This window comes from Pseudomonas sp. Irchel s3a18 (assembly GCF_900187535.1).
In the GTDB taxonomy this organism is placed as follows: Bacteria; Pseudomonadota; Gammaproteobacteria; order Pseudomonadales; family Pseudomonadaceae; genus Aquipseudomonas.
Genome location: NZ_FYDV01000003.1, coordinates 1 through 57,671 on the forward strand (window position 1 = coordinate 1; position 57,671 = coordinate 57,671).

30 protein-coding genes, 4 tRNA genes and 1 rRNA gene (1 of these 35 running past the window's edge) are annotated in these 57,671 nt (G+C 60.8%); 25 read left to right on the forward strand and 10 right to left on the reverse strand.

The window, feature by feature from the left end; all coding sequences use genetic code 11:
- The 5 genes from rrf to CKW29_RS05300 form a co-directional block, all read left to right on the forward strand.
- Nucleotides 1–103 (forward strand): 5S ribosomal RNA (gene rrf / locus CKW29_RS05280); the annotation flags it as partial.
- Nucleotides 104–455: 352 nt separating this feature from the next.
- Complete coding sequence (locus CKW29_RS05285) at nucleotides 456–2,360, forward strand: sigma-54-dependent Fis family transcriptional regulator (RefSeq protein WP_095147274.1); 1,905 nt, start codon at nucleotides 456–458, stop codon at nucleotides 2,358–2,360.
- Nucleotides 2,360–4,078 (forward strand): ABC transporter ATP-binding protein, encoded by a 1,719-nt coding sequence (locus CKW29_RS05290; RefSeq protein ID WP_095147275.1) that lies wholly within the window; start codon nucleotides 2,360–2,362, stop codon nucleotides 4,076–4,078. Before CKW29_RS05285 ends, CKW29_RS05290 begins: the two co-directional genes overlap by 1 nt.
- Nucleotides 4,068–4,745: a S8 family serine peptidase gene (locus CKW29_RS05295; RefSeq protein WP_095148019.1), complete on the forward strand. Its 678-nt coding sequence runs from the start codon at nucleotides 4,068–4,070 to the stop codon at nucleotides 4,743–4,745. The genes CKW29_RS05290 and CKW29_RS05295 overlap by 11 nt, the downstream gene beginning before the upstream one ends.
- Nucleotides 4,742–6,037 carry an NAD(P)/FAD-dependent oxidoreductase gene (locus CKW29_RS05300; RefSeq protein ID WP_095148020.1) on the forward strand — a complete coding sequence of 432 codons (1,296 nt, stop codon included), beginning with the start codon at nucleotides 4,742–4,744 and terminating at the stop codon, nucleotides 6,035–6,037. Before CKW29_RS05295 ends, CKW29_RS05300 begins: the two co-directional genes overlap by 4 nt.
- Before the next feature lie 118 nt (nucleotides 6,038–6,155).
- Here the strand turns inward: CKW29_RS05300 and CKW29_RS05305 are convergent, their stop codons facing one another.
- A complete protein-coding gene (locus CKW29_RS05305; protein ID WP_095147278.1) occupies nucleotides 6,156–7,646 on the reverse strand; it encodes an aldehyde dehydrogenase in 1,491 nt (496 codons plus the stop codon).
- A gap of 1,248 nt (nucleotides 7,647–8,894) precedes the next feature.
- Between CKW29_RS05305 and CKW29_RS05310 the strand changes: the two genes are divergently transcribed.
- The 13 genes from CKW29_RS05310 (at nucleotide 8,895) to peaD (ending at nucleotide 21,737) form a co-directional block, all read left to right on the forward strand.
- Nucleotides 8,895–9,968, forward strand: a complete 1,074-nt coding sequence (locus CKW29_RS05310; RefSeq protein ID WP_095147306.1) for a 2-hydroxyacid dehydrogenase — start codon at nucleotides 8,895–8,897, stop codon at nucleotides 9,966–9,968.
- Between the two features lie 17 nt (nucleotides 9,969–9,985).
- The gene (locus CKW29_RS05315; protein ID WP_095147279.1) at nucleotides 9,986–11,374 is read left to right on the forward strand and encodes an FAD-binding protein; all 1,389 of its coding nucleotides are present in this window, start codon (nucleotides 9,986–9,988) and stop codon (nucleotides 11,372–11,374) included.
- A gap of 134 nt (nucleotides 11,375–11,508) precedes the next feature.
- A tRNA-Lys gene (locus tag CKW29_RS05320) sits at nucleotides 11,509–11,586 on the forward strand.
- Nucleotides 11,587–11,637: 51 nt separating this feature from the next.
- Nucleotides 11,638–11,710, forward strand: a tRNA-Lys gene (locus tag CKW29_RS05325).
- A gap of 55 nt (nucleotides 11,711–11,765) precedes the next feature.
- Nucleotides 11,766–11,838, forward strand: a tRNA-Lys gene (locus CKW29_RS05330).
- Between the two features lie 56 nt (nucleotides 11,839–11,894).
- A tRNA-Lys gene (locus CKW29_RS05335) sits at nucleotides 11,895–11,967 on the forward strand.
- Between the two features lie 107 nt (nucleotides 11,968–12,074).
- Nucleotides 12,075–13,457 carry an MATE family efflux transporter gene (locus tag CKW29_RS05340; protein WP_095147280.1) on the forward strand — a complete coding sequence of 461 codons (1,383 nt, stop codon included), beginning with the start codon at nucleotides 12,075–12,077 and terminating at the stop codon, nucleotides 13,455–13,457.
- 91 nt (nucleotides 13,458–13,548) lie between these two features.
- Nucleotides 13,549–15,378, forward strand: coding sequence for a hypothetical protein (locus tag CKW29_RS05345; protein ID WP_095148021.1), 1,830 nt, complete (start codon nucleotides 13,549–13,551; stop codon nucleotides 15,376–15,378).
- A 25-nt stretch (nucleotides 15,379–15,403) separates the two neighbouring features.
- Nucleotides 15,404–16,576 (forward strand): pyridoxal phosphate-dependent aminotransferase, encoded by a 1,173-nt coding sequence (locus CKW29_RS05350; protein ID WP_095147282.1) that lies wholly within the window; start codon nucleotides 15,404–15,406, stop codon nucleotides 16,574–16,576.
- Between the two features lie 602 nt (nucleotides 16,577–17,178).
- Complete coding sequence (gene peaA, locus CKW29_RS05355; protein ID WP_095148022.1) at nucleotides 17,179–18,759, forward strand: quinohemoprotein amine dehydrogenase subunit alpha; 1,581 nt, start codon at nucleotides 17,179–17,181, stop codon at nucleotides 18,757–18,759.
- Nucleotides 18,760–18,840: 81 nt separating this feature from the next.
- The gene (gene peaB, locus CKW29_RS05360) at nucleotides 18,841–20,271 is read left to right on the forward strand and encodes a quinohemoprotein amine dehydrogenase maturation protein (protein ID WP_095148023.1); all 1,431 of its coding nucleotides are present in this window, start codon (nucleotides 18,841–18,843) and stop codon (nucleotides 20,269–20,271) included.
- 1 nt (nucleotide 20,272) lies between these two features.
- Complete coding sequence (gene qhpC, locus CKW29_RS05365; RefSeq protein WP_095147285.1) at nucleotides 20,273–20,596, forward strand: quinohemoprotein amine dehydrogenase subunit gamma; 324 nt, start codon at nucleotides 20,273–20,275, stop codon at nucleotides 20,594–20,596.
- A gap of 22 nt (nucleotides 20,597–20,618) precedes the next feature.
- Entirely contained in the window at nucleotides 20,619–21,737 is a 1,119-nt protein-coding gene (gene peaD, locus CKW29_RS05370) for a quinohemoprotein amine dehydrogenase subunit beta (protein ID WP_095147286.1), read from the forward strand.
- A 66-nt stretch (nucleotides 21,738–21,803) separates the two neighbouring features.
- On the opposite strand, the gene CKW29_RS05375 is transcribed toward peaD, so the two are convergent.
- Together CKW29_RS05375 and CKW29_RS05380 are read right to left on the reverse strand one after the other, a co-directional pair.
- Nucleotides 21,804–22,205, reverse strand: a complete 402-nt coding sequence (locus tag CKW29_RS05375; RefSeq protein WP_095148024.1) for a lysozyme inhibitor LprI family protein — start codon at nucleotides 22,203–22,205, stop codon at nucleotides 21,804–21,806.
- Nucleotides 22,206–22,276: 71 nt separating this feature from the next.
- Nucleotides 22,277–22,678, reverse strand: coding sequence for a GFA family protein (locus CKW29_RS05380; RefSeq protein ID WP_095148025.1), 402 nt, complete (start codon nucleotides 22,676–22,678; stop codon nucleotides 22,277–22,279).
- Nucleotides 22,679–22,850: 172 nt separating this feature from the next.
- Here CKW29_RS05380 and CKW29_RS05385 point away from each other — a divergent pair, with 172 nt between their 5' ends.
- Complete coding sequence (locus tag CKW29_RS05385) at nucleotides 22,851–23,309, forward strand: SRPBCC family protein (protein WP_095147288.1); 459 nt, start codon at nucleotides 22,851–22,853, stop codon at nucleotides 23,307–23,309.
- A gap of 364 nt (nucleotides 23,310–23,673) precedes the next feature.
- Here the strand turns inward: CKW29_RS05385 and CKW29_RS05390 are convergent, their stop codons facing one another.
- Complete coding sequence (locus CKW29_RS05390) at nucleotides 23,674–23,883, reverse strand: hypothetical protein (protein ID WP_256577105.1); 210 nt, start codon at nucleotides 23,881–23,883, stop codon at nucleotides 23,674–23,676.
- Here CKW29_RS05390 and CKW29_RS05395 point away from each other — a divergent pair.
- On the forward strand, nucleotides 23,804–24,136 hold the full coding sequence (locus CKW29_RS05395) for an antibiotic biosynthesis monooxygenase (protein WP_095147308.1): 333 nt from the start codon (nucleotides 23,804–23,806) through the stop codon (nucleotides 24,134–24,136). The genes CKW29_RS05390 and CKW29_RS05395 overlap by 80 nt on opposite strands.
- Here CKW29_RS05395 and inhA read toward each other — a convergent pair.
- Nucleotides 24,133–24,825: an isonitrile hydratase gene (gene inhA, locus CKW29_RS05400; RefSeq protein ID WP_095147289.1), complete on the reverse strand. Its 693-nt coding sequence runs from the start codon at nucleotides 24,823–24,825 to the stop codon at nucleotides 24,133–24,135. The genes CKW29_RS05395 and inhA overlap by 4 nt on opposite strands.
- 109 nt (nucleotides 24,826–24,934) lie before the next feature.
- Here inhA and CKW29_RS05405 point away from each other — a divergent pair, with 109 nt between their 5' ends.
- On the forward strand, nucleotides 24,935–25,921 hold the full coding sequence (locus tag CKW29_RS05405; protein ID WP_095147290.1) for a GlxA family transcriptional regulator: 987 nt from the start codon (nucleotides 24,935–24,937) through the stop codon (nucleotides 25,919–25,921).
- Between the two features lies 1 nt (nucleotide 25,922).
- Here CKW29_RS05405 and CKW29_RS05410 read toward each other — a convergent pair whose 3' ends face one another.
- The 5 genes from CKW29_RS05410 to CKW29_RS05430 form a co-directional block, all read right to left on the reverse strand.
- On the reverse strand, nucleotides 25,923–26,330 hold the full coding sequence (locus CKW29_RS05410) for a hypothetical protein (protein WP_095148026.1): 408 nt from the start codon (nucleotides 26,328–26,330) through the stop codon (nucleotides 25,923–25,925).
- A gap of 185 nt (nucleotides 26,331–26,515) precedes the next feature.
- Nucleotides 26,516–27,079, reverse strand: coding sequence for a hypothetical protein (locus CKW29_RS05415; protein ID WP_095147292.1), 564 nt, complete (start codon nucleotides 27,077–27,079; stop codon nucleotides 26,516–26,518).
- Nucleotides 27,080–27,197: 118 nt separating this feature from the next.
- Entirely contained in the window at nucleotides 27,198–29,366 is a 2,169-nt protein-coding gene (locus CKW29_RS05420) for a colicin-like pore-forming protein (RefSeq protein WP_095148027.1), read from the reverse strand.
- 1,312 nt (nucleotides 29,367–30,678) lie between these two features.
- On the reverse strand, nucleotides 30,679–31,152 hold the full coding sequence (locus CKW29_RS05425) for a cysteine hydrolase family protein (RefSeq protein WP_095147294.1): 474 nt from the start codon (nucleotides 31,150–31,152) through the stop codon (nucleotides 30,679–30,681).
- 54 nt (nucleotides 31,153–31,206) lie between these two features.
- A complete protein-coding gene (locus CKW29_RS05430) occupies nucleotides 31,207–31,809 on the reverse strand; it encodes a TetR/AcrR family transcriptional regulator (protein WP_095147295.1) in 603 nt (200 codons plus the stop codon).
- A gap of 138 nt (nucleotides 31,810–31,947) precedes the next feature.
- On the opposite strand from CKW29_RS05430, the gene CKW29_RS05435 reads away from it, so the two are divergent.
- The 4 genes from CKW29_RS05435 to CKW29_RS05450 all read left to right on the forward strand — a co-directional run.
- On the forward strand, nucleotides 31,948–33,120 hold the full coding sequence (locus CKW29_RS05435; protein ID WP_095147296.1) for an MFS transporter: 1,173 nt from the start codon (nucleotides 31,948–31,950) through the stop codon (nucleotides 33,118–33,120).
- A 71-nt stretch (nucleotides 33,121–33,191) separates the two neighbouring features.
- Nucleotides 33,192–33,926 (forward strand): thioesterase II family protein, encoded by a 735-nt coding sequence (locus tag CKW29_RS05440; RefSeq protein ID WP_095147297.1) that lies wholly within the window; start codon nucleotides 33,192–33,194, stop codon nucleotides 33,924–33,926.
- A gap of 229 nt (nucleotides 33,927–34,155) precedes the next feature.
- The gene (locus CKW29_RS05445) at nucleotides 34,156–46,593 is read left to right on the forward strand and encodes a non-ribosomal peptide synthetase (protein ID WP_095148028.1); all 12,438 of its coding nucleotides are present in this window, start codon (nucleotides 34,156–34,158) and stop codon (nucleotides 46,591–46,593) included.
- Nucleotides 46,593–57,671 carry the 5' portion of a non-ribosomal peptide synthetase gene (locus tag CKW29_RS05450; RefSeq protein ID WP_095148029.1) on the forward strand. Its footprint extends 3,996 nt past the window's final position, so 11,079 of the gene's 15,075 nt are visible here — the first part of the coding sequence; it begins with the start codon at nucleotides 46,593–46,595; its stop codon lies beyond the right edge, outside the window. Before CKW29_RS05445 ends, CKW29_RS05450 begins: the two co-directional genes overlap by 1 nt.

Sequence of the window (57,671 nt, forward strand, 5' to 3'; positions counted from 1 at the left end):
GAGCATTGGAACCACCTGATCCCATCCCGAACTCAGCAGTGAAACGATGCATCGCCGATGGTAGTGTGGGGTTTCCCCATGTGAGAGTAGGTCATCGTCAAGATTAAATTCCGAAACCCCTATCTGCATCTGCAGGTAGGGGTTTTGTTTTTGTGCGCGAAAAAGTTGGCACAGTCCGTTCCGGGTACTTACGCCTGCTTCCCTGCCTCCCCCTACGTTTGAAGCGCGGACCTGTGGCACTTGCCAGTCGCTTGACGTTAACGTAAACATAAGCGCTGGCGCCGATTGTCCATGGCGCAGGTTTTGCTTGAGGGAAGGGGTGTCCGGGTTATCGGGCAAACTTCCCTTTACTGCCTTCTGAACCGGGTGTAGACATTTCCCCAGGACTTGCGTGGTTCGTCGCGAGTGAGGACATGGCCCCGTGAGCGGCTGGGCGGATCGATCCGGAGCGCTTGATGACCCTTATAAAAACAATAACCCCAGAGCTGCAACACGAAGCCCGGTTGGCCCGGGAAAAACTTCACCTTGAAGGCGAAGTCCCCAATGGGGTGTTGCGCGCCGAAATCGATGCGTCATGGCGGCGCAGTCTCAGCCATGGCGTGCACTTCAACAGCAAACACGAACTGACGCTGGAGTCGAGCGCCAGCCTGGAAGTGTTGCTGGCGAGCAATCGCCTGCTGATCGATGCGGCGATGCCGGCCATTGATTACCTGGCCGAGCGTCAGGGCAAGGAAGGGCTGATTATCCTCGCCAACTCCGATGCGACCATTCTCGCCGTCGAAGGACGCGCCGACCGTCTCAAGGGCAGCGGCCTGCAAGACATCACCCTCGGTGCCTGCTGGAGCGAAGCCGCTCGCGGCACCAATGCGCTGGGCACTGCGCTGGTGGAAGCGCGGCCAACCCTGATCGATTGTGGTGAACACTACCTCGACCGCCTCACCGATTTTTCCTGCACTTCGGTGCCGATTCACTGCCCGCAAGGCGATATTCTCGGCGTCCTCGACCTGACCCGCGAAGGCCCGCTGGGACGGGTGCATGACAGCACCGCGCTGCTGGCCATGGCGGTCAGCCAGATTGAGAGTCGGGTGTTCAACGCAAGCTTCCCCGATCAGATCGTCCTGGCCTTTCATAGCCGACGCCAATACCTCGAGTCGCCTTGGCAGGGGTTGTTGGCCGTGAGCCTGGGCGGGCAGATCCTGGCGGTCAGCGCCCAGGCCTGCCAGTTGCTCAACGCCGAGCGCTCGGCCCTGGTCGGCCATCGATGCGAAGAGTTTCTAGGGGTCGATGGCCTGCAGTTGCTGTCGCGCCTGCAACAGGGGGGGATCGGCAGCCTGCAAACCGCCAAGGGCGAATTCTTCTACAAGACGCTGCGCGCGCCGCAACGCTCGATCAACGTCAGCACACCGCCGCGCAGCGTCGCAAAAACCACCAAGGCTGCTCCCGATCTCGATGCCCTGGCCGGGAGCAATACGCGCTATGCCCGTGCATTGCACATGGCCCGCCAAGGCCTGGCCAATGAGTTGCCGGTGTTGCTGTTGGGGGAGACCGGCACCGGCAAGGAAGTCATTGCCCGGGCGCTGCACATGGCCGGCAGTCGTTGTGACAAACCCTTTGTCGCGGTCAATTGTGCGGCGATCCCGGAAGGGCTGATCGAGTCCGAATTGTTCGGTTATCGCGAAGGCGCCTTCACCGGCTCGCGACGGGGCGGGATGATCGGTCGCCTGCAACAGGCCCACGGCGGCACGCTGTTCCTCGATGAAATCGGCGACATGCCCCTGGCATTGCAAGCGCGCCTGCTGCGAGTGCTGCAGGACCGCAAGGTCGCGCCCCTGGGGGCGGGCGAAGAACAGGACATCGACGTCGCGCTGATTTGCGCCACGCACCGCGACCTTAAGCGCCTGGTGGAGGACAAACAGTTTCGCGAAGACCTGTTCTACCGGGTCAATGGCATCAGCGTCATGTTGCCGGCCTTGCGCGAGCGCGACGACTTCAGTGAGCTGGTGACGCGTTTGCTGACCCGGCTCGACGCTCCGGCGGTGACGCTCAAGGACGAGCTGAGCAACCTGCTCGGCGGTTACCATTGGCCGGGCAACATCCGCCAACTGGAGATGGTACTGCGTACCGCGCTGGCCATGCGCGAGCCCGGTGAAACCGTACTGAGCCTGGAGCATTTGCCCGACAGCATGCTCGACGAGCTCAATGCGGCAGAGCGCTCGCCCGGCGGCAGTATCCGTGAGAACGAACTGGAGCTGATTCGCCAGTCCCTCGACAGTCACCAGGGCAATGTTTCGGCCGCCGCCGATGCCCTGGGTATCAGTCGTGCGACCTTGTACCGCAAGCTCAAGCAGTTGCGCAGCTGATGCGCCGCTTGATTGTCAGGCTGGTCGACAGTCCCGACCCGCAAGCGCTGGACACGGCCCTGGCGTGGCTCTACGGTTTCGTGCGTCCGCATCGGCTGGCCATCGCCGGGCTGCTGGGGCTGTCGGTGTGCGCCTCGCTGCTGGTGTTGGTGCAGCCCTGGTTGACCAAGCTGCTGATCGACGATGGCTTGCTGGCCCGGGATTTCTCCATGCTGGTGTTGATCGCCGGGTTGATGATCGTCGCCGGGCTCCTGGGTACCGCGCTGTCGGGGATCAATCGCTACCTGCACACGCGTCTGTCCGGACGGATCCTGTTTGCCTTGCGTGACGACCTTTATCGGCACCTGCAGAGCTTGTCGCCGGGTTTCTACGGACAACGAAGGATCGGTGACTTGATGTCGCGCCTGGACGGTGACGTCGCGGAGATCCAGCGTTTTGCCGTCGACTCCCTGTTCTCGGCGGTCTCCAGCGTCATCGGCCTGGTGTGTGCAGTGGCCATGTTGCTGACCTTGTCCTGGAAGCTGTCATTGCTGGCGCTGGTCCTGATTCCGCTGGACGTGCTCTGGCTGCGCTGGATGCGGCGCAAGGTCGAGCGTGATGTGCGCCGGTTGCGCGAGCGTTCGGCGGACATGTCCTCGTTCATGGTCGAAACCCTGCCGGTGATGAAGTTCATCCAGTCCGCCGGTCAGCAGCAACGCGAAGCCCGGCGTCTGGAAACCCTGGGCCAGGGCTATATGAGCCAGTTGTTGCGTCTGCAAGTCACCGAGTTTTTCACCCAGGCAGTCCCCGGTACATTGACCTCGTTGTCGCGGGCCTGTGCCTTTCTCATCGGTGGTTACTGGGTGGTGCAGGGCACCTGGCAGCTAGGCGCCCTGATTGCCTTTTCCACCTACCTGGGGATGGCGGTCGGCCCCGTGCAAAGCCTGCTCGGCTTGTACGTGGCGATCCAGCGGATGACCGTCAGCCTCGGCCGGGTGATGGAGTTGCGCGGCGAACAACCGACCGTCACCACGCCGCTTGTGCCACGACCGATGCCGGACAGTGGTGAGCTGCGATTCGACAACCTGTACTTCAGCTATCCCGGTCGCCCGTCCACCCTGCGCGGTATCGAGGCGCGGATTCCCTACGGCATGAAGGTCGCCCTGAGTGGTGGTTCCGGTGTCGGCAAATCGACCCTGATCGACCTGCTACAACGCCATCACGATCCACAGTCCGGCCGTGTGCTGCTGGGGGATGTCGACCTGCGGGAGCTGGACCTGTTCCAGCTGCGACAGCGCATTGCCGTGGTCAGCCAGGACATCGTGCTGTTTCGAGGCAGCCTGGCCGATAACCTGGCGTACGCCGTGCCGGATGCCAGTCGCGAAGCCGTGGCTGAAGTGGCGCGACTGGCCCAGCTCGACAGCCTGATCGCCACGCTGCCTGAAGGACTCGACAGCCCCTTGGGCGAACGTGGCCAGCAGTTGTCCGGTGGGCAGAAACAACGGATTGCCATCGCCCGCGCCTTGTTGCAGGACCCGCTGATCCTGGTGCTCGACGAGGCCACCTCGGCAGTCGACGAGGCCACGGAACGGGACGTGATCGAGGCCATCGACCGACTGTTTGCCGGGCGCACTCGTATCCTCATCAGTCATCGCCCCTCGACCCTGGCCGATGCCGACCTGCGCTTTGAATTGTTCGATGGCGTGCTCATGCCTGTGCAGGTGCAGCATGAAGCCTGAACTGAGGATCGGTGTCGTCGACAGCGGCCACTCGGTTGCGCAACGGCCGCGGGTGAGCGTTGGGCGGCGGTTCTACCTGGTGGACGAGGGTGTGGCCGATGACGCCTTGCGTGATGACCCGATCGGCCATGGCAGTGCCGTGGTCGAGGCCATCAGCCAGCGCGCGGCTTCTGCCCGCTTGTGCGTGGCCCAGGTGTTCGACCAGCGCGGGGTGACCAGCGCCCTGCAAATCGCTACGGCCATCGATTGGCTGGTGACGCAGGACGTGCGGGTGATCAACCTCAGTCTGGGCTTGCGCCAGGACCGCAGCTTGCTGCGTGAAGCCTGCTCGGCGGCAGTCGCCCGTGGTGTGCTGCTGTGTGCATCGAGTCCGGCGCAAGGCGAGGGCGTGTACCCGGCGAGCTATCCGCAGGTGTTGCGGGTGACCGGTGATGCGCGTTGCAGTGAGCAGCAGTGGTCGTGGCTGAACAGCCAGCAGGCCGATTTCGCCGCCTGTGTACGGGGCACCTATGCCGGGCAGTCCGGTGCCAGCCTGGGCTGTGCGGCGTTGACCGGGCATATCGCCAGCTTCCTCGGCGAGCACCGCGATGCCAGCAATGCCCAGGTGCTGCAATGGCTGCGTGACAATGCCCACTATCGCGGCCCTGAGCGACGAGCGTGGACATGAGCGATGTGCTGATTCTTGGTGCTGGACCCGCGGGTTCGGCGGTGGCCCTGGGGTTGCGACGCATGGGCTATGGGGTGACCCTGGTCAGCGACTGGCGGCGGTTCGCAGCACTGGAAGGTGTCTCGCAACGGGTGCTTGAGGCCTTGCGCGGTGCTGGTCTGCATCAGGCGCTGGCCGACGCCACGCTGCCGTCCCAACGCCGGGTGTCATGGAACGGCCTGCAGCATGCACAAAACATCGAATACCTGTTGGACCGGCCGCGCTTCGATCAAGGCCTGCGTGAAGACCTGCAGCGGGCCGGCGTCGAGTTGATCGAAGGCCGCGTGCTGGCGGTTCACTCCGATGCGTCAGGCCATCGGGTCGAGGTCGAGGGGCATGGCCAACAGTACAGCGGGTTTCTGGTGGAGGCGCGTGGTCGTCAGGCGCCGGCACTCGGCAAAGGCCGGCGCGGGCCGGAAACCGTCAGCTTGCTCAATCGCTGGCAAGGCGCGCCCGGCAGCACCGCCAGTGCGGTGCAAAGCCTGGAGGACGGTTGGGCCTGGATGGCGCGACGGGCCGATGGCCAATGCTATTGGCAGTTGACGGTGGATGTGGCCAGCGCCGAGTTGCCCGCCAAGGCCCAGTTACTCGACTACTGTCGGCAACGCCGCCAAGGCTCGGCACTGGCCGCTGAACTGTTCGGTTCGGCGGCTGAAAACGATCTGCATCTACATGCCCGCAGTAGCACCGCGATTCTCCATCCGCAGCTATGTGGCGACAACTGGATTCGGGTGGGCGATGCGGCCATGGCGGTGGATCCGCTGTCAGGCAACGGTATCTTTCAGTCCCTGTCGTCGGCCTTGCAGGCACCCGTGGTGATCAACACGCTGCTGCGCAAACCCGAACGGGCGGCGCTGGCCCGGCGTTTTCACCAGCAACGGGTCGAGCAATTGTTTTTACGTTTCGCGCGCATTGGCCGGGATTTCTATGCCGATGAGCTGCGCTGGCCGCAGCACCCGTTCTGGCAGGCGCGCCGCCAATGGCCGGACAGCGAAGTCGCGCACAAGGCGGCGGATTTCTCGACCTTGAGCATCGGGCACGCTCCAGTGTTGCGCGATGGGTTTGTCGACGAGGCCGAGGTGGTGATCACTGCCGATCAACCCTTGGGCATCTGGCATGTGCAAGGGGTGGAGCTGGCGCCGCTGGTGCGCCGCTTGCGTACCCAACCCACCGAGCAGGTGCTGGCGGGGTTGACTGTGGAGCAAGGGCGTAGGGTGCGCAGCTGGTTGTTGGCACAGGGCTTCAAGCCCTGATGTGCCTATTCACGCATGCCGCTCAACCAGACGTGACCGCAGTCTTTGTGGCAAGCTCGCTCGCCACAGACCAGGACAGGCGCTCCCCCATCAATCCACTGTGAGAGAGCGCCACCCATCACAGCTTGATCAACACCGACTTCAATTCGGTGTAATGCTCGATCGCCGCGTAGCCCATCTCCCGGCCCACGCCGGACATTTTGTAACCCCCGAACGGCAACGCCGGGTCCAGGGCGCTGTGGCAGTTGACCCAGACCGAGCCTGACTTGATCCGTGGAATCATCCGGTGCACCGCCGCCAGGTCGTTGGACCAGATACTCGCCCCCAGGCCATAGGGACTGTCGTTGGCCATGCGCACGGCATCGGCTTCGTCATCGAAGGGAATCGCCACCAGCACCGGGCCGAAGATCTCTTCCTGCACCAGTGAGTGCTGTTGATCGACGTCGACAATCACCGTCGGCTTGACGAAGAACCCCGGGCCGAATTGCTCACCGCCGCAGGCAATGGTCGCACCGCTTTGACGGCCCATTTCGATGTAGTTGTACACCCGTTCCTGTTGCCGGGCGGAGATCAGCGGGCCCATTTCCACACTCGAATCCAGGCCGTTACCCAGCTTCATGGCGTTGGCGATGCCGGCGATGTCGGCCACCACATTGTCGAAATGCTTGCGCTGCACATAAAGCCGGGAGCCAGCGCAGCAGACCTGGCCCTGGTTGAAGAAAATCGCACTGGCCGCACCCGCTGCGGCGCTGTTGAGGTCAGCGTCGGCCATGACGATGGTCGGTGACTTGCCGCCCAGTTCCAGGGTGACCCGGGTCATGGAGTCCATGGCAATCTTGCCGATCTGTTTACCCACGGCGGTGGAACCGGTGAAGGTCAACTTGTCCACCAACGGATTGTGGGTCAGGGCGGAGCCCGCAGTGATGCCGGTGCCGGTGACCACGTTGAACACGCCGCTGGGGTAGCCGGCTTCCAGCACCAGTTCAGCGAGTTTGAGGGCAGTCAGCGGGGTTTCATCCGCCGGCTTCAGTACCACGGTGCAGCCGGTGGCCAGGGCCGGGCCGAGTTTCCAGCAGGCCAGCAGCAACGGGAAGTTCCAGGCGACGATGGCACCGACCACACCGACGGCTTCACGGCGGATGAAGCTGTGGAACTGATCGTCGGGCATCAGCGGCAACGACACCTCGACGCTGGAACCTTCGATCTTGGTCGCCCACCCGGCCATGTAGCGCAGGAAGTCGATGGACAGTTGTACGTCCATCACCTGCGCCACCGCTGCGCTTTTGCCGTTGTTCAGGCATTCCAGTTGCGCCAGGATCTCTGCGTCGCGCTGCATCAGGTCGGCGAGTTTCCACAGCAGGTTCTGCCGCTCGCGAGGGCGGGTGCGGGTCCAGGCCGAATCGTCGAAGGCGTGGCGGGCGGCAAGCACGGCACGGTCGACATCCTCCGGCGTGGCCTTGGGCACCACGCACAGCACGTCGCCGGTGGCCGGGTTGTGCAGGGGCATGGTCTGGCCGTCGGCGGCCTCGACCCATTCGGCGCCAATCAGCATGCGCGGGGCGCGTTGGATAAAGGCGGTGGTGGCGGGGAGCGGGGTTGCAATAGCCATGACAGAATCTCTTGTTGTGCGTGAGGCGAGGGCTTTCGCAACCCCTGTGCCAGTTTTTGCTGGCGCTTAAGTTGATGATTCCAGTTGTTTTTATCTGGCGTAGTGGGAATACGTCGGATACAAGCTGTCGCAAATTGCGAATGCCTTGAGACAAGTCCGGCCTGAACTTATACGGCGTGGGTTCTTGGTAAGGGGCACCCCTTTCAAGATTTTTGCACTTTGGCCGCCTTCTTGAGTACTCGATCCGTCGACACATGAGCATGCGCCGCCTTGCCCTCTGATCATCAAGCTGAAGCGCATGACTGGGAAAGTGTTGAACATTCAGTGTTCCTTTTTTGCCCCGCCGTAGGGCCGGCTCTCGTGCGCAGATGGAGCTAGCTCCAAAAGAGCGACAATCCGGCCATACCTGACCCACTATATTCATAGTGATGCGAAAGTTAACAAGATTAAAAAATAATTGCTGTAGGAAATGTCCTGAAATCAATTCGGATATTCAATTATTTAGATGGTCGCAACGTTAATGGCAGGGACATTGAAAGTGCTGTCGAGTCAATGTCTCCCCTGTGCCGCCCCATAGGCTGGGGATGTCTACAGTGCCGAGGGCCGTCCATATGCATTGGGAGTCAGTGCCATAGTTGGTACATATACTAACCATAAAAATGGTCTGAGCCGATCACCCATCAGGCAATTGCTCAGGCCTAGTATGTTTTGTGCTTTGAAGACCCGTGAGCGAGTTAGCAATGGTCGGTATCGAGCTTGGTAAGTACTCCTTTCACGTGCGAGGCCAGAATGTATCGGCTCTCGAGAGGTGGTTGTGTGGTAATTGACTTTCTGCGATATGAAAAAAAATCTTGACATGAAAAAAAGATTAATATTTTATGTGTCCCATAACTTTTCAAGTGGGTTGAGAAGTTAACCAGTGGAAATGGATGTATTGGCATTGTTTAGCGCTGCGTTGCGCCAGACTCATAAGGATATGTTTATGTTTATATTTTTGACCCTCTTCGCTCCGGCTATTGATTGGCGCCCTGGATATGCTCGCAGGCTGAGTCCGTAAGTCTGCACCTTGCGTCTTTGCCAAATTTTGCTTGGCGTTAAGCTCGTTATTCTTTACAGATAGTGTGTGGCGCCGCTTGCTTGGCGGCAGATACACCAGAATTTTATCCAGTGATTGTGATTGCTTTCAATACGCCATTGATCGGGTGTTTGAAATCTAATATTCCATTAAGTTAATTGGGGGGTGTTGCTGTGTCGGAGCGCATTAAAGTAGTCATTTCTGGGGCCGATCGTGTAGCGCATAGCTATATTTCTAAATTAAATCCCTCGCGTTATGAGGTGGATTTGATTCCCGAGTCGCTTCCTGATCAAGCACGTGTTATTTCCGTCATCACTGACGCGCACATCTACATTCATGCCGGTGAGGAGATACTGACAGAAGCGATCTTGCAGCATGCTGAGAAATTGAAGCTAGTGGCATGCCTGGCTTCTGGTGCCGAGCACTTGGTCGATATCGATGCGGCTGATCGTTTGGGTATCGCAGTTACCAATACTCCAGGCTTGAAAGTGATGTACGAAGCCATGGGTGAGTTTCTGCTGGGATTGGTAATTGCCTTGCGCCGAAAGTTGATTTACTTCCACACAGAGCAAAAAAACGGTCGCTTACACGAAACGGACACCCCGCTGCTCAAGGATGCGGTGATCGGTATCATCGGCATGGGTAAGGTCGGTTCTCGAGTGTCGAGGATGATGCACGATGCGTTCAAGTCCAGGATTGTCTACACCTCCAACTCGCAAAAGCCAGATATAGAGCGCGATACGCAGGCGCAACGACTGTCGCTGGAAGCCTTGCTGGAAACAAGTGATGTGGTGATTCTGGCGTGCCCTTACAACGACTCTACACTGGGCTTCATCGCAGAGCATGAGCTTTCCCTGATGAAGCCCACGGCGATCCTGATCAATACGTCAGCGTCCTCTCTAGTTGATGGCCAGGCGGTCTACAAGGCCCTTCTCGAGCAGAAAATTGCCGGTGCCGCGTTCGACGACAAGAACTGGAATGCTCCGCCGCTTATCAAGAATGGCAAGACGATCAACATGCCGATCGCGATGCTCGACCTGCCGGATGATCGCTTCATCTGTACGCCCTATGTAGGTGCTATGACCTCGGAAGTGTGGGATGAGATGGCGAGTGTGGCCATCGGTTCGGTTCTGCACTTCATCGAGCATGGTTCTGACAGGAATCTTTATAACCGGAACCTGGACACGACCAGGCATGCCCAACGCTCGGGCTCTGGTTCGCCGTTTGCCGCAATACTGGAAGGCTGAGCCTGGGTGGAAGCTGTATGAGCGACGATTTAACGCAAATACGTCTCCGGCAGGCGCTGCAGGGGCATGAGTCGGTCGAACTGCTTTTTCCTGGTGAGCCTGGTTACGATGAAGGGCGTCAGGTCTACAACAGGATTCACGACCTGCACCCCTTGCTCATTGTGCGCACCCTCAACCGTGCGGCGATTAGAGCAATGCTTGAGGTGGTTGCCGATAACCAGCTTGAACTCGCCATCCGTGGTGGCGGGCACCATATTGCCGGGTTTGGTTCGACCGAAGGCGGTGTGTTGCTCGATTTCTCTGGGTTCAACGGCGTACAAATCGATGCGTTTCAGGGCATCGCCAGGGTTCAGCCTGGTGCCCGTTTGAGGGATCTGGACGCGACATTGTGCCCTCAGGGATATGTCGTGCCGACCGGGACCGTCAGCGATACCGGGATTGCCGGGCTGACTCTTGGTGGCGGTATCGGTTGGTTTGTCGGAACTCTGGGGTTTACTTGCGACAACCTGGTAGGCGCCGACGTGATGCTCGCCAGTGGCGAGGTCGTCAGAGCCGAGGACCCGCAGCACCAGGATCTGCTATGGGGCCTTCGCGGAGGCGGGGGCAATTTTGGCGTTGTGCTGGAGTTTCGGTATCGCCTATCGAAGCTGCCCAACGTTTACTGTGGTTCGATCACGGTTACGACACCGGAGATTCCCCGGGTGCTTATGCAACTGGGGGATTACATGGAGCATGTTTGTCCACCGAATCTGGTGCTGGCTCCTATCTTCACACCCGGCGTGGATAGCGAGCACTGCGTTTTATCGATTGACTTTTGTCTCAGCGATTATCTGGACATCGATGCCATCAGAGCGTTGGAAACCGCGCTGAATCTTGTGGGTAGCCATCGGTTCGTAACGGATGATTTCCGAACCTGGCAAGCCTGGTTCGACGACAGGTTCCAACCACCGATGAGGGGGTACTGGAAGTCGATTTGCCTGGATGATTTTACCAGCAGCACCATGGATGCATTGCTAACCGCAGCGTCCAGCATGCCAGGTAAGCGATGCAGCATTACGATCGAACATCTGAACAAATCGCGACGTTCGGCAATACCTGGCGATTCCGTTTTCCCGCTCAAGTCGAGAGGCTATGGCATTCTGTTTTCTGCCCGGTGGGTTGAAACCCAGGACGATAAAGTTTTTGTGCACTGGGTTAGAGCTGCTGCGCTGGAAGCCACGGGTAGTGATGGAGTCGCTGCGTATTCCAACTACTCTTTTGCCGACAGCTCGTTACGTACGTCGTTGTTCGGTAGCGATAGTGAGCGCTTGCTCGAGGTCAAGAAACGGTACGACAAGGATAATATGCTTAGGCGCAACCACAATATTAGCGCGAGCAAAGAGGGTACCACCCACTCAGCTGATTAATGGTGAGGGGAGGGAGTATCAGGTGGCTCGGGCACCCACTAATTAAGTAGGTAGTCGTAAGCCAGAGCCTTACTTTCTTTCACCCTTTTGCCCGGGCGCAGCGGTTTTGCGCTGGGGAAGCAAGACAGATAAATGGGGGAGAATGCCCGGTGGCTTGGGCGCCAACTACTTAAGTTGGTAGTCGTGAGTTCGAGTCTCACTCTCCTCCACCATTTTTGCCCGGGTGCAGCGGTTTTGCGCTGGGGAAGCAAGGCAGATAAATGGGGGAGAATGCCCGGTGGCTTGGGCGCCAACTACTTAAGTTGGTAGTCGTGAGTTCGAGTCTCACTCTCTTCCACCATTTTTGCCCGGATGCAGCGGTTTTGCGTTGGGGAAGCAAGGCAGATAAATGGGGGAGAATGCCCGGTGGCTTGGGCGCCAACTACTTAAGTTGGTGGTCGTGAGTTCGAGTCTCACTCTCTTCCACCATTTTTGCCCGGGCGCAGCGGTTTTGCGCAGGGGAAAGCAAGGCAGATAAATGGGGGAGAATGCCCGGTGGCTTGGGCGCCAACTATTTAAGTTGGTAGTCGTGAGTTCGAGTCTCACTCTCTTCCACCAGTTACCGGAAGTTCGGGTTGTTCATTTCGGCGAGAGATTGATTGAGCCGCTGGTGACTACACCATATTTCTTGTGTGTGCTGACTTAAATGAAGGGTACAGGTATGCAGTGGATTGCAGAAGGTCGGCGGATCATCAAAGTTGCGGTGCCACTTTCAATCGTTTATTTGATTGAAAGTATGATGGCCTTCGTTGACTCCGTATTCATGGGGCGCTTTCGTGCAGATGAAATTGCCGGCTATGGCTTGGGGGCTCGTATTGTTTTTGACGCGACCAATGTCATTTGTCTATGCGTCATTGGCATGGTCGCCGTTTTCTCGGCCAAGTACGACGCGATCAAAGACAAGCGAGCCGTGGAAACGCATGTGCAGCACGGTTTCTACATGTGTTTTCTGCTCAGTCTGCCGGTCGCCCTGGTGACGTTGAATCTTGGTAGTTTGCTGGTTGCCTTCAATGTCGACCCGGCGGTCGCCTTGCAGGCAGATCAATATGCGCAAGGCGCAGTGTACTCAATCCTGCCACTGGCCTTGTTCTGCGTCCTGCGAGACCACTCGGCGGCGGTTTCTGACTTCTCGTCGATTTTCTACATCACGCTATTCGCCAGCGTTTTCAAAGCGGTGATTTCCTACGTACTGATTCTTGGCGAGTTTGGTTTTCCGCGGCTGGGTGCATACGGTGCCGGCCTTTCGACCTCCCTGGTCAGTTGGGGAATGCTGGTTGCGGAAGTCGTTCTCTATTCCCTGAGCAATCGTAAATCCGGCAAGACGTACGCCATCTTCACCGGGTGGGTGGCTCCCAGGCTGTCCCTGGTGAAAAAGTACCTGGCGATGGGCTTACCCCTATCGGCGAATAGCCTGGTCATTTCTCTGATGTTCATCGTGCTGATGCTCTTGACGGAGAAAGTAGGGACCTTGGAGCTGGCTGCGGCACAACTGGTGTTTTCCTATATCTACCCGGTGTTCATGCTGGTTGAAGGGGTTCGTGAAGCCATCGCCATTCGTGTCGCTCAAGAACATGCGCTAGGTAATGTGCACAAGGTGCGCAAACTGACGGTGGTGGCTAGCATGGTCAGCATGTTGTTCTTGTTTCCTTTCGCCTTCGTCGTATTTTTCGATTCCACGTTGGTCGCATCAATGTTCTTCAACGTCAACGAATCATCGAATCTTGACCTGCTGACCCAGTTCAACCTGATTATCGGTTTTGCCGCTCTGAGCATCGTTGTCGAGTGTGTCCAGGTCATTCTGCTCGGGGCGCTGAAGGGCCTGGAAGATACCAAGGTGCCATTCCTTATCAACACTACTACTGCTTGGGTGATCGGCGTGGCGGGGGGGTATCACCTGGCGTTTAACCTGGATCAGGGGGTCGTCGGTCTGTGGGTGGCGCTGATTCTCAGCCACCTCCTGTCGTTGTTGCTGTTGACGGTACGACTATTACTTGTCACCCGACCCAACAGTCCTCTGCTCTGCGCGAGCTCGGTACACGACTAGTCGCCACCATCCGTCAGGACGGTCGAATCGGGCCTGGCGGCTAATCATCAGGGTTTCGGAAAGATCGCCGGTCTGTACAGGGGGAGTGCGTATGCGTGAAGTACTGGCTACTTACATTGACGCTTATGACGTTGCGATTGATTGTCTTGAGCAATTACAGGGCACTGAGCTTGCGATTGTCGTTGATCAGTTGTTGTCGCGAATCGCGGCCTGCGACGATGTGCTGATCAACAATGTACTTAAGCATCATCGTCATCTACTTGAACTCAGCAGTGAGGAGTGGGCGTGGTTCTTGCCTGGCATTCTTGAATTAGAACGCAACAGTGCCTTTGTCGCGGCTTACCTGATAGAAAAGATCCCGCTGCTCAAGCAGCACCTGGATATGCAAGCTTTCGTTGAGTTTTTGCTAGCCATTAAAGATCATTCGGCACGTGGTCTGTCCTATCTGATCGGCACTTCCGACTCTGCTCTGTGTGATGATCTGGAGTCGATCCTGGAGGCGGTAGGCGTCGTTTACTATCGGGCCGCCATGGACTGTGTGTTGCGTCATAAGGACGAACTGGGCCCTTGCTGCGCTCCCTTGCTCATCCACATCAAGAACTATAGCCGGCACTTGCCTGCCACTGACCTGGATGCGCTGGTGGCTTTGGTCTGCGCTGTGCATGCCCGTTACGGCAGTTTTGGCGCCGTTGCCTTACTGGAAAATGCCGATGAGGTATTTGCCCAACATAGCATTCAGGCAGTACATGAGCGCCTGGACCACCTGTTAGATGAACATGTCGACTATTTTCATTATCTGCTTGCCAATGGCTTGCCGCAGGTTGGAGCGGTTCGCACGGACACCGCTTCGGTTGAACAATTGGATGGCGCAAGTATGACCTCGCATATCGACGCCCCTGGGGTGTTCGATGGCGGGTTGGTCTCTGCGATTATTTCCAATATGAACCTCATGGATCAGAAAACACTTGAGAACATGCGTTTTCAGTTGTCGACCAGTGATTTTAATCGCTGGCTCGAACAGCAGCCTGCTTTCGCGAATGCCCGCATGCATATCGCCGATGCCTATGCCGGTGCTTGGTTTTCATCGTTCGATTATTGGGGCGGAGAGATGGGGGTCGCGCGTTTCAGGGCGCTGATAGGGCAGGCTATAGACGCGACCTATGACAAGGTGGCTCGGCAATCCTTGGTTTACAGGAACAAGTCGCTGTTCGACCGACATGCCGAGTACACCGAAGCCCGCTTGCGATTGATGATAGATACGGCATTTCCAATCGATAGCAACGGATCGCGGGCACCCGAGGATATTGCAAGTGTCAGGACTTATCTCGACGACCATAACCGGGAGGATTTGCGAGATCGGCATTCGAAGCAGCGGGTATTCATCAGTACCTGGAACAGAAACCCATGGCAGGACTACAGTCGTTCCGACGAGTTCTACTCCTGTACCGGTATTGGTGATTACGCTGTCAATAATGCCCCAGGTTATCTGGTTGAGCCGAATTTATGTCGCCTGTATGTCTGGTATCAAGGGCGGCGCATTGGCCGTATTAATCTGATTGCCGTAGCCGATGTCGAGGGTACGCCGGGGTTGTTGCTTGACGGCGTCGAGGGTGGCGGTCGTCTGTTGCAGTCCGAAGAGCGGGTCCTGGACATCCTGGGCAGTGTCTCTGAGTTCGCAAAGCGCTGTGGGTTGAGAGCCTATTACATCAACTGCAAGGCGACCTACAACAATGTACCAAAGCAGTTCATAGCCCAGGCAGTTCGCCATGTAGGGCTACCAGTGACGCATTGTTATCTACGTCGCTTTTACCAAGGACTGGAAATTTATCAGGCGATGCCCCATGGACTCATACCGTTCTTCGAATCCTTCGGGAATAACCTGTCCGGGGTGGTGAGTGGCCTGAAAATCACGTTGCCCTAGCGGCCAACGTTCACAAGGAAGTGTTATGTTGACTACATTGACTGATCATGAATACCTGGCCCTGAATTCGACCTGCAGCTTTGCTGACGGGCACGCTTATCATGAGTTATCCAAGGGGCTGGAGGGTGTTGTCGAGCAATTGCCCACCATTTGGCATGACTGCAATCAAACCAAAGTTCGCGACATGGAGAGGTCTTTCAAGACCGAATGGGCCAACCTGCTGGACTCTAGCGAGTTGTTGCGACACGATCACTTCAGAGTTTCTCCGACTGCATCCAACTCTATCGATATCGTTGCGACACTACTTGCCGAGCGGGCTCAGCGAGTGTTGCTGATCGAACCCACGTTCGACAACCTGTACTTAATGCTTAAGCGTCGAGGTTGTGAGGTGTCGCCTCTCAGCGAGCAGTCGATGATAGAGGCGATTGACCAAGATAGGCTGGTCGAGCTATTAGATGGTTTTTCGTTCGATACCTTGTTCCTGGTAAACCCTAACAATCCCACCGGTTATCTGATTCGCGAACAACAATTCAAGGTGATAGCCGAGTACTGCCAAAGACAGAACAAGGTCTTGGTGGTTGACTCTACCTTTCGCTTCTATGCCAGGGATCCCTTCAATGATTATGCCGCGCTATTGAAGGCTGGCGGTTCCTTCGTGGTAATCGAAGACACCGGCAAGACCTGGCCAACCCAAGACATGAAATCGAGCATGATCGTCTATTCCGAAGATCTGGCCGCGGGGTTGGAAAAGGCCTACGAGGAGATCTACCTGTGTCATTCGCGCTTCGTCATGGGGGTTTTCGTCGACCTGTTCCGGCGCACGGCTGAAATGGGTCTGGAACAGGCTCTGGTGCATGAAATCGGGCTGCGGCGCCGCAAGGTCAGGGCCGTGCTGGCCGATACTCATTTCCGTTGTATTACCGACAGTCGTGCAACCGTGATGCCCGTAGAGTGGATCGATGTCTCGCGCACGGGGAAAACCGATGCAGAGCTCATCCAGCAGTTTTTATCGCACGGCTTCCATTGCCTGCCCGGCAGCCACTTTTTTTGGCACGCCTATTACGAGCGCGGTATCCACAGTTCCCGCTTCATTCGCATTTCACTCGCCCGTCCCTCGGCGGTATTCGAAAACGGTTTGGCTCTGCTACGCAATATCTGCAACGAACCGAACCTTGCCAGGTTAACTGTGAGCTGTTGAGTAACGCATTGCGCTCCTGCTGGTAGCTGCTCATCCATTCAGTGAGCCCAGCAGGCTTTTCTCATCTTTTTTGTGAGTCCCAATCGATGGCCTCACAAAAAAGATGATTTCTGGCCCATGCCCATGTCTGTTGGGATTCGGAACCTTCCATTTTTGGAACCGACTGGAGCTGATGCCTGTTCCACACGTCACCAATACGAAGCTCCTTCTGCCCCGTCGACCGCACCTCGGTGACTGTATGGCGCTGGTTCGCCCACCTTCCGTTCGCTCGTCGGTACCGCAGGCAGTCGCCTTCCTCCTCTGTGTGCTTAGCTCTCAAGATTCTTCCGCTCTCGTGGGTAGCGACCCTGATGTTTATCGGTCTCGTCTCAGAGTGGAACAGTTGTCGCGAAATTAAACGCGGCAGGCAAGCGATTGTCCGGGGAGTGCGTACTGGAGCTCAATCAAGTCCTTGATAACAAACACAACTTATAAGCTGGCACGCTCCGTGTATTGCTGACCTCAGACGTTTCTCTTGCCTCCATGTCCGGCACAACCGGCCATGGCAGAAACCATAAAAACGACACACAACAATAAGAAAGCTCCGTGGAGGTCCGACCTTGATGAAGAGAACACTCCGAGCAGGCATGTCCAGCGGCCTGCTGGCGCTGGCCGTCTGTGCCGCCTTGCATTCTCCCCCCAGCCTTGCGGCGCGAGACGCCCAGACCATCCTCAAGGAAACCTGCCAGGGCTGTCATACCCCTGAAGCCGACAATGCCTTGAGCCGTATCAGTCACCAGCGTAAGACCCCCGAAGGCTGGCTGATGAGCATTGCCCGCATGCAGGTCATGCACGGCTTGCAGATCAGCGATGAAGACCGTCGTACGCTGGTCAAGTACCTCGCTGATACCCAGGGCCTGGCACCGAGTGAAACCGATGGCGTGCGCTATGCGCTGGAACGTCGGCTCAACACCGTCGAGCAGTTCGACGAGCAGACCAGCCAGATGTGCGGCCGCTGCCACTCCGGTGCGCGGGTCGCCCTGCAGCGTCGGCCGGCCCAGGAGTGGGAACGCCTGGTGAACTTCCACCTCGGCCAATGGCCGTCCCTGGAGTACCAGGCCCTGGCTCGCGACCGCGACTGGTTCGACATCGCCCGCAAGGAAATGGTGCCGCTGTTGGCCAAGCGCTACGCACTGGACAACCCCGCCTGGAAGAACTGGCAGAAAACCGCACCCAAGGCCGATGCCCTGGTGGGCGACTGGAGCTTCAGCGGCCACTTGCCAGGCAAGGGCGAACTGGCCGGCGTGATGAGCATCGGAGCTTCGGGTGATGACCAGTTCAAGGTCGCGGTCAAAGGCCAATACGCCGATGGCAGCCCGTTCAATGGCGACGGTAGCGCGATCCTCTACACCGGCTACGAATGGCGCGGCAACGTGACCATCGACGGAGTGGTCATGCGTCAGGTGTTCGCCGCCAAAGGCAGCGAACTGCAAGGCCGGATGTTCGAAGCCGAGCACGATGAGCGCGGCCTCGATTTCATCGCCGCCAAACAAGGTTCCAGTCGTTTGCTGGCGGTGCAGCCGGGCTACCTGAAGGCCGGCAGTGAAACCGAAGTGACCCTGATCGGCAGCGGTCTGCAAGGCAAACCTGATTTCGGCAAGGGCGTGGAAGTGGTCGACGTCATCGCGCAGAGCCCCGAGCAGATCAAGGTCAAACTCAAGGCCAGCGCCGACGCCAGGCCAGGCCTGCGCGCAGTCACCCTCGGTGCGCTGAAAGGTCCGACCCTGTCGGTCTACAACCAGATCGCCGAAGTCAAAGTCGTGCCTGAGTTCTCCGTGGCACGCATCGGCGACGGTGGCGGTTCGACACCGAAAGTCCAGGGCCGCTTCGACGCTGAGGCCTGGGGCAAAGGCGCTGATGGCAAGCCCTACCGCATTGGCGTGTTCCCGGCACAGTGGAAGGTCGAAGCCTTCGACGACCGCGCCAGGGAAGACGAAGACGTCAAGTTTGCCGGCACCATACAGGCCGACAGCGGCGTGTTCACCCCAGGCGATGCCGGGCCGAACCCGGCACGCAAGATGTCCACCAACAATGCCGGCAACCTCAAGGTGATCGCCGCCGTCGACGACGCAGGGAAGTCCCTGACCGGCGAAGGCCACCTGATCGTGACCGTGCAACGCTGGAACAATCCACCCATTCCATAAGTGCAATGAACGCAACGGCTTCAGACACTTTTCGGAATGACCGCAAGCCCCGCATAACGGGGCCTGCACAGGAGGTTTGCCATGGGCGCTATCTTGAATCTGGTCGAACGCAACCTGCACGAAGTGCAGGTGGATGCCGACCGCATGCTGTTTCACATTCCCAGCAGTTCGCTGTTTGCCAGCGACGAGCTGACCGGCACCATCATCGATACCTTGCGCGGTCCCGGCTGTACATCGCAGGACCTGATCCAGCGCCTGGCCACACGCTTCAACGGCGAGGAAATCAACGAAACCCTGCGTGAGCTGATCTCCCTGGAACTGGTCAGCGACGGCTCGCCGCTGACCCCGGACATCGGTACCAAACGGGTCGAGCGCACGGCGATCAACACCGTGGTACTCAACGTCAACACCGGCTGCAACCTGAGCTGCACCTATTGCTACAAGGAAGACCTCGACAAGCCGTCGGCCGGCAAGAAGATGGACGTCGAAACCGCCATTGCCTCGGTGGAGATGCTACTCAAGGAGTCCCCGGATGAAGAGCGTTTTACGGTCGTGTTTTTTGGTGGAGAGCCGCTGAGCAACCGCAAGCTGATCGAATACATGGTCGACTATTGTGAGAAGCGGTTTGCCGAGGCGGGCAAGTTCGTAGAGTTCGTCATGACCACCAACGCCACGCTGCTCACCGAGGAAACGGTGGACTACCTCAACGCCCACCGCTTCGGCTTGTCGGTGAGCATCGACGGGCCGAAAACCGTGCACGACCGCAACCGTATTACCGTGGGCGGGCAGGGCACCTATGACGTGGTACGGCGCAAGGCCCAGATGCTGCTGTCGCGCTACAACAGCCGCCCGGTGGGGGCACGGGTGACCCTGACCACCGGCGTCACCGACGTCGAAACCATCTGGGATCACCTGTTCAACGAATTGGGCTTTGCCGAAGTCGGCTTTGCCCCGGTGACCTCCGGCGACATCAGCAGCTTCAACCTCACCAGCGATGAACTGGTGCAAGTGTTCGCCAACATGAAAGCACTCGGTCGCCGTTACCTGGAGGCGGCGCTGGAGCACCGCAATATCGGGTTCTCCAACCTGCACCAGCTGATCACCGACATCCACGAAGGCCACAAGAAAGCCCTGCCATGCGGCGCCGGGCTGAAGATGCTGGCGGTGGACCACAAGGGCGAACTGAACCTGTGCCACCGCTTCACCGGCTCGTCATTGCCGACCTTCGGCAACGTCCACAGCGGGGTGAAGCAGGTCGAGTTGAACGACTTCCTGTCCCAGCGCCTGGACCGCAGCAACACCGGCTGCGAAGACTGCCAGATCCGCAACCTGTGTTCCGGCGGCTGCTACCACGAAAGCTACGCCCGCTATGGCGACCCGACCCACCCGACGTATCACTACTGCGAACTGATGCGTGACTGGGTCGACTTCGGCATCGAGGTCTACACCCGGATCATGGCCCATAACCCTGCGTTCATCAGCAGCTACATCACTCCGCGCAAGGCTCACTGATATGAAACATCTCAAGGCAATCAATAACAAAGCCCAGAAGCTCGAGCAGGCCGCGGCTGAAAACCGCATCGAAGAGGTGGTGGCGATGAGTTCAGTCGCCGGCTGCGCCTCGACCACCGACCCGGGTTGGGAGATCGACGCCTTTGGCGGTGTGTCGTCGCTGTGCCAGCCAATGGAGGCTGACCTCTATGGCTGTTCCGACCCGTGCTGGTGGCCGGCCCAGGTGCCGGACATGATGAGCACCTATCCGGACTGGAACAAGGACGCCCAGGCGTCCAACGACAACTGGCGCAACCTCGGCACCGTCTTTCCTAAAGACAATTAACCGGACAGAGAAGGATTCCAGCATGCTTCGCACCCAAGCCTGCGGCCTGGCCGCTTTCGCCGTCCTGAGCGCCTGTTCGCTCAGTGTCCTGGCCGATGAAAACCTGGCGCTCAACGCCGGTCACGAATACATGGTGACCACCAATTACCCGAACAACCTGCACCTGATCGACCTGAAAACCGACAGCCTGTACAAGACCTGCAAGCTGCCGGACGCGTTCGGCCCCGGGACCGTTCAGCTGTCGCCGGACCGCAAGACCGCCTACGTGCTGAACAATCACTACGCCGACGTCTACGGCATTGAACTGGACACCTGCAAGCAGGTATTCCACGCCAGCATCTCCCAGCAACCGGGGGAGAAGGCGCGCTCGATGTTCGCCTTTACCGTCAGCCACGACGGCAAGGAGCTGTACACCGTCGCCAATCCGACGCGGATGCTCAACGACCGTTATGAAGTGCAGGCGCCACGGCTGGATGTCTATGCCACCGACGCCGGCCTGAACGCCAAGCCTGTGCGCAGCTTCCCCGCACCGCGTCAGCTGACCATCATGCAGAGCGGTGATGATGGCACGCTGTACGTGGCCGGTGCGGACGTCTACAAGGTCGATGTGAAGACCGGCAAGTTCGACGTGCTGATCCCCAGTCGTCACTGGAAACGCCCTAACTACAGCGCGCCGGACGTGCTCTATGTGTGGAACCAGCAGACCTACCGCCATGACTTCTCGCTGCTCTACACCGCGGCGAAATTCCAGGACAAGAAACAGGATCCGGCCACGGCCGAGTACCTCTACGGGCTGTTCAGCATCGACCTGAAAACCGGCAAGACCGAGACCACCGATTTTGGTCCCCTGACGGAAATCTACTTCAGCGGCATGCGCTCGCCCAAGGACCCGAACCTGATGTTCGGCGTGCTCAACCGCCTGGCCAAGTACGACATCAAGCAGAAGAAGCTGATTCAGGCAGCGACCCTGGATCACTCCTACTACTGCATTTCCTTCAACAAGGACGGCAGCAAGATTTACCTGGCCGGGACTTTCAACGATGTGGCGATCTTTGATTCCGAGACCATGAAGCAGATCGGCACCATCAAGCTGCCGGGTGGCGACATGGCGATCACCACGGCGCAGGTGTTTGTCCGGTAACGGGACCGGCTAGTTCCCACAAGGAACAGGCTGGCCCACGAGGAGGTTCTCACCGCCAGCCCGGTATCAAGCCCCGGGCACCGGGCAGCCGAGGTCGCCTTCCTGGCACTCGAGGTAGGTCTTGAGCACCGCCACCCGCGCCTTGGTCTGCTCGGCCAGGCAATTGCTGTGGATCAGCGGGTAGACACTGCCACCGGCCACCCCAGAGGCAGAGAACCCGCACTCGGCATCACGAAACGCAACCCAGGCGCGTTGTGCACCCACCAGCAGCTTTTTGCTTTCGGGGTTGTCCTTCAGGCGTTCATTGATCTGCTTGTAGAGGCTGTTGAGCTGCTTGTCGGCGCTCTGGTAGTCCTTGGCGGCGCACGCGTTCATCGTGCGCTGGTCGACGGCGTTGGCGCAGTCTTCAGCCTGGGCGCCGGAGGCCAGCAGCAGGGGGGCAAGGGCCAGTAAACACGGTAGGCGCATGGGAGGGCTCGCTTGAAGTCGGGATATTGAGTGGTGGTGATTGAAGAACACTCGCCAGGTCTGCGCAAGCTTCAGGTCGGCTGCCACTGCGCGCACTCAGGGATCCCTTGATACGCCAGCCACGGCACATCGTGAGCGGTCCAGATATGCGCCTGTGGCGTCACGCCCGGGTCATCATCCAGGGTGGCCACCCGCACAATCACATGGGCTTGGGCCGGGCGTTCGGCCATCAGCTGTGAGCCGCAGCGCGAGCAAAAATGCCGCAGCTTGCCGGGGGATGACTCGAACGAAGTCAGCCGCTCCTGCCCCCTGGTCCAGCGAAAATGCTCACGCATGACCCCGGCCGTCGAGGCGAACGCAGCCCCATGCGCCTTGCGGCAGGTGTGGCAATGGCAGTGACTGACGGGCATGTCGAGGCGGTCGAGTTCATAGGCGATGGCCTTGCACAGGCAACTGCCGTGGAGTGTGCTCATGGTGTCTTCCCTTACGCGGCTGACGAACGGTCGAAAGCCCACGTTAGCACCGATAACCGGGCGTTGCCCCACGCTGAACGATGATCGCCGGGGCGAGTCGTAAGTGTTGGATGCATCGGCAGGATTGCCCGTTCGGGCGTCCGCGCCTAGTGTTCATCAAAGGAGGTGCCCTATGCACACATCAGATCGCATCGAAAGAAAGATCCTGCTCAGGGTTCCACGCTCGAAAGTCTGGCGGGCCCTGGCCAATGCCGAGTCCTTTGGCCAGTGGTTTGGCGTCGCACTGGGCGGCAAGCGTTTCGTGGCGGGCGAGCGTACCCAGGGGCAAATCACTTACCCGGGCTATGAGCATCTGGTCTGGGACGTGGAGGTGATGAGGGTCGAGCCGGAGCGGGTGCTTGCGTTTCGCTGGCATCCTTATGCCGTGGAGCCTGCGGTGGATTATTCCTCGGAACCCACCACCCTGGTGTTGTTCGAACTCGAAGACATGGACGGCGGCACGTTGCTGCGGGTCATTGAGTCAGGTTTCGACAACATCCCGGCAGAGCGTCGCCTCAAGGCGTTCCGCATGGATAGCCGTGGCTGGGATGAGCAAATGAACAACATCGAGACGTACCTTGCCACCCACTGATGCCCCCGCACGCGGCATTACCCGTTATCAATGGGGTCGCGTCTTCGCGACCCCGATACCCTCTTTCGGCGTGAACCCATCTTTTGCAATCGATCCGGTGTGTTTCCAGCGGCCAGCGGCGCTGGAGGACAGCTGGCGGCAAGTTTTTTCGCAATGTTTCTATAGCGAATGTCTTACACGCAATGCTAACTATGTCGTCTATTGCGCTTTGGATCCCAAGCGTATTCTTGCTCCATCAACTGAGCACAGGATGTACTCAGGGTCATGGATGATCGGCCATATGCAAGGAACGCAGCGACAGGATGTCGTCATGGTCTTGAAAACCCGCTTCGGCGGGTTTTTTTATGGGCGCGATAAAGCCGCTTCACACCTCGACCACCTCCCGCAGCATCTCCAGGGCCTGCTCGAGTGGTGCCATGCCGATCGAACCCATCGCGACGCGCAATGCGTGGGGGACATGTTCGGTAGTGGCGAAGGGTTCGGCGCTGGTCACCATCACGCCGCTCATCTGCAAATCCAGGCAACGGGACGAAGAATTCAAGCGCTTGAGCGCGCTGATTGACGAAGTTGCCATCAGCCTTCCGGGGTTTGTCGGCACCCAGTCCTGGTGTTCGGCCGATGGCGAACTGGTCAACGCCAGTGACTACTGGCAGGACGAAGCCTCGATCCGCGCCTTCGCCACTCACCCGCGCCACCTGGAGGCCAAGCGTCAATACCGCAAGTGGTACGCGGGCTATCAGGTGGTGATCTCCAGGGTGGAGCGGGCCTATGGCGATGGCACAGTCAGCTCATTCGTGGCCAATGACCGACACGCCAGTCACGCTTAGGCCAGGGCTTTGTCGAGCCTGGCCGCGGCGCGCTCGGTGATCTGCCGGCGTTGATGCAACGCATCGGCCACTCGCTGTTGGGCTTGTTCCAGTACACGCCCGGGCGCGGTGAGCGGGTCGCCCGAGCTGAAGGGGGGGGCTGGTGCGTATTCGAGTTGCAACTGCAGCAACTGCGCGACGTCGTCGCCATACAACTCGGCTGCCAGCGTCAGGGCAAAGTCGATGCCGGCCGTGATCCCGCCACCGGTCAGCAGATTGCCGTCGCGAACCACCCGGTCCTTCACTGCAATCGCCCCTAGCAGGCCCAACAAGTCGTGATACGCCCAGTGAGTGGTCGCTCGCTTGCCCTTGAGCAACCCGGCGGCGCCGAGTACCAGGGCCCCGGTGCATACCGAGGTGATGTAGCGCACCTTGGCGGCCTTGGCCTGAATGAACGCCAGGGTCTGCGGGTCTTCCATCAACGGGCCGACGCCGCTGCCACCTGGGATGCAAATCACATCCAGGTCCGGGCAGTCATCGAAGGTGGTGGTCGGCTTGAGGATCAGACCAGTACTGGCCGTCACGGGGATCAGGTCTTTCCAGATCAGATGCACCTTCACGTCCGGCAGCGACGCCAGTACATCGTAGGGACCGGTCAGGTCCAGTTGCTGCACGTTAGGGAACAACAGAAAACCAATCTGCAACGTCATGACGCTCTCTCCTGGGTCTGCACACACTCACCCTGCGTGGGTGGACGGTTTGACTGTAAGCCCGTAGGATTTGGCGTATGCGCCAATAAGCCCTCGAATCACGCCAATCATGTCGAACTCGCCGAAAACCATTCATGTGCTGGCCTTCGCCAATGTGCAATTGCTGGATGTCACCGGGCCGTTGCAGGTGTTTGCCACGGCCAATGACATCGCCGCCCAGCAAGGGTTGCCGCCACCTTATGCGCCGACGGTGATTGCCGCCGGGGGCGGGGCGGTGCGGTCTTCGGCGGGGTTGGCCATGCTCGCCGAACCCTTGCCGGAGCAACCCTCTGACACCCTGATCATCGCCGGTGGCTGGGGGATATACGCGGCGACGCAAGACAGCGGCCTGGTGCATTGGGTGCGCCAGCAGGCGGCGGTGTCGCGGCGCGTGGCGTCGGTGTGCACGGGGGCGTTTTTGCTGGCCGCCAGCGGCTGGCTCGACGGCCGTCGGGTGGTCACGCACTGGACGCGTTGCGAGCAACTGGCGCAGCAGTATCCGCGCCTGCGGGTCGAGCCCAATCCGATTTTCATCAACGACGGCCCGGTCTGGACCTCGGCCGGGGTCACGGCCGGCATCGACCTCTCGCTGGCGCTGGTGGAAGCGGACCTGGGGCGGACCATGGCGCTGGACGTGGCGCGGCAACTGGTGGTGTTCCTCAAGCGCCCGGGCGGTCAATCGCAGTTCAGCGTCACCCTGGACCTGCAGCGGCAAGGTAGTCGGTTTGACGAACTGCACGCCTGGATCGCCGAACACCTCACCCTGGACCTCGGCCTACCGGCGCTGGCGCTGCAAGCCGGCATGAGCGAACGCAGTTTCATCCGCCACTACCGCGCCGACACCGGCCAGACCCCGGCGCGGGCCATCGAGCAGATCCGCGTCGAAACCGCCCGCCGCCTGCTGAGCGATACGGTCGTGCCGATCAAGCGGATCGCAACGCAATGTGGCTTTGGCAGCGAAGAAACCCTGCGCCGCAGTTTCTTGCGGGCCATGGGGGTGACACCGCAGGCGTATCGGGAGCGGTTTTCGCGCGAGAGCGTGGGGGAGGAGGCCTGAGTCAGACGGCCTCTGGCTCCTGGGTTTCCATTTCCGTCATCTCATTGATGTACTTCGAGCGGTCCGGGGTAAACGTCACGACCATCAGGGTTCTGGAGCAGGTCAATGGGTGTTCCTGGGTCAGGTCGACATCCAGGGACTCGCCGCGCAGGCCCTGCCATTGGGCGAGGTATTTGAGGGAACCGTACTTTTCGCGCTTTTTCAGGCTGCGACTGACGCCACCTTTCCAGCCCAATACCGGAAGTTCACCGGCCAGGCAGCGCTGGGCCAGCTCGGGAAACCTGGCGGCGCGTTCGCGGCCGATTTCCCAGCATTTGATCAGGCCTTTGTCTTCGGCTTCCCAGAGTTGGTCCCGGGTCAGGCCGGTGCGCGGTGGTGTGTCGATGCTGCGATGGATGTATTGGCTCATTCGGGGTCCTTGAATTCGGGTTTTTGTTGCACAGCTCCGCTGTACCCGTTGAAGGATCGATCTTATGAGGGCAGTGACTGGCATGCAACCGCATATTTCTGGAGTGTAATGACCATTGGTACCAATGGTGGCAGGTTGTGTTGTTCAGTATTTGTAACACTATGGAACCAAGAGTTAGTAAATGCTTAGTGACGGTTGATTTTGTTTTTTAGGTAGTTATGAGGTATCAGGTAGAAGGCTGCGTAGTTGAGGAAGGCAAAAATGTAAAGATTCAGCATAAGTATTGAAGACATGAATGAAAAAAACACAATGTGTTGTCCGAATATTCTGAATTTCAGGTTGTGAGTGGCGAAATTGGTGAACGAAAAATAGCTCTGATAGATGAAAAACCAGTCAAGAAAAGGAAGGCTGACCACAACAAATAGGTACTTTCTTAATGAGAGATTTTGGAGGTTGATGGTGGGTGGGGGTGGTGCTTTTTGTATAAATGTCAATATCAGTAGAGTAAAGAAAGGGACTGCTAGGTTGATGTAGTTGCTGATGACTTTTGCCGTAAATGGGAAAAGAGAGGACCAGGCACCTACCTTGTCAAAAAGATGAAGGTCGATGATGTCTTCAAGTGCGGCGTAAGATGAGCTATTTGCATAGGGTGGAATGAAGGTTGCAAATATGAAGATCGGTAAAATACTGGTGGTGACAAGTATGAAAATTAATTTCGTGTGCTTTGATGCTGGATTGAAGGCTTTCATTTGAGTTCCTTTTTTAACAAGTAAGGCTTAGCCAGCCATTGAAGGCGGACTAAGCTGTGTGTTTCGTTATAAGCTATCGATGATAGAAGCTCTTGTGTTTTACAGTTGAGGTGGGTTGTTATTGGAGAGAGTCATAAATAATGTTGTTGATTTCGTCAACTTTTCCAGGGCTAAAATAGGCGGATGCAGCCGCCATTGAAATGGCCCCTGCTATGACGGCTGCGGATGTAGCAAGCCACGGCGCCATTAGCAAACTAAGGAGGGTCGCCATTATCGCTCCTGCAACTGGCCCTACAACAGTACCTGCAGCCGCACCCACTGCAATACTTTCAAGTTCAAGTAGAAACGGGTTCCAGTTGCCGGTTTTGAATCCGGCTATCGCTTTATTGGTGACGTTGTAGCCTTGAATCGATAGGCCCACCACACCAAAGGCTTTTCCTAGCCGTTTCACATTGTCGGAAAATGTTTTTGCATCCAGTGCTCTCAATGCACTTTCAATCGCCGCTGTATCTTTCTGGGTTAGTTTTAGTTTTGGATTGATTATGATTTTCTCGAATGTTTCAAGTGCTTGGTGATAGCTTCTGATTTTTTTGCCTGTAATATTTTTTTGTAGGTCTTGAGTGACAGTTCCGAGTTTGGTGCCGTATCGGGTGAGTATCTCTTTGTTCACCTCGCTTGCAAAATTCAGTGCACTGTTTAAATCCAGGGCTTCGGCGGTAGGGTCGAGTTGTGCCTTCACTGTGTACAACGCAGGTAGTCGAGCTTGCAGGTTTTTTATTTCATCCAATAGCACGTCATCTCTGTAAGCTGCGTTGATGGCTGATAGTTCTTCCTCGAAAGAAATGTCAGGAGAAAGGTTGTTGTCACGGGAGCGCTCAAGGAAATCTTTGAGGTTGGAGTGTTTGAAGTCAGTATATGGGTACTTGCTCAGAATTTCCTGGTAAGGTTGGGCTTCGACTCGTCGTTTTTCTATCATTCTGTTGTAGAAGGAAATAACCCCGTCGACAAACTCCATTGAAGTCGAAACCGGCTGATCGATGGCGGCAGCGGCGTCAATTTCAGATTTTAATCTCTGTTCAATTGTGGACTTGTCAATGTTGTGTTGGTTAGTAATTGAGTTGCGTCGTGCATCATATTTAATGGACCAGTTACGTATTGCTGCCCAGGTTTCTTCTTCCGGTGATAGCGGTATTTGTGCCTGCTGTGCGGCAATCTCTTGCGCACGGACAAGCAACCTCCCCAAAGCGTCAGACGTTTCGGACAGGTGTTTGGCTGACTCTGTGTTCAGCAGTGACGCATGGTAGTCCGCCCATCGCTGCCCCAGTTGGCGGGTTGCCTGTAGCTTTACGAGGTTGTTCAAAGCCTCAAGTTCTGGCTTGCTGAGCGGCGACGTGATATTCGGGTTGGCTCTAGCATAGCCTCCTGCAGAAGCTTGTTTGCTTGCAATCATCGCATCCAGTACGGTTTTATGATGAGAGAGTGCCGGGACTGGAGAGATCCCTTGAATAGATTCTGTTGCGGCAGAAACTTCCTGCTGGAGAAAGGTCGGAAGCAGTTGGATGTGGATGTCTTTTTCCTGGTTGATCGTCGATAGTCTGTTGTTTAAGGAAGTCTTCCATGTGGCCTCGTTGCCCGCTGAAACAGCCTCCGTCTCGTTTCGTTTAATGGCCAGACTATCCAGTTGCCTGCTTAAGATTTTCATGCTCAAAGAGAGGATCTTGAGTTCCTGCGCAGAACCGTAGGTTTTGTCTAGGAATGCGAAGGCGTTTATCAGCGTGGAGCTATCATGTTTAAAGTCTTTTAGCGCGTCCGTAAATTTTTTGTATGTCAGTTCTCTCATAAGAAAGAAGGGATTGTGCCCATACAAGGCATAGGCCTCTGGAATGAGATTTACATAGTTGTTGTGTTTTGTGCTGATCATGTCGAGTATTACAGCTTGGTCTATGCTTGCGGCATCGCTTGAAGATAGTGGCTGCGCCCGCTTGGCTGCTTGTCTCGCGGCTTGTAATTGTTCCTCAACGACGTTTGAAAGTCCGTTTAAGCGTGCCTTAGTCTCGGCTTCAATAATTTTCTGGCTGGAGGCGTACTCTTCAGACAGTACCTTGCTTGCGGGTTCATTTCTTGTGTCATGTTTAGTTGATGCACCGCCTTCACCACGACGGGGCCTGTCTGAGGGACCCCATTCGCCGTTACTGTTAATGTATCCACCACCATGATTGTTGCCAATGGGTTGTTCATTGTATGGTGTGATGACGACAGGTGTTTTAATGATCCATGTTTCGTTCATTGTTAACCTTCCTTGGGTGTGATTGGCGTTTTGCTTAAGCGTTTTGAATGCGTTTCTTTGAAAAGTTGAATTTAGAGATTTATTTATTTTGGTGTAAGGATTTCGGTTTAAGTTCACTGTTCTGTGTGAGGTGCTATGTGCGCGTTAAGTCATCGGTGTGCGTCAGATGATCCGAACGTTGATATTTTTGTAAACAGAAAAGGCTAGCCCCGAGTTCTTCCTACGTGCAACCTGAAAACGCAGTCGGATCAATCCTTGTGAGCGAGGTTTGTGTAGGAACTAAGAGTAGGGCACGGGGGATGAACGTGAGTTTGGCCAATGAGGTTGAGAGTGGCACACAGAACCGTGAGAGGATCCCAAAACCATTTGGCGGGATTCTGCTGGAGGATTGATAAGTTAGTATGCGACTGCTGTGCTTGAGCACTGCCGTGGTCAATGAATGCTGGAGCCTTTGATTGGTAATCTCGACGTCATTATCTATTCGCAAACGGTACATGACAGATACTCTGGTTTTGAGCGAAGACATCCGTTATTTAAAACATTTACGATGTATTCGGTAATGTCATGTCTCTCTTCGGCATCGTTGGCGTAGTCGTGTTGCCCTATCTGCTCAATTTCAAGCTCAGGATGCAGTGCCCCCTCACTGAATGTTTCAACAGTTGCCCTTTCGGTTCGTGCCCTATTGCATGTCGGGACGTGCGAGCAACGTTCCGTCACTCACACTCGCGTTTTGATTGCCGTGATGCCAATCGGCAGGTGGTGTTTGCTCTCGATGGTATGCACAAACGTGCGGTTTGAGGCTGAACGTTGGTCGTTGACGCCTATCAAACGGTGGATGTTACAACGACCTGTTTTCATGTCCTTGGCGCGCACAGACTTACGCAACGGACAGCTGTATAGCAGTCACCACTTGTCGCATACGACGCGTTGAGCTGAACTGTGCCCGGGCTCAATACTGAAGTCTCAGCAGGCTTGTCAGTCTCGTAGAACCGGAGCGACTTATGCTCAGTAGTCGACAGACTTGCGTCATGTACAAGTCTACTGTTGCAGTTGCTGCACCAAGCAGCAGGCCACTTCAGTTCGTGGGCGAAGAAGGCGGTAGCTTTTTCAAGATGTCGTTATCCAGTCTGAACCACCGATTCTTTTGCTTCAATTGTCGGAAACGTTGCCGTTCGGACGTTAACGGCTTACCGATCCGGCGAGTCCCAGCTGCTCCGATTCTTACAGCTGAACTCCGGGCCGAACCGTCGAATCAAAAAGACTGTGATCCCGGCAGGCCTGTGAAATCGCTCTTAGTCGGTTACCCATTTTCCTATTGGAACGATGAAATTTCGGCGCTGCTCACCACATGCTTGAAGTGATGCCGCCACAAATCGGTACCCAGTTTGCCGGAGCGATCCAAGGATGAGCCCAGGGTCAGGTCGCTGATCAGCGTCGGTTGCAGACCGGCATCGAACAGGGCGAAGCCCGCCGCCAGGACGCAGGTATCGGTCTGGATGCCGCACACCAGCACTCGCTCCGGGGCCAGGTCTTTCAGGTAGGCAATGGTTTCAGGCGTGGGGGCGTAGCCGTGCTTGATGAAGATTTTGTCGGCGGCGACCAGGCTGTCGTCGTCCGGGGCCGGCGTCCAGCCGAGCTGGCGGGCGAAGGGGGTCCGGCTTTCGTCGTGACGTTCGACGGTGGCCACCGACGGCAAGCTTCCTAACAGATTGTTGATACCGCTGATCAGCCAGGCCGGCGGGCTGAACGAGGGTTGCACATCAATGATCAACAGCACCTGGCGCATGGGATTGCCTTGACGAGTCGGCTGGCTTGGCGGGGTAGTTTGCCTTGGCGCGGGTCACTTGCCCACGGGCGCATGGTTGCGCAACCCCCGCAACAACACCTCCAGCCCCTGTAACGCTTCGTGCAATCGCTCTGCCGGGGCTTCGTCGCGTGCGATCCACAGCGCCGCCTGTACCAGGCTGCCATTGATCAGGCGCGCCAGGGCCTCGGGTGGGGCGGGGGTGATGAAGTGATGTTCCATCAAGTGTTCAAGCAAACGCCTCAGGGTTGCTACACAGTCGAGTTGCAGGCTCAACGTCAGGTCCCCCAGCACGGCGGGGGCGTCCAGCAACAGGATGCGCTGGATCTCATGTTCCTGGGCCATGTACAAATAGGCCGTGCAACGCTGGCAGAACCCGCTCCATGGGTCGCCGGCACTGGCCGAGATGGCGTCGAGGCGGGCGTCCATTTCACTGTCGATCTGCGCGACCACCGCCGCCAGCAAGCCCTTTTTGTCGCCGAAATGGTGATACAGGGCACCGCGCGTCAGGCCGACCTGGGCGGTGAAGTCGTCCATTGAGGTATTGCCATAGCCTTGGGTGCCGAAGGCATGGCGGGCACTGGTGATCAGTTTGGCGCGGGTTTGCTCGATCATTTTGGCGCGTGGTTGCTGGTCCATGGTGTCCCTCGAAACGATCTTGCGGTTTGACATACGCGGCGTATGTTTGCATGATTTCAGACATACGTGTCGTATGTGATTTTAATGCACGGAGGCTTTATGGCAAGTTGCACCCCCCAAGGAGAGGCAAGACCCCCGATGGCAAACCCCTATTCGGTGTTATTCAAGGCCCCGGGCAGCCGGGCCTTTGTGCTGGCCGGGATGCTCGCGCGCATGCCGATCTCCATGACTGGCATCGGCCTGATCACCATGCTCGCGCAGTTACAGGGCGGTTACACGCTGGCCGGCTCGGTGGCGGCGACCTTCGCCCTGGCCACGGCGTTTTGCGCGCCGCAGGTGTCACGGATGGTCGACCGCTTCGGTCAGGGCCGGGTGCTGCCCGTCGCGGCGTTGGTCGGCGGCGGTGCATTGTTATTACTGTTGCTGTGCACCCGTCTGCAGGCCCCCCAGTGGACGCTGTTTGTGTTCGCCGCGCTGGCCGGTTGCATGCCGAGCATGTCGGCGATGGTGCGGGCGCGATGGACCGAGATCTATCGTGGTCAACCCGAGTTGCAAACCGCCTATGCGCTGGAGTCGGTGCTCGATGAGGTGTGCTTTATCGTCGGCCCGCCGCTGTCGGTGGGCTTGTGCGTGGTGGTCTTTCCCGAGGCCGGGCCGTTGGCGGCGTTGCTGGCGCTGGCCATCGGCGTGACGGCGTTCGTGCTGCAACGCAGCACCGAGCCAGCCATTCACCCCCATGATCGGGAGCAGCCAGGCTCGGCCATTGCTTCGCTGGAAGTGCGCTTGCTGATCCTGCTGATGATCGCCCTGGGTACCATCGTGGGGGTGATCGACGTGGTCAGCGTGGCCTTCGCTCAGCAGCAGGGGCAGCCGGCGGCGGCGAGTATCGTGCTTTCGGTGTACGCCATCGGTTCGTGCCTGGCCGGCCTGGCGTTCGGGGCGTTGAAATTCGACGTACCGCTGCCGCGCCTGTTTCTGTATGGCGGGGTGGCGACCGCGGTGACCACGCTGCCGTTGCTGCTGGCGAGCAATATCTTCGGGCTGGCGCTGGCGATGTTTGTTTCCGGACTGTTTTTTGCTCCGACGCTGATTGTGGCCATGGCCTTGGTGGAGCGCATCGTACCGCCGGCCAAACTCACCGAAGGCCTGACCTGGCTGGTCACCGGCCTGAGTATTGGCGTGGCCATCGGCGCGGCGGGTTCCGGCTGGCTGGTGGATGCCTTTGGCGCCCGCAGCGGTTTCTGGCTGGCGATTGCGGCCGGTGTCGTGGTGCTGGGTGCGGCGGTGCAGAGCTTTCGCCGACTGGCCTGAGCGGTTGCGACTAATTTGCTCCGGGCATCATCCGTTCCCCTTACAGACAACCTGTATGTGAGGGAAATGCGGTGACCCAGCTGACATTGCTGTGCCTGCCTTATTCGGGCGCCAGCGCCATGTTCTACAGCCGCTGGCGGCGTACGCTGCCGGACTGGGTGCAGGTCAGGCCGGTGGAGCTGCCGGGACGCGGCGCGCGGTTCGACGAGCCGTTGCAGACCGACATGCGTGCGCTGGCACTGCAATTGGCCCGCGAACAACGCGCGACCCTGAAGGCGCCTTATGCCTTGTTCGGTCATAGCCTGGGTGCCTTGCTGGCCTGTGAAATGGCCCATGCCTTGCGCACCCTGGGCACGCCGGAACCGGTGGCGCTGTTTGCCTCCGGGACGGCCGCACCGACCTTGCGCTCGGACTATGACCGTGGCTTCGCCGAGCCCAGGACCGACGCCCAATTGATCGAGCAGCTACGCAGCCTGCAAGGCACCAGCGAAGAGGTGCTGGGCAACGAAGAGCTGATGAGCCTGACCCTGCCCATCCTGCGCGCCGACTTTCTGTTGTGCGGGCGTTTTGCTCCTGTCGAACGCCCGCTGCTCAAGTGCCCGGTCCACGTGTTCGGTGGCAAGAACGACCGCGCTACCCCCGAACAATTGATCGGCTGGAGCAAGGAAACCCTGGGTAGCTTCTCGCTGGACATGCTCGCAGGCGGGCACTTCTTCATTCATGAGCAAGAAGCCAGGGTGCTGCGCGCGGTAAAGAATCACCTGGAAATCCATCATCGGCGCCATGCCAGGGTAGCGGTGGGTTAGCCCTTTGCCTGTGGGAGCCGGCTTGCTGGCGAAGGTTGCACCGCGGAGTGCCTGATGCACCGCGTTCGCTGGTAAGCCAGCTCCCACAGAGGCTCGCCGGGTCTTTGATTTCTCGCTTTTTCGCCCTTCTTTGATAGTTGTTCTCATTCGTTAATTTTTCCTGTCTGCATTCGTTTTATAGGGATCACGTGCCTTTGTGCTTCCTGCTTACTGATCCGGATGCTGAGAAATGAATGCTGAAGACTCCTTGAAACTTGCTCGCCGGTTTATCGGGTTGCCTCTGGAAAAGCGCCAGATGTTCCTGGCTGCGCTTCACAAGGAAGGCGTGGAGTTCTCCCGGTTGCCGATTCCGGCAGGCGTCGAGGCCGAGGACCGCCAGGCGTTGTCTTACGCCCAGCAGCGCATGTGGTTTCTCTGGCACCTGGATCCCCACAGCGGCGCCTACAACCTGCCGGCAGCGGTGCGCCTCACCGGGCGCTTGAATGAGCAGGCCCTGGAGCAAGCCTTCGCCAGCCTGGTGGCCCGTCACGAAACCCTGCGCACCGTGTTCCAGCAACAACCCGACGACAGCCTGCTGCAAGTCCCGTTGTACCAGCCGCTGGACATCGAGCGTGTCGACCTGTGCGCCTTGCCCGCGCACGAGCGTGAATCGCAGGTCAGATTCGACGCCCAGCAGCAATCGTTGTTGCCGTTCGATCTGGCCAACGGCCCGCTGTTGCGCGTGCGCCTGCTGAAGCTGGCCGAGCAGGAGCACGTGCTGCTGTTGACCCTGCATCACATCGTTTCCGATGGCTGGTCGATGAATGTGCTGATCGACGAGTTCTGCCGTTTCTATGACGCCCACGATCAGGGGCAACCGGCTGAACTGGCGCCGTTGCCGGTGCAGTACAGCGACTACGCCTTGTGGCAACGGCGCTGGCTGGAGGCGGGCGAGCAGCAGCGCCAGCTCGATTACTGGCTGGCGCAGTTGGGGGACGAACACCCGGTGCTGGAACTGCCCACCGATCACCCGCGTCCGGTGCTGCCGAGCAACCTCGGTCGGCGCGTCGAGCAGGTGATCGACACCGCACTGGCCGATGCCCTGCGCGGTGTGGCCCGACAGCATGGGGTCACCCTGTTCATGCTGTTGCTGGGCACCTTCAACATCCTCCTGCATCGCTACACCGGCCAGACCGACCTGCGCATCGGCGTGCCGATCGCCAACCGCAATCGTGGTGAAGTCGAAGGGCTGATCGGCTTCTTCGTCAACACTCAGGTCCTGCGTGTGCAACTGGATGGGCAGACCTGTCTCGGCGATCTGCTGGCCAGCCTCAAGGAAACTGCCCTCGGTGCCCAGGCCCACCAGGACCTGCCGTTCGAGCGCCTGGTCGAGGCGCTGAAACTCGAGCGCAGCCTGAGCGTCAACCCGCTGTTCCAGGTGATGTACAACCACCAGCCGGAAGTCGCCGACGTCACCATGTTGAAGGTCGGTTCCGGCCTGGCGCTGGGGGTGATCGAGTGGGAAAGCCGCAGCACCCAGTTCGACCTGAGCCTGGACACCTATGAAAAGGCCGGGCAGTTGCACGCGGCGTTCACTTACGCCAGCGACCTGTTCGAACCGGCCACCATCGAGCGCCTGGCACAGCACTGGACTCACTTGCTGCGCCGAATCGTCGACGACCCCCGGCAGCGGGTGGGCGATATCGCGTTGCTGAGTGTCGAGGAGTATCGATTGCTGGTCGAAGGCTGGGGGCGCCACGATGCGACTTACCCCAGCCAGCGATGCGTGCATGAGCTGTTCGAAGACCAGGCGCAGCAGACACCCGACGCCGTGGCGTTGATCTGTGAGGGGCAGCAGCTGACTTACGGCCAGCTCAATGCACGGGCCAACCGCTTGGCGCGGACCCTGGTGGCGCGAGGCGTCGGCCCGGAACACCCGGTGGGCGTTGCGCTGGAACGCGGCCTGGAACTGGTGGTCGGTCTGCTGGCGGTGCTCAAGGCGGGTGGCGCCTACGTGCCGCTGGACCCTCACTATCCTCGTGATCGCCTGCAATGCATGATCGAAGACAGCGCCTGTCATCTGGTGTTGAGTCAGCACGCTCTGCTTGAGCGCCTGCCGATTCCGGCGGGAGTGAACGGCCTGTGCCTGGACCACGATGAGGCCTGGGGCAACACCGACTCGCGCAATCTGAATGTCCCGCTGTCCGCCAGCAACCTGGCCTATGTCATGTTCACCTCCGGTTCCACCGGCCGGCCCAAGGGCGTGGCCATCAGTCATGGGGCCTTGAGCAAGCACGCGTTCGCCTCTGTGCACTATTACGGTCTGAGTGCCAGCGACTGCGCCCTGCAGTTCGCCACCTTCAACTTCGATGCCTTTGGCGAGCAATTGTTCGGGCCGCTGATCTGCGGCGCCTCGGTGGTGCTACGAGGGAACGAGGTCTGGGACAGCGAAACCCTGTACCGGCAGATCATCGAGCAGCGGATCACGGTCATGGACCTGACCACCGCCTACTGGAACATGGTGGCCAAGGAATTCGCCGCCGCCGGCCCCCGCGACTACGCCGCGCTGCGCCAGGTGCACAGCGGTGGCGAGGCGATGCCGCCCGAAGGCGTGCTGGCCTGGCGTCAGGCCGGGCTGGCGCACGTGAAACTGCTCAACACCTACGGCCCCACCGAGGCCACCGTCACGGCCACCAGCTTCGATTGCAGGGAGTACCTGTCCGGCGCACAGCCGTTGCCGCTGACCCTGCCCATCGGCCGGGCGCTGCCGGGACGACATACGTATGTGCTGGACGACAACGGCCTGCCCGCCCCGGTCGGCGTGGTGGGCGAGTTGATGATCGGCGGCGAGTTGCTGGCCCGGGGGTATTTTCAACGACCGCAGCTGACGGCCGAACGCTTTATCCCCGATCCGTTTTCCACGACGGGCGCGCGCCTGTATCGCACTGGCGACCTGGCGCGTTTCAATGCCCACGGGGTGATCGAGTACGTTGGCCGTGTCGACCACCAGGTGAAAATTCGCGGTTTCCGAATCGAGCTGGGCGAAGTCGAGGCGCGCCTGCTGGAGCAGGCCCGGGTGCACGAAGCGATCGTGCTGGCGGTGCAGGGTGCCAGTAGCTTGCAACTGGTGGCGTACCTGGTACCCACGGACAAAGCGTTGGTTGATGCGTCGGCCGAGGTCCAGGGCGAGTTGCGCGAAGCGATCAAGGCCGGTCTCAAGGATTGCCTGCCGGACTACATGGTGCCGGCGCACCTGGTGTTCCTCGACCATTTGCCCCTGAGCCCCAACGGCAAACTGGACCGCAAGGCCCTTCCTGCGCTGGAGGCCAGCCAGATCCAACAGGCGTTCATGGCCCCCCGCAGTGTGCTGGAACAGACTCTGGCGGCGATCTGGCAGGACGTGCTCAAGCTGGAGCAGGTCGGCCTGACCGACAATTTCTTCGAGCTGGGCGGTGACTCGATCATCTCCATTCAAGTGGTCAGCCGTGCGCGGCAGGCCGGGATCCATTTCAGTGCCCGCGACCTGTTCCAGCACCAGACGGTCCAGGGGCTGGCGGCGGTGGCGCGCTCGGGTGATGGGGCTGTGATCATCGATCAGGGCCCGGTGATCGGTGCGCTGCCGTTGTTGCCGATCCAGCAATTGTTCTTCGAGGACGCCATCCCCGAGCGCCACCACTGGAACCAGGCGGTGCTGTTGCGTCCCCGTGAGCCGTTGCAGGCACCGCACTTGACCCAGGCCTTGCAGGCCTTGGTCAGCCATCACGATGGTTTGCGCACCCGTTTCCAGGAGACCGCGCAAGGCTGGCAGGCGGCCGTGCCGGCTGGTGTACTCGATGCCACCGAGCTGTTGTGGACCTGTGAAGGCGTGGCCGTCGATGAGCTGCAAGCGCTGTACACCGAGGCCCAGCGCAGCCTCGACCTGAAACGCGACCCCCTGTTGCGCGCGGTACTGGTGACCTTGGTCGATGGCAGCCAGCGCCTGTTGCTGGCGGTGCATCACCTGGTGGTGGACGGCGTGTCCTGGCGGATTCTGCTGGAAGATCTGCAAGCGGCGTATCAGCGGGCGCAACAAGGCATCGCGGTCCAACTGCCGGCGAAAACCCACGCCTACAAGGTCTGGGCCGAGCGCTTGCAGGCCCATGCTGCGACGCAAGCCGTGCAGGACGAACTGCCTTACTGGGCCGCGCAACTGAGCGCTATGGCTGACCTGCCTTGTGATCAGCCGCAGGGCAGCCTGCAAAGCCGTCATGCCTGGGTCGCCCACAGTCGCCTCGATAAAACCTTCACCCGGCAGCTGTTGCAGCAGGCCCCTGCCGCGTACCGCACCCAAGTCAACGACCTGCTGCTGACCGCGCTGGCCCGGGTCATCGGCCGCTGGACCGGCCATGCCGACACGCTGATTCAGCTCGAAGGCCACGGCCGCGAGGAGCTGTTCGACGACATCGATTTGACCCGCACGGTGGGCTGGTTCACCAGCCTGTATCCACTGCGCCTGACGCCCGCCGACTCGCTGTCGGACAGCCTCAAGCAGGTCAAGGAGCAACTGCGCGGCGTGCCGCACAAAGGCATTGGCTTTGGTCTGTTGCGCACGCACGAGCACCTGAAAGGGCTGGCCGTGCCGCGCATCACCTTCAACTACCTGGGGCAGTTCGACGGCAGCTTCGACGCCGGTGAGGGCGCACTGTTCAGGCCTGCCGGTGAGCGTGCCGGTGCCGAGCAAAGCCTCGAGGCCCCGCTGGACAACTGGCTGAGCATCGAGGGGCAGGTGTATGACGGTGAACTGGACCTGCGCTGGACCTTCAGCACGCAGATGTTCAATGACACCACCATCACGCGCCTGGCCGATGACTACGCTGGCGAACTGCAAGCGCTGATCAGCCATTGCTGCCTGCCGCAGACCATGGGCGTCACGCCGTCGGACTTCCCGCTGGCGCTGCTTGATCAGGTGCAACTGGATGCGATCCAGGTCCCGGCGGCCGAGATCGAAGATATCTACCCGCTGTCGCCGATGCAGCAGGGCATGCTGTTCCATACCCTGTACGAACAGGTCAGTGGGACCTACATCAACCAGTTGTGCGTGGATGTCGACGGTCTCGACACCGAGGTTTTTTGCGCCGCCTGGCAAGCCACCATGGATGCCCATGAAATCCTGCGCAGCGGTTTCCTCTGGCAGGACGGTGGGCAGCAACCGCTGCAAATCATTCATCGCCGGCTGGCGTTGCCGTATGTGCTGCTCGACTGGTGTGAACACCCGGACAGCGCCCGGGCACTGAAGGACTTCGCCGCCGCCGACCTGGCCCGGGGCTTCGACCTGGCGCAGGCGGGGTTGCTGCGCCTGACCCTGATCCGCACCGCTGAACTGCGTCATCACCTGATCTTCAGCAACCACCACATACTCATGGATGGCTGGAGCAGTGCGCAGATGCTCGGAGAGGTCCTCCAGCGCTACAGCGGCCTGTCGCCGGCTCGACCCCAGGGGCATTATCGCGATTACATCCAGTGGCTGCACCGTCAGGATCCGGTCGTCAGCGAAGCCTTTTGGCGCAAACAACTGGCCGATCTGCAAGAGCCGACCCTGCTGGCGGCGACCGTTCGCGAGGCGGTCAACGAGACCGGGCATGGGCTGTACCATGACCAACTGGACGCGGCCCGCACCCAACGCGTGAACCGCTTTGCCCGGCAGCACAAGGTGACGCTCAACACCGTGGTCCAGGCGGCCTGGCTGCTGCTGTTGCAGCGTTACACCGCCAGCCCATGTGTGGCATTCGGGACCACGGTGGCCGGGCGGCCGGCCGAGTTGCCGGGGATCGAGCAGCAGGTCGGTCTGTTCATCAACACCTTGCCGGTGATCGCCGGTTCCCACCCCGAGCAGACAGTGGCGGCCTGGCTGGCCGAGGTACAGGCGCAGAACCTCAGCCTGCGCGAGTTCGAGCACACGCCGCTGGCGAACATCCAGCGCTGGGCCGGGCAGGGCGGCGAGTCGCTGTTCGACACCTTGCTGGTGTTTGAAAACTTCCCGATTGCCCAAGCCTTGCAACAGGGCACGGCCCAAGGCGTGGTGTTCGGGGAGGTGGCCAACCAGGACCGGACCCATTACCCGCTGACCCTTGGCGTGACCCTGGGGGAAACCCTGGCGCTGCACCTGAGTTTCGACCGGGCGCATTTCAGCGCGGCCGCCATCGAACGCATCAGCGCTCATCTGTTGCACCTGATCGAGCGCTTTGCCGACTCGGCCGAACAACGCCTGGGGGAAATCGCCTTGGTCAATGCCCAGGAGCAGGCCCTGCAACGGGCGGGCAACCTGCCGCAGCCGTATCCGGTCGATATCGCCGTGCACCAGCGTTTTGCCCAATGGGCCAGCGAACAGCCGGAGCGCACTGCGGTGATTTTCGCCGGCCAGCGTTTCAGTTTCGGTGAGCTGGATCAGCGCGCCAACCAACTGGCCCATGCGCTGGTCGCCCGGGGTGTTGGCCCGGAAGTGCGGGTGGGTGTTGCCTTGCCCCGCAGCGAGGGGCTGATTGTCGCCTTGCTGGCGGTGCTCAAGGCCGGCGGTGCCTATGTGCCGCTGGACACCGGTTACCCGCGTGAGCGCCTGGCGTACCTGATCCGGGATGCAGGCCTGGCGCTGTTGCTCAGCGATTCGAGTGTGTCGGCGCAGTTGCCGATCGAAGGCGCATTGACTGTGCTGGAACTGGACCGTCTGGACCTCAAGGCCCACGCCCTGGCGGCACCTCAGGTGGCGCTGCACCCGCACAACCTGGCGTATGTGATTTATACCTCCGGTTCCACCGGCCACCCCAAGGGTGTGAGTGTGGCCCATGGTCCGCTGGCGATGCATTGCCTGGCCATCGGCGAGCGCTACGAGATGCAGGCCAGCGACTGCGAATTCCACTTCATGTCGTTCGCTTTCGACGGCGCCCATGAGCGCTGGCTGACCAGCCTGACCCACGGTGCGTCGCTGCTGATCCGCGACGACAGTCTGTGGACCCCGGAGCAGACCTACAACGCCATGCACGAGTATGGCGTCACGGTGGTGGCGTTCCCGCCGGTCTACCTGCAACAACTGGCCGAACACGCCGAACGGGTCGGCAACCCGCCGCGGGTGCGCATCTACTGCTTTGGTGGCGATGCGGTGCCCACCGCCAGTTTCGAGCGGGTCAAGCGAGCGCTGAACCCGCAGTACATCATCAACGGCTACGGCCCGACCGAAACCGTGGTCACGCCACTGATCTGGAAGGCCGGTCGTGACCAGGCGTGCGGTGCCGCCTACGCACCGATTGGCAGCCGGATTGGCGACCGCAGCGCCTACGTGCTGGACGCCGACCTCAACCTGCTGCCCCAAGGCATGGCCGGTGAGCTGTACCTGGGGGGCAGTGGCCTGGCCCGGGGTTACCTGAACCGTCCGGGCCTGAGTGCCGAGCGTTTTGTCGCCGACCCGTTCAGCACCACCGGCGGCCTGCTGTACCGCACTGGCGACCGGGTTCGCCAGCGTGTCGACGGTACCTTCGACTACCTGGAACGCATCGACAATCAGGTGAAGATTCGCGGTTTCCGGATTGAACTGGGCGAAGTCGAAGCCTGCCTGCAAACCCTCGAAGGGGTGCGCGAGGCAGTGGTGGTCGCTCAGGAAAGTGGCAGTGGCAAGCGCCTGGTGGCCTACGTGGTGGCAGATGATGTGAGCGTGCAACGGGCCGGCTTTGCCGAAGCCCTGCGCGGACAGCTCAAGGCCAGCTTGCCGGCGCACATGGTCCCGGCCTACCTGCTGTTGCTCGATAGCCTGCCGCTGACGCCCAACGGCAAGCTCGACCGCAAGAACCTGCCGCAACCCGATCTCAGTCAGTTGCAGCAGGCCTATGTGGCACCGCGCAGCGAACTGGAACAGCAATTGGCGACGATCTGGCAGGACGTGCTGAAGCTGGACCGGGTTGGTCTTGCCGACAACTTCTTTGAATTGGGGGGTGACTCGATCATCTCGATTCAAGTGGTCAGCCGCGCCCGTCAGGCCGGCCTGCGGTTCACCCCCAAAGACCTGTTCCAGCACCAGACCCTCCAGGCGCTGGCCGGCGTGGTACGTACCGGGGAACCGTTGCAGGCCATCGACCAGTCCCCGGTGACGGGCGAAACCGCGCTGCTGCCGGTGCACCAGGTGTTCTTCGCCCAGGCGATTCCTGACCGTCACCACTGGAACCAGTCGGTGATGCTCAAACCTACGCAAACCCTGGCGCCCGAAGTCCTGGAGCAGGCCTTGCAGGCCTTGATCGTGCATCACGACAGCTTGCGCCTGGGGTTTGCCCGACCGTCCGGGGACTGGTCGGCGCACTACCGCGATATCGATGTCCTGCAGGCACTGTGGCTACGTGAGCCGGTGCTGTGGCAAGCCGATGTCGCGGATCTGGCCGCCCTCGATGCCTTGGGCAACCAGGCCCAGCGTAGCCTTGAACTGCAAGGCGGCACGCTGATGCGCGCCGTGCTGGCGACCCTGGCGGACGGCACGCAGCGCTTGCTGTTGATCGTTCACCACCTGGTGGTGGACGGCGTGTCCTGGCGGATTATCTTCGAAGACCTGCAAACCGCTTACCGGCAACGCCTGGCTGGTGAAGCCGCGCACTTGCCAGCCAAGACCAGCGCCGTCAAAGCCTGGGCCGAGCAGTTGCAACAGTACGCCACCAGTGCGTCGTTGCAGGCGGAACTGGCTTACTGGCAGCAGCAATTGCAGGGCGCGCCAGTGGCATTGCCCTGCGACAACCCGAACGGTGGCCAACAGCACCAGCAGGCGCTGTGCATCCGCAGCCAGCTGGATAAACACCTGACCCGCCAGTTGCTGCAAGAAGCCCCGGCGGCCTATCGCACCCAGGTCAACGACCTGTTGCTCACCGCCCTGGCGCGGGTGATGGTGCGCTGGACTGGCGACGACAGTGTGCTGGTGCAGCTCGAAGGCCATGGCCGCGAGGACCTGTTCGAACACATCGACCTGACCCGCACCGTGGGCTGGTTCACCAGCCTGTTCCCGGCACGCTTGTCGCCGATGGCGGAGCTGGGCGCGTCCCTCAAGCAGATCAAGGAGCAACTGCGGGCCATTCCGAACAAGGGCATTGGCTTTGGTGCGCTGGCGCACCTGGGGGATGCGCCAGCGCGCAATGCATTGGCCGGGTTGCCGGTGCCGCGCCTGACCTTCAACTACCTGGGTCAGTTCGACGGCAGCTTTGCCGAGGCCGACGGAGCGTTGTTCGTGCCGACCACCGAGGCCGGTGGCGAGGAGCTGAACCTGCAAGGGCCGATGGGTAACCCGCTGGCACTGGACAGCAAGGTGTTCGGCGGCGAGCTGAGCCTGAGCTGGACCTTCAGTGGCGAGATGTTCGCCCCGGCCACCATCCAGCGCCTGGCCGATGACTACCAGAACGAGCTGACCGTCCTGATTGGCCATTGCTGTGACCGCCAGTCTCACGGTGTCACGCCATCGGACTTCCCGCTGGCCCGACTGACCCAGCAGCAACTGGACAACTTGCCGCTGCCGGCCCAGGCCATCGACGATCTGTACCCGCTGTCACCGATGCAGCAGGGCATGCTGTTCCACTCGTTGCTGGAACAGGGCAATGGCGATTACATCAACCAGATGCGCCTGGACGTCGACGGTCTCGATCCGCAGGCTTTCCGTCAGGCCTGGCAGGCGGTGGTCGATGCCCATGACATCCTGCGCAGCGGTTTCTTCTGGCAGGGCGATCTCGAACACCCGGTACAGGTGGTGTATCGCCAGGTCGAGGTGCCGTTCACGGTGCTCGACTGGCGCGGACGTGATGCGCTGGACGCGGCCTTGCAGACCCTGGCCGACGAAGAACGTGCCCAGGGCCTGGACCTGAACCAGGCGCCCCTGTTGCGCCTGGTGCTGGTGCGTACCGCCGAGCATCGCCACCACCTGATCTACACCAACCACCACATCCTGATGGATGGCTGGAGCAATGCCCAGTTGCTGGGCGAAGTGTTGCAGCGCTATCGCGGTGAAACGGTGGCGCGCCAACCCGGGCGCTATCGCGACTACATCGCCTGGTTGCAACAGCAGGACGTCGCCGTCAGCCAAGCGTTCTGGACCCCGGCCCTGCAGCAACTGGAAGAGCCGACGCGCCTGGCCGATGCATTGCCGCTGCCGGCGCCGGCAGAGGTCGGCGGCTACGGCGATCACTATCAAATGCTCGACGTCACCCAGACCCATCGTCTGAGCGAGTTTGCCCGCCAGGCCAAGGTCACCGTCAACACCCTGGTGCAAGCGGCGTGGTTGCTGCTGTTGCAGCGCTACACCGGCAAACGCACCGTGGCCTTCGGTGCGACCGTGGCCGGGCGTCCGGCAGACGTGCCGGACAGCGAGCAACAGATCGGGCTGTTCATCAACACCTTGCCGGTGATCGCCAGCCCGGATCCGCAGCAAACGCTGAGCAGTTGGCTGCAAACCGTGCAGACCCAGAACCTGGCTCTGCGCGAGTTCGAGCACACGGTGCTGTCCGATCTGCAACGCTGGGCCGGGCAGGGCGGCGAAGCCCTGTTCGACAGCATTCTGGTGTTCGAGAACTACCCGGTTTCCGCAGCTCTGGAGCAAGGCGCACCCCAAGGGCTGCACTTCGGCCCAGTGACTACCCATGAGCAGACCAACTACCCGTTGACCTTGCTGGTCAGCCTGGATGCCCAACTCTCGGTGCACTTGAGCTACCAACGAGCGTGCTTCGCGGCGGGCAGCGTGGCGCAACTGGGGCGCCACCTGGCGCAGCTGTTGACCGGAATGACCGAGCACCCCGAGCGTCGCCTGAGTGACTGGCTGTTGCTGGACGCCGCCGAGCAGCGCACGGCCGTGCTGGAATGGAATCCGCCGCTTGAGGACGTCAAGCCGGCAGGGTGCGTGCATCAGTTGATTGCCGGGCAAGCGTTGGCCACGCCCGATGCGCTGGCGGTGACCTTCGGTCTCAAGCAACTGACGTACGCCGAACTCGAGGCTCGGGCCAACCAGGTCGCGCACCGGTTGATCGCCCTGGGGGTTGGTCCGGAAGTGCGGGTCGGCGTGGCGATGCAGCGCTCCGACAGTCTGTTGGTGGCGTTGCTGGCGGTGCTCAAGGCCGGTGGCGCCTATGTGCCGCTGGACCCGGACTACCCGGCCGAGCGCGTGGCCTACATGCTCGAAGACAGTCGTGCGCGGGTGCTGCTGACCGAAGCCGGCATCGCCGCCAGCCTGCCGGTGCCGGCGGGTACCGAGGTGCTACTGATGGAGCACGCGTTGTCATGGCTGGGTGGCATGCCCGACACGGCGCCCGTGACCGCAGTGTCGCCGGGCAACTTGGCCTACGTGATCTACACCTCCGGCTCCACCGGCCAACCCAAGGGCGTGGCGATCACCCATCGTAACGTGCTGGCGCTGATCGACTGGTCGCGCTCGGTCTACCGCCGCGACGACATCCAGGGCGTACTGGCCTCCACCTCGGTGTGCTTCGACCTGTCGGTGTGGGAGCTGTTCGTGACCCTGGCCAATGGTGGCTCGCTGATCATCGCGCGCAATGCCCTGGAATTGCCGCAGCTACCGGCGCGCGATCAGGTGCGCCTGATCAACACCGTGCCGTCGGCCATTGCGGCCTTGCAGCGCACCGGGCAGATCCCGCCGAGCGTGCGCATCATCAACCTGGCCGGCGAGCCGTTGAAACAGTCGTTGGTGGATGCCTTGTACGAGTCACTGACGCTGGAGCACGTCTTCGACCTGTACGGCCCATCGGAAGACACCACCTATTCCACCTGGACCCGGCGCGAGGCCTTGGCCCAGGCCAACATCGGCCGGGCGATCAAGCACTCCGCCGGCTATGTGCTGGACACCGACCTGCAGCTGGTCCCGCAAGGAGTATCGGCTGAGTTGTACCTGGCCGGCGGCGGCATCACCCGGGGGTACCTGGCGCGTCCCGGCATGACCGCCGAGAAGTTCGTGCCCAACCCGTTCGCCAGCAATGGCGAGCGCATGTACCGCACCTGCGACCTGACCCGCCAGCGCCAGGACGGTGTACTCGAGTACCGCGGGCGCATGGACCATCAAGTGAAGGTCCGCGGCTACCGCATCGAACTGGGGGAAATCGAAGCACGCCTGCTGCATCAGCCGGCGGTGAGCGAAGTGGCGGTGCTGGCGCAGGACGTGCTGGGCAGTCAGCAACTGGTGGCCTATGTGGTCGCCCCGCAGTTGGACCTCAGTGCCAGCGATGAGCAACGCCCCCTGCGTGATGCGCTCAAGGCCGGGCTCAGGGAACACCTGCCCGATTACATGGTGCCGGCGTACCTGGTGTTCCTCGAACAGCTGCCGTTGACCCCCAACGGCAAGCTCGACCGCAAGGCGCTGCCGGCAGTGGATGCCAGCCAGCTTCAGGCCGGTTACCTCGCCCCCCGCAGCGAGCTTGAGCAGCAGGTGGCGAGCATCTGGCAACAGGTGCTCAAGATTGAGCGCGTGGGCCTGAACGATCACTTCTTCGAACTGGGCGGCCACTCCTTGCTGGCCGTCAATGTGGTGTCGCGCCTGGCCCTTGAACGGGGTCTCACGCTGACCCCGCAACTGCTATTCCAGCACCCGACCCTGGGTGAATTCGTTGCCCGTCTGGACACCACCGACGGGCCCGTCAATGAACAGAAACTGAGCAAGCTAGAAGCCCTGCTTGACGAAATGGAGGAAGTCTAATGGACACGAGTGTTGCTTTGAGGATTGCCAAGCGCTTTATCACTCTGCCGCTGGACAAACGCAAACTGTACCTGGAGAAGATGCTCGAAGAGGGCGTCTCCCCGGCAAACCTGCCGATCCCCGAGGTGCAGTCCGGCTTCGACGCGATCCCGTTGTCCTATGCCCAGGAACGCCAGTGGTTCCTCTGGCTGATGGACCCCCACAGCAGCGCCTATCACATCCCCAGCGCCTTGCGCCTCAAAGGCACCTTGGACGTCGCCGCGCTGGAACGCAGTTTCAACGCGGTGGTTGCGCGCCATCAAAGCCTGCGCACCACCTTTGCCGAGCAGGGCGAACAACGGGTGCAGGTGATTCACGCGCAGATGCCGTTGAGCATTGCCCGGCAGGCAGTGCCTGCCGGTCTTGAGTCGTCACAGGTCGAGGCCCGCATCAAGGCGTTCGTCGACGGTGAAACCCATCGCCCGTTCGACCTCGCGTGCGGCCCGTTGCTGCGCGTGGCACTGTTGCAGGTCGACGAACACGACCACGTGCTGGCGCTGATCCAGCACCACATCATCTCCGATGGCTGGTCGATGCAAGTGATGGTTGGCGAACTGATCCAGCATTACGCCGCCGACACCACTGGCCAGCCTTTGGCCTTGCCCGAGCTGTCGGTGCAGTACGCCGACTATGCGATCTGGCAGCGCCACTGGCTGGAGGCTGGTGAGCGCGAGCGGCAACTGGCCTACTGGACCGCCACCCTGGGTGGCGAGGACAGCGTGCTGGAGTTGCCCATCGATCACCCGCGCCCGGCGGTGCAAAGCTATCGCGGTGCGCGCCTGGACCTGAACCTGCCGGCCGAACTCAGCGCCGGCCTCAAGCAACTGGCCCAGCGTGAAGGCAGCAGCCTGTTCATGCTGCTGCTGGCCTCGTTCCAGGCCTTGCTGCACCGCTACAGCGGTCAGTCGCAGATTCGCGTCGGGGTGCCGGTGGCCAACCGCAACCGGGTGGAAACCGAAGGCCTGATCGGCTTTTTCGTCAACACCCAGGTACTCAGCGCCGAGGTTCACGGGCAGCAGCGTTTTGACCAGTTGCTGGCCCAGGTCAAACAGTCGGCGCTGGCGGCCCAGGCGCACCAGGACCTGCCGTTCGAACAGTTGATCGAAGCCCTGCAACCAGAGCGCAGCCTGAGCCACAGCCCGCTGTTCCAGGTGATGTACAACCACCAGGCGGTCAACGACCAGGCCCAACGGCAAAGCCAGGTGCAACTGCCACAGCTGAATGTCGAGGACATTGTCTGGGAAGGGCGCACTGCCCAGTACGACCTGACCCTGGGCACTTACGAGTCGAGCGACGGCATCGCCGCCGAACTGACGTACGCCACCGACCTGTTCACCCCGGCCACCGTCGAGCGCCTGGCGCGGCACTGGCAGCATGTGCTGCGCGCTATCGTTGCCAACCCGACCCAGCGCATCGGCGAACTGCCGCTGCTCGATGCCACTGAACAGCGCCATCTGCAACAGGATTGGCAGCGCGTCACCGACCACGACGCGCCAGCGGCCGGTGTCCATCAGCGCATCGCTGCCCAGGCCCAGCTGATGCCAGATGCCATTGCGCTGATCGTCGGCGACGACACCTTGACCTACGAGCAACTGGAGTGCCGCGCCAACCCGCTGGCCCATAAGCTGATCGAGCAGGGCGTAGGCCCGGACGTGCTGGTGGGGATCGCCGTCGAGCGCAGCGTCGACATGATTGTCGGCCTGCTGGCAATCCTCAAGGCCGGCGGTGCCTACGTACCGCTGGACCCGGCGTACCCGGAGGATCGCCTGGACTACATGATCGAAGACAGTGGCATCGAACTGCTGCTGACCCAGGCCCATGTGCAGGCGCAGCTGCCGATTCCGGCCACACTCGCCACGCTGGTGCTGGATCAGCCGGGGGACTGGCTGCAAGGCTATCCGCAGTCCAGCCCAACGGTGGCGGTGGATGAGCAGCACCTGGCGTATGTGATCTACACCTCCGGCTCCACCGGCAAACCCAAAGGGGTGATGGTGCGTCACGGCGCACTGTTCAACTTCGTCGCCAGCATGGTCGGCCAGCCCGGCATCATGGCCTGTGACCGCATGTTGTCGCTGACCACGTTCTCCTTCGACATTTTCGGCCTGGAGATCTATGGCCCGTTGCTGGCCGGCGCCAGTGTGGTGCTGACCGGCAAGGACGTGCATCAGGACCCGCAGGCGGTGCTGCAACTGATTCGGCGCTGGGCGGTGACGGTGTTGCAAGCCACGCCTTCGACCTGGCGCATGCTGCTCGATAGTGACGACGCCGCGTTGCTGGCCGGGCGCACGTTCCTGTGTGGCGGCGAAGCATTGCCGCAGGAGCTGGCGCAACGCATGCTGGCGCTGACGCCCAAGGTCTGGAACCTCTACGGCCCGACCGAAACCACCATCTGGTCGGCCCTGCATCCGCTGAGCCTGGACAGTCCTCGGCCGCTCCTTGGCAAGCCGATCGACAACACCGCGCTGTACATTCTGGGCAGCGACCTGGTACTCAACCCGCCGGGTGCTCCCGGCGAACTGCTGATCGGTGGCGATGGCCTGGCCCGTGGCTATTTCCAGCGCCCGGCACTGACCGCCGAACGCTTTGTGCCGGACCCGTTTTCCACCCGTGGCGAGCGGCTGTACCGCACCGGCGACCTGACCCGCTATCGCGCCGAGGGTGTGATCGAGTACATCGGGCGCATTGACCATCAGGTGAAAATACGCGGGTTCCGTATCGAGCTTGGCGAAATCGAAGCCCGCCTGCTGGCGTTGGACAGCGTCCGGGAAGCCGTGGTGGTGGCCCAGGACGGCCCGACCGGCCAGCAACTGGTGGGTTATGTGGTCGCGGCCAGCGAGCTTCCAAACCCCGAGGCTGAAGCCGAGCTGCGCACGGCGCTCAAGGCCAGCCTCAAGGCACAGCTGCCGGAATACATGGTGCCGGCGCACCTGCTGTTCCTCGCCCAATTACCGCTGACCCCCAATGGCAAGGTCGACCGCAAGGCCTTGCCCAAGCCCGATGCCAGCCAATCGCAGTCGAGCTACATCGCGCCGCGGACCGCCACCCAGCACCGGGTGGCGGAGATCTGGCAAGCGGTGTTGAAACTCGAGCAAGTGGGGCTTTCGGATAACTTCTTCGAACTCGGTGGTCACTCGCTGCTGGTGACCCAGGTGGTGTCGCGGGTGCGCCAGGTGCTGAATATCCAGGTGCCGCTGCGCACCCTGTTCGAGCACGGCACGCTGGAGGACTTTGTCGCCGCGCTGGGTGTCGAACAGGGCAGTCGCGCGCCTGCGATTGCCGTGCTGCCCCGTGAGCAACCGCTGGCGTTGTCCTACGCCCAGGAACGTCAATGGTTCCTCTGGCAACTGGCACCCACCAGCACCGCCTACCACGTGCCGGCCGCCTTGCGCCTGCGCGGTGAGCTGGACCTGGCGGCGTTGCAGCGCAGTTTCGACGCGCTGATCGACCGCCACGAATCCTTGCGTACCTGTTTTGTCAGCGATCAACCACAGCCCCAGCAGGTGATCCAGGCCCAGGCTTCGTTGCACCTTGCCGTGCAGGAGGTCGAGCGCGATCTGGATGACGACCGCCTGCAGGCGCTGGTGGCGCAAGAGACCTTGCACCTGTTCGATTTGCAGCAAGGCCCGCTGCTGCGGGTCAAGCTGTTGCGCCTGGCGGCCGATGACCATGCGCTGATCATTACCTTGCATCACATCGTCTCCGACGGCTGGTCGATGGGCATCATGGTCGACGAACTGATCGCCCTGTATGCCGCCTACAGTCAGGGGCAGGCGCCGCAGTTGCCGGCGTTGCCGGTGCAATACGCCGACTACGCGGTGTGGCAACGGCAGTGGATGGAGGCCGGGGAGCGCGAGCGCCAATTGGCCTACTGGACGGCACAGCTGGGGGGCGAGCAACCACTGCTGGAACTGCCGACCGACCGTCCGCGCCCGTCCGAGCAGAGCTATCGCGGGGCCCGTCAGGACATCGCCTTGAGCCCGGCACTGGTCGCCGGCCTCAAGCAGGCGGCGCAGCGCGAGCAGGTCACCCTGTTTACGCTGTTGCTGGCCTCGTTCCAGACCTTGTTGCATCGCTACAGCGGTCAGACGCAGATCCGCGTCGGCGTGCCGGTGGCCAATCGCAGCCGGGTGGAAACCGAAGGCCTGATCGGCTTCTTCGTCAACACCCAGGTGCTCAAGGCCGACGTCGACAGCCAGCAGACCTTTCGCAGCCTGTTGCAACAGGTCAAGCACAGCGTGCTCGGCGCCCAGGCCCATCAGGACTTGCCGTTCGAGCAATTGGTCGATGCCCTGCAACCGCAGCGCAGCCTCAGTCACAGCCCGTTGTTCCAGGTGCTGCACAACCACCAGAGCCAGGCGCGCGAAGCCCGTGGTGCGGCGCGGCTGCCGAACATCGAGATCCAGCCACTGAGTTGGGCCTCGCACACGGCTCAGTTCGACCTGACCCTGGACACCTTCGAATCCGCCGACAACCTCTGGGCTGAACTGACCTACGCCACCGACCTGTTCGACGCCGCGACCATGGCGCGGTTTGCCGGGCATTGGTTGAACCTGCTGCACGCGGTGGTTGCCGATGGCGGGCAGCGCATCGGCGAGTTGCCGTTACACGATGACGCCGAACGGGCGGCCACCCTGTTGCAGTGGAACCCGGCGGTGACGGATTTCCCGAGCCAGGCGTGCCTGCACCGGTTGATCGAAGCGCAAGCCTTGCGTGATGCCGATGCGATCGCCGTGAGCTATCTCGACCAGACCCTGAGCTACGGCGAACTCAACCGCCGTGCCAACACCCTGGCCCACACGCTGATCGACAGCAGGGTAGGGCCGGATGTACGCGTGGGGCTGGCGGTTGAGCGCAGCCTGGAAATGCTGGTGGGCCTGCTGGCCATCCTCAAGGCCGGCGGGGCCTATGTGCCGCTGGACCCGACCTACCCCGAGGAACGCCTGGCCTACATGATCCAGGACAGCGGTATCGGCCTGGTGTTGAGCCAACGCCATGTGCTGGGGCGCCTGCCGGTACCGGACAACGTGCGCAGCCTGATCCTCGATCAGGACGATGACGGGCTTGAGGGCTACAGCGACGCCAACCCGCAGGTGGCGATGAGTCCGGATAACCTGGCGTATGTGATCTACACCTCCGGCTCCACCGGCCAACCCAAGGGCACCTTGCTCGCCCACCACAATGTGGTGCGCCTGTTCGCAGCCACCGACCCCTGGTTCAGTTTCGGCCCGCAGGATGTCTGGAGCCTGTTCCACTCCTACGCGTTCGACTTCTCGGTCTGGGAAATCTTTGGTGCGCTGCTGCACGGCGGCAAGCTGGTGGTGGTGCCGTACGAGGTCAGTCGCTCGCCGGAAGACTTCCATGCCTTGCTGTGCCGCGAGCGCATCAGTGTGCTGAACCAGACGCCATCGGCTTTCAAGCAACTGATGCAGGTGGCCTGTGCGCCCGGGCACCGCGTCAGCCAGTTGTCGCTGCGCTACGTGGTGTTTGGCGGCGAAGCGCTGGAGGTCAAGAGCCTGCGCGACTGGTTCGAACGCTTTGGCGATACGGCCCCGCAGTTGATCAACATGTACGGCATTACCGAAACCACGGTGCACGTGACCTACCGACCGTTGTCCATGGCCGACCTGCAGCGCGAGGTCGGCAGCCCGATTGGCGAGCCGATCCCGGACCTGTCCTGGTACCTGCTCGACGGTGACCTGAACCCGGTCGGCAAAGGCTGCATCGGTGAGCTGTATGTGGGGCGCGCCGGTCTGGCGCGGGGTTACCTGAATCGTGCCGACCTGACCTGCCTGCGCTTCATCCCCGATCCGTTTGCCGCTGACGGTGGGCGTTTGTACCGTACCGGTGACCTGGCGCGTTATCGTGCTGACGGGGTCATCGAGTACGTCGGGCGCATCGACCATCAGGTGAAGATCCGGGGCTTTCGTATCGAGCTGGGTGAAATCCAGGCGCAGTTGCTGGAGCAGGACGCCGTGCGCCAGGCCGCGGTGCTGGCGCAGCCAGGTCTCAGCGGCCAGCAACTGGTGGCGTACCTGGTGCCGGCCGATGCGGCGGTGCTCGATGGCAGCGCCGAACAGCAGGCGCACTGGCGTGACCGCGTGCGTGCCTCCCTCAAGGACAACCTGCCGGAGCACATGATCCCGGCGCACCTGATGCTGTTGGCGCAGTTGCCGTTGACCGCCAACGGCAAGCTCGACCGCAACGCACTGCCGTTTCCCGACGCCAGCCAGTCGCAGCAGGCCTATCAGGCGCCGCAAAGCGTGCTGGAGCAGCAACTCGCGGCGATCTGGCAGGACGTGCTGAAGCTGCCGCAAGTGGGCCTGCACGACAACTTCTTCGAACTCGGAGGTGACTCGATTATCTCGATCCAGGTGGTCAGCCGTGCCCGTCAGGCCGGTATTCGCCTGAGCCCCAAGGACCTGTTCCAGCACCAGACCGTACAGCGTCTGGCCCTGGTGGCCGGGGTGGGCGACAGCGGCGTGGTCATCGACCAGCGGGCCGTCAGCGGCGCTGCATTGCTGCTGCCGATCCAGCAGCAGTTCTTCGAGGATGCTATCCCCGAGCGTCACCACTGGAACCAGTCGCTGCTGCTCAAACCGGCAGCCACGCTGGACGCGGCAACCCTTGAACAGGTACTGCACGCGCTGGTGCTGCATCACGACGCCTTGCGCCTGAGTTTTCAGGCGCAGGAGGGCACCTGGGCGGCCACGCACCTGTCACCCGACGGCGTGCAGGACCATGACCTGCTCTGGCAGGCGCAGGTAGCGGACACCCACGCACTGGAAGCCCTGGGCAACCGGGCCCAGCGCAGTCTCGACCTGCAACACGGACCGCTGCTGCGGGCGGTGCTGGCCACCCTTGACGACGGCAGCCAGCGCTTGTTGCTGGTGATCCATCACCTGGCGGTGGACGGCGTATCGTGGCGGATTCTGCTGGAAGACCTGCAAAGCGCGTATCAACAGGTGAGTACCGGCCAGCCCCTGGCACTGCCGGCCAAAACCAGTGCATTCAAGGACTGGAGCGAACAGTTGCAGCGCTATTCCCGCAGTCCGGCGCTGCAAGCGGAACTGGCTTACTGGCAGAACTGCCTGAGCGATGTCAGCACCGATCTGCCGTGCGAGCGCCTCGATGGGGGGGAGCAGAACCATCTGGCGCTGACCGTGCAAACCCGTCTCGGCCAGGACCTGACCCGGCAACTGCTGCAAGAGGCGCCTGCGGCCTACCGAACCCAGGTCAACGACCTGTTGCTGACCGCGCTGGCCAGGGTGATCGGGCGCTGGACTGGCCAGGCTGCGACTCTGATCCAGCTCGAAGGCCATGGTCGTGAAGAACTGTTCGACCGCATCGACCTGACCCGCACCGTCGGTTGGTTTACCAGCCTGTTCCCGGTGCGCCTGACGCCAGCGGTCGGGCAGGGCGACTCGATCAAGCAGATCAAGGAGCAACTGCGCGCCATCCCCAACAAGGGCATGGGTTACGGTGCCTTGCGCCACCTGGGCGATGAGTCGGTACAGCAGCGCCTGCGTGTGCTGCCAACCCCCCGGATCACCTTCAACTACCTGGGCCAGTTCGATGGCAGCTTCGATGGCGACGACGCGGCCTTGTTTGCCCCGGCTCAGGAAAGCGGCGGCCTGGAACAAAGCGCCGACGCGCCGCTGGGCAACTGGCTGACCCTCAACGGCCAGGTGTATGGCGGCGAACTGAGTGTGGGCTGGACGTTCAGCCGTGAGCGTTTCAGTCGCGAAACCATCGAGCGCCTGGCGGCGGCCTACGCGCAGGAACTGGCGGCGTTGATTGCCCACTGCACCGAACCCGGTGTCGCAGGCCTGACGCCATCGGACTTCCCACTGGCGGGCCTGACCCAGGCGCAACTCGACAGCCTGCCGGTTACTGCCAGCCAGATCGCCGATGTCTATCCGCTGTCGGCGATGCAGCAGGGCATGCTGTTCCACAGCCTGTACGAGCAAGCGAGTGGCGACTACATCAACCAGGTCCGCCTGGATGTAGCAGGTCTCGACCCGCAACGCTTCCGTGATGCCTGGCAGGCGGCGGTCGACAGCCACGACATTCTGCGCACCGGTTTTGTCTGGCAGGGTGCGGTGGCGCACCCGGTGCAAGTGGTGCACAAACAGTTGTGCATGCCGTTCAGCGTGCTCGACTGGCGTGACCGCGTCGTGCCGGACGAGGCCTTGAATGCCTTGGCGGCTGCCGAACAGGCCCAGGGTTTCGACCTGGCCCATGGGCCGCTGCTGCGCATGGTGGTGGTACGCCTGGATGATCAGCGCTGCCATCTGATCTACACCAACCACCACATCCTCATGGACGGCTGGAGTAATTCGCAGTTGCTGGGCGAAGTCCTGCAACGCTACAGCGGCGAGTCGGTCCCGGCACAGGCCGGGCGTTATCGCGACTACATCCAGTGGCTGCAAGGTCAGGACAGCCGCGCAAGCGAAGCCTACTGGAAAGGCCAGTTGGCCAACCTTCAGGAACCCACCCGACTGGCCCAGGCAGTACAGTGTCAGCTGCGCGAAGAACAGCTCGACGGTCATGGCGAGCAGTATCGCTTCATCGATGCCGTGCAAACCCGGCGCCTGGGCGAATTTGCCCGCCAGCAAAAGGTCACCCTCAACACCCTGGTCCAGGCCACATGGCTGTTGCTGCTACAGCGCCTCACCGGTCAGCAAACCGTGGCGTTCGGCGCCACGGTGGCCGGGCGTCCGACGGAACTCAAAGGCGTCGAGCAGCAGATCGGCCTGTTCATCAACACCTTGCCGGTCATCGCCAGCCCGCGTTCGGAGCAGACCGTCGGCCAGTGGTTGCAGGCCGTGCAGGCGCAGAACCTCGGCCTGCGCGAACACGAACACACGCCGTTGTTCGACATCCAGCGTTGGGCCGGCAAAAGCGGTGAAGCGCTGTTCGACAACATCCTGGTGTTCGAGAACTACCCGGTATCCCAAGCCCTGGAGCAGGGTGCCCCGAGCGAACTGCGCTTTGGCAGCATCGACAACCACGAACAGACCAACTACCCGCTGACCCTGGCGGTGAATGTCAGCGATGAGCTGTCGTTGCACTACAGCTACCAGCGCGGGCAGTTCGCCGACTCGGTGATCGGGCAGTTGAGCACACACTTCGACACGCTGTTGCAGCAGTTGGCGGGCTCGGGCGACGCCACCCTGGGTGAGTTGAACCTGCTGGATGCCGCCGGGCAGCAACGCATGGTCGAGCAGTGGAATGCCACCGAGGTGACGTACCCGCAAGCGCTGTGCGTTCACACGCTGATCGAAGCCCAGGCCCGGCGTACACCGCACGCCACGGCGCTGGTGTTTGCCGGGCAGTCCCTGAGCTATGCCCAGCTCAATGCCCGGGCCAACCAGTTGGCCCACGCGCTGATCCAGCGCAAGGTCGGTCCCGATGTGCTGGTGGGGATTGCGCTTGAGCGCAGCCTGGAAATGGTCATCGGCCTGCTGGCGATTCTCAAGGCCGGGGGCGCCTATGTGCCGCTGGACCCGGACTACCCCCGTGAGCGCCTGAGCTACATGATGGCCGACAGCGGCATCAGCCTGCTGTTGACCCAGCCGCCGTTGCTCGCCAGCCTGCCGGTTCCCGAGGGGCTGCAGTGCCTGTGCCTGGAGCCTGAAGGCCAGGCGTTCGGCGCATTGCCGTCGGTTGATCCGCTGGTGGCCTGCAGCGCCGACAACCTGGCGTACGTGATTTACACCTCAGGTTCCACCGGTCTGCCGAAAGGGGCGGGCAACGCCCATCGGGCCTTGACCAACCGTTTGCTGTGGATGCAACAGGCCTACGACCTGAACGCGAACGACAGGGTCTTGCAGAAGACTCCGTTCAGCTTCGACGTGTCGGTCTGGGAGTTCTTCTGGCCATTGATGACCGGTGCCCGACTGGTCGTCGCGCGGCCGGGCGATCACCGCGATCCGGCCAGGTTGATCGAGCTGATCAACCAGCAAGGCGTCACCACGCTGCACTTTGTGCCGTCAATGCTGCAAGCGTTCTTGCAGGACGCCAACGTGGCCAGTTGCACCGGCCTGACGCGTATCGTCTGCAGCGGTGAAGCGCTGCCGGTGGACGCGCAGTTGCAGGTGTTCGCCAAACTGCCGGGTGCCGGGTTGTACAACCTCTACGGGCCGACCGAGGCGGCCATCGACGTGACCCACTGGACCTGTCGCGATGAAGGCCGCGATGGCGTACCGATCGGCCAGCCGATTGCCAACCTCGCCACCTACATTCTCGACAGCGGCTTGAACCCGTTGCCGGTGGGCGTGGCCGGTGAGCTGTACCTGGGAGGCATTGGCCTGGCCCGTGGTTACCATCGTCGTCCGGGGCTCAGCGCCGAGCGTTTCGTGGCCAGCCCGTTTGTGGCCGGCCAGCGCTTGTACCGCACCGGTGACCTGGCGCGGTACCGCGCCGACGGGGTGATTGAATACGTCGGGCGCATCGACCATCAGGTGAAGCTGCGTGGCCTGCGCATCGAACTCGGGGAGATCGAAACCCGGTTGGTGGAGCACGCGGCCGTGCGTGAAGCGGTGGTGGTGGCTCAGGAGGTGCAGGGCAGCAAGCAGTTGGTGGCGTACCTGGTGCCCAGCGACCCAGAGACCCTGGAAGCTGCGCAAGCGGTTCGTACACACCTGCACGACAGCCTCAGTGCCCGGCTGGGGGAAAACCTGCCGGACTACATGGTGCCAAGCCATCTCGTCTGGTTGGCGCAGATGCCGCTCAGTCCCAACGGCAAACTCGACCGCAAGCGCCTACCGGCACTGGAGTTCGCGGCTGCCGAGCACTTCGTGGCAGCGGCCAATGCCACCGAGCAGGCATTGGTGGATATCTGGCAAGCGGTGTTGGGGGTAACGCAGGTCAGCACCACGGACAACTTCTTCGCCCTGGGGGGCGACTCCATCGTGTCGATTCAGGTGGTCAGCCGCGCGCGTCAACACGGCATCGAACTGAGCCCCAAGGACCTGTTCCAGCAACCGACCATCCAGCAATTGGCGCTGCGGGCGCTGATCGTTGACAGTCTGGCAGCG

Bases quoted from the DNA above. Each gene is read 5' to 3' on its own strand.
- CKW29_RS05285 (WP_095147274.1), top strand. From the start codon at position 456: ATGACCCTTATAAAAACAATAACCCCAGAGCTGCAACACGAAGCCCGG.
- CKW29_RS05290 (WP_095147275.1), top strand. From the start codon at position 2,360: ATGCGCCGCTTGATTGTCAGGCTGGTCGACAGTCCCGACCCGCAAGCG.
- CKW29_RS05295 (WP_095148019.1), top strand. From the start codon at position 4,068: ATGAAGCCTGAACTGAGGATCGGTGTCGTCGACAGCGGCCACTCGGTT.
- CKW29_RS05300 (WP_095148020.1), top strand. From the start codon at position 4,742: ATGAGCGATGTGCTGATTCTTGGTGCTGGACCCGCGGGTTCGGCGGTG.
- CKW29_RS05305 (WP_095147278.1), bottom strand. From the start codon at position 7,646: ATGGCTATTGCAACCCCGCTCCCCGCCACCACCGCCTTTATCCAACGC.
- CKW29_RS05315 (WP_095147279.1), top strand. From the start codon at position 9,986: ATGAGCGACGATTTAACGCAAATACGTCTCCGGCAGGCGCTGCAGGGG.
- CKW29_RS05340 (WP_095147280.1), top strand. From the start codon at position 12,075: ATGCAGTGGATTGCAGAAGGTCGGCGGATCATCAAAGTTGCGGTGCCA.
- CKW29_RS05345 (WP_095148021.1), top strand. From the start codon at position 13,549: ATGCGTGAAGTACTGGCTACTTACATTGACGCTTATGACGTTGCGATT.
- CKW29_RS05350 (WP_095147282.1), top strand. From the start codon at position 15,404: ATGTTGACTACATTGACTGATCATGAATACCTGGCCCTGAATTCGACC.
- peaA (WP_095148022.1), top strand. From the start codon at position 17,179: ATGAAGAGAACACTCCGAGCAGGCATGTCCAGCGGCCTGCTGGCGCTG.
- peaB (WP_095148023.1), top strand. From the start codon at position 18,841: ATGGGCGCTATCTTGAATCTGGTCGAACGCAACCTGCACGAAGTGCAG.
- qhpC (WP_095147285.1), top strand. From the start codon at position 20,273: ATGAAACATCTCAAGGCAATCAATAACAAAGCCCAGAAGCTCGAGCAG.
- peaD (WP_095147286.1), top strand. From the start codon at position 20,619: ATGCTTCGCACCCAAGCCTGCGGCCTGGCCGCTTTCGCCGTCCTGAGC.
- CKW29_RS05375 (WP_095148024.1), bottom strand. From the start codon at position 22,205: ATGCGCCTACCGTGTTTACTGGCCCTTGCCCCCCTGCTGCTGGCCTCC.
- CKW29_RS05380 (WP_095148025.1), bottom strand. From the start codon at position 22,678: ATGAGCACACTCCACGGCAGTTGCCTGTGCAAGGCCATCGCCTATGAA.
- CKW29_RS05385 (WP_095147288.1), top strand. From the start codon at position 22,851: ATGCACACATCAGATCGCATCGAAAGAAAGATCCTGCTCAGGGTTCCA.
- CKW29_RS05390 (WP_256577105.1), bottom strand. From the start codon at position 23,883: ATGGCAACTTCGTCAATCAGCGCGCTCAAGCGCTTGAATTCTTCGTCC.
- inhA (WP_095147289.1), bottom strand. From the start codon at position 24,825: ATGACGTTGCAGATTGGTTTTCTGTTGTTCCCTAACGTGCAGCAACTG.
- CKW29_RS05405 (WP_095147290.1), top strand. From the start codon at position 24,935: ATGTCGAACTCGCCGAAAACCATTCATGTGCTGGCCTTCGCCAATGTG.
- CKW29_RS05410 (WP_095148026.1), bottom strand. From the start codon at position 26,330: ATGAGCCAATACATCCATCGCAGCATCGACACACCACCGCGCACCGGC.
- CKW29_RS05415 (WP_095147292.1), bottom strand. From the start codon at position 27,079: ATGAAAGCCTTCAATCCAGCATCAAAGCACACGAAATTAATTTTCATA.
- CKW29_RS05420 (WP_095148027.1), bottom strand. From the start codon at position 29,366: ATGAACGAAACATGGATCATTAAAACACCTGTCGTCATCACACCATAC.
- CKW29_RS05425 (WP_095147294.1), bottom strand. From the start codon at position 31,152: ATGCGCCAGGTGCTGTTGATCATTGATGTGCAACCCTCGTTCAGCCCG.
- CKW29_RS05430 (WP_095147295.1), bottom strand. From the start codon at position 31,809: ATGGACCAGCAACCACGCGCCAAAATGATCGAGCAAACCCGCGCCAAA.
- CKW29_RS05435 (WP_095147296.1), top strand. From the start codon at position 31,948: ATGGCAAACCCCTATTCGGTGTTATTCAAGGCCCCGGGCAGCCGGGCC.
- CKW29_RS05445 (WP_095148028.1), top strand. From the start codon at position 34,156: ATGAATGCTGAAGACTCCTTGAAACTTGCTCGCCGGTTTATCGGGTTG.